Annotated in this window: 40 protein-coding genes (1 of these 40 running past the window's edge); 21 read left to right on the forward strand and 19 right to left on the reverse strand. The window is 40.5% G+C overall.

All coding sequences use genetic code 11. The features are described from left to right. The first annotated feature begins 428 nt into the window (after window positions 1-428). On the forward strand, window positions 429-1,610 hold the full coding sequence (locus AACW45_RS28685) for an aldo/keto reductase (RefSeq protein ID WP_190636286.1): 1,182 nt from the start codon (window positions 429-431) through the stop codon (window positions 1,608-1,610). Between the two features lie 119 nt (window positions 1,611-1,729). On the opposite strand, the gene AACW45_RS28690 is transcribed toward AACW45_RS28685, so the two are convergent. Further along, window positions 1,730-3,043, reverse strand: coding sequence for a hemolysin family protein (locus AACW45_RS28690; RefSeq protein WP_190636288.1), 1,314 nt, complete (start codon window positions 3,041-3,043; stop codon window positions 1,730-1,732). A 289-nt stretch (window positions 3,044-3,332) separates the two neighbouring features. On the opposite strand from AACW45_RS28690, the gene mfd reads away from it, so the two are divergent. The 5 genes from mfd to AACW45_RS28715 all read left to right on the forward strand — a co-directional run bounded on the left by mfd (window position 3,333) and on the right by AACW45_RS28715 (window position 9,451). Beyond that, on the forward strand, window positions 3,333-6,881 hold the full coding sequence (mfd, locus tag AACW45_RS28695) for a transcription-repair coupling factor (protein ID WP_190636290.1): 3,549 nt from the start codon (window positions 3,333-3,335) through the stop codon (window positions 6,879-6,881). A 113-nt stretch (window positions 6,882-6,994) separates the two neighbouring features. Next, on the forward strand, window positions 6,995-7,270 hold the full coding sequence (locus tag AACW45_RS28700; RefSeq protein WP_190636292.1) for a BrnT family toxin: 276 nt from the start codon (window positions 6,995-6,997) through the stop codon (window positions 7,268-7,270). Continuing rightward, window positions 7,251-7,508 carry a BrnA antitoxin family protein gene (locus AACW45_RS28705; RefSeq protein WP_242045765.1) on the forward strand — a complete coding sequence of 86 codons (258 nt, stop codon included), beginning with the start codon at window positions 7,251-7,253 and terminating at the stop codon, window positions 7,506-7,508. Before AACW45_RS28700 ends, AACW45_RS28705 begins: the two co-directional genes overlap by 20 nt. A 228-nt stretch (window positions 7,509-7,736) precedes the next feature. Next, window positions 7,737-8,456, forward strand: a complete 720-nt coding sequence (locus AACW45_RS28710; RefSeq protein ID WP_190636297.1) for a pentapeptide repeat-containing protein — start codon at window positions 7,737-7,739, stop codon at window positions 8,454-8,456. 5 nt (window positions 8,457-8,461) lie between these two features. After that, on the forward strand, window positions 8,462-9,451 hold the full coding sequence (locus tag AACW45_RS28715) for an endonuclease NucS domain-containing protein (protein WP_190636299.1): 990 nt from the start codon (window positions 8,462-8,464) through the stop codon (window positions 9,449-9,451). Window positions 9,452-9,583: 132 nt separating this feature from the next. On the opposite strand, the gene AACW45_RS28720 is transcribed toward AACW45_RS28715, so the two are convergent. Then, a complete protein-coding gene (locus AACW45_RS28720; RefSeq protein WP_190636357.1) occupies window positions 9,584-10,153 on the reverse strand; it encodes a Uma2 family endonuclease in 570 nt (189 codons plus the stop codon). Between the two features lie 230 nt (window positions 10,154-10,383). On the opposite strand from AACW45_RS28720, the gene AACW45_RS28725 reads away from it, so the two are divergent. Further along, complete coding sequence (locus AACW45_RS28725; RefSeq protein ID WP_190636301.1) at window positions 10,384-13,158, forward strand: M16 family metallopeptidase; 2,775 nt, start codon at window positions 10,384-10,386, stop codon at window positions 13,156-13,158. A 275-nt stretch (window positions 13,159-13,433) separates the two neighbouring features. Next, the gene (locus AACW45_RS28730) at window positions 13,434-13,868 is read left to right on the forward strand and encodes a hypothetical protein (RefSeq protein WP_190636303.1); all 435 of its coding nucleotides are present in this window, start codon (window positions 13,434-13,436) and stop codon (window positions 13,866-13,868) included. Window positions 13,869-13,996: 128 nt separating this feature from the next. On the opposite strand, the gene AACW45_RS28735 is transcribed toward AACW45_RS28730, so the two are convergent. Further along, entirely contained in the window at window positions 13,997-14,296 is a 300-nt protein-coding gene (locus AACW45_RS28735; protein WP_190636305.1) for a putative quinol monooxygenase, read from the reverse strand. Window positions 14,297-16,128: 1,832 nt separating this feature from the next. Between AACW45_RS28735 and AACW45_RS28740 the strand changes: the two genes are divergently transcribed. Continuing rightward, entirely contained in the window at window positions 16,129-17,970 is a 1,842-nt protein-coding gene (locus AACW45_RS28740) for a hypothetical protein (protein WP_190636307.1), read from the forward strand. Between the two features lie 194 nt (window positions 17,971-18,164). On the opposite strand, the gene mtnB is transcribed toward AACW45_RS28740, so the two are convergent. The 4 genes from mtnB to AACW45_RS28760 are packed head-to-tail and all read right to left on the reverse strand — an operon-like array spanning window position 18,165 to window position 20,275. Next, window positions 18,165-18,791 carry a methylthioribulose 1-phosphate dehydratase gene (gene mtnB / locus AACW45_RS28745; RefSeq protein WP_190636309.1) on the reverse strand — a complete coding sequence of 209 codons (627 nt, stop codon included), beginning with the start codon at window positions 18,789-18,791 and terminating at the stop codon, window positions 18,165-18,167. After that, the gene (locus AACW45_RS28750; protein WP_190636312.1) at window positions 18,788-19,417 is read right to left on the reverse strand and encodes an HAD-IB family phosphatase; all 630 of its coding nucleotides are present in this window, start codon (window positions 19,415-19,417) and stop codon (window positions 18,788-18,790) included. The genes mtnB and AACW45_RS28750 overlap by 4 nt, the downstream gene beginning before the upstream one ends. Before the next feature lie 35 nt (window positions 19,418-19,452). After that, window positions 19,453-20,004 carry a 1,2-dihydroxy-3-keto-5-methylthiopentene dioxygenase gene (locus AACW45_RS28755; RefSeq protein ID WP_190636315.1) on the reverse strand — a complete coding sequence of 184 codons (552 nt, stop codon included), beginning with the start codon at window positions 20,002-20,004 and terminating at the stop codon, window positions 19,453-19,455. A gap of 28 nt (window positions 20,005-20,032) precedes the next feature. Then, entirely contained in the window at window positions 20,033-20,275 is a 243-nt protein-coding gene (locus tag AACW45_RS28760) for a DUF7219 family protein (RefSeq protein ID WP_190636317.1), read from the reverse strand. A gap of 742 nt (window positions 20,276-21,017) precedes the next feature. Here AACW45_RS28760 and AACW45_RS28765 point away from each other — a divergent pair. Next, a complete protein-coding gene (locus AACW45_RS28765; RefSeq protein WP_199331252.1) occupies window positions 21,018-21,554 on the forward strand; it encodes an MgtC/SapB family protein in 537 nt (178 codons plus the stop codon). 105 nt (window positions 21,555-21,659) lie between these two features. Then, window positions 21,660-21,974 (forward strand): muconolactone Delta-isomerase family protein, encoded by a 315-nt coding sequence (locus AACW45_RS28770; RefSeq protein WP_190636319.1) that lies wholly within the window; start codon window positions 21,660-21,662, stop codon window positions 21,972-21,974. Between the two features lie 52 nt (window positions 21,975-22,026). Here the strand turns inward: AACW45_RS28770 and AACW45_RS28775 are convergent, their stop codons facing one another. The 6 genes from AACW45_RS28775 to fusA all read right to left on the reverse strand — a co-directional run bounded on the left by AACW45_RS28775 (window position 22,027) and on the right by fusA (window position 29,463). Continuing rightward, the gene (locus tag AACW45_RS28775) at window positions 22,027-22,626 is read right to left on the reverse strand and encodes an MBL fold metallo-hydrolase (RefSeq protein WP_190636321.1); all 600 of its coding nucleotides are present in this window, start codon (window positions 22,624-22,626) and stop codon (window positions 22,027-22,029) included. A 357-nt stretch (window positions 22,627-22,983) separates the two neighbouring features. Then, window positions 22,984-23,184: a hypothetical protein gene (locus AACW45_RS28780; RefSeq protein ID WP_190636323.1), complete on the reverse strand. Its 201-nt coding sequence runs from the start codon at window positions 23,182-23,184 to the stop codon at window positions 22,984-22,986. A 277-nt stretch (window positions 23,185-23,461) separates the two neighbouring features. After that, complete coding sequence (locus AACW45_RS28785) at window positions 23,462-24,427, reverse strand: threo-3-hydroxy-L-aspartate ammonia-lyase (protein WP_190636326.1); 966 nt, start codon at window positions 24,425-24,427, stop codon at window positions 23,462-23,464. 206 nt (window positions 24,428-24,633) lie between these two features. Beyond that, window positions 24,634-25,164 carry a pentapeptide repeat-containing protein gene (locus AACW45_RS28790; RefSeq protein WP_190636328.1) on the reverse strand — a complete coding sequence of 177 codons (531 nt, stop codon included), beginning with the start codon at window positions 25,162-25,164 and terminating at the stop codon, window positions 24,634-24,636. Window positions 25,165-25,874: 710 nt separating this feature from the next. Further along, window positions 25,875-27,353 carry an FAD-dependent oxidoreductase gene (locus tag AACW45_RS28795; protein WP_190636330.1) on the reverse strand — a complete coding sequence of 493 codons (1,479 nt, stop codon included), beginning with the start codon at window positions 27,351-27,353 and terminating at the stop codon, window positions 25,875-25,877. Between the two features lie 97 nt (window positions 27,354-27,450). Continuing rightward, on the reverse strand, window positions 27,451-29,463 hold the full coding sequence (gene fusA / locus AACW45_RS28800; RefSeq protein WP_190636332.1) for an elongation factor G: 2,013 nt from the start codon (window positions 29,461-29,463) through the stop codon (window positions 27,451-27,453). Between the two features lie 1,098 nt (window positions 29,464-30,561). Between fusA and AACW45_RS28805 the strand changes: the two genes are divergently transcribed. After that, window positions 30,562-33,204 (forward strand): NACHT domain-containing protein, encoded by a 2,643-nt coding sequence (locus tag AACW45_RS28805; RefSeq protein WP_190636334.1) that lies wholly within the window; start codon window positions 30,562-30,564, stop codon window positions 33,202-33,204. Here the strand turns inward: AACW45_RS28805 and fni are convergent. Further along, window positions 33,149-34,210: a type 2 isopentenyl-diphosphate Delta-isomerase gene (fni, locus tag AACW45_RS28810; RefSeq protein WP_190636335.1), complete on the reverse strand. Its 1,062-nt coding sequence runs from the start codon at window positions 34,208-34,210 to the stop codon at window positions 33,149-33,151. The two genes, AACW45_RS28805 and fni, sit on opposite strands and share 56 nt — an antisense overlap. Before the next feature lie 91 nt (window positions 34,211-34,301). Continuing rightward, entirely contained in the window at window positions 34,302-35,684 is a 1,383-nt protein-coding gene (locus tag AACW45_RS28815) for a GTP-binding protein (protein ID WP_190636338.1), read from the reverse strand. A gap of 193 nt (window positions 35,685-35,877) precedes the next feature. Here AACW45_RS28815 and AACW45_RS28820 point away from each other — a divergent pair, with 193 nt between their 5' ends. From AACW45_RS28820 to bcp, 3 genes are all read left to right on the forward strand, one after another. Next, a complete protein-coding gene (locus AACW45_RS28820; protein WP_190636340.1) occupies window positions 35,878-38,091 on the forward strand; it encodes an EAL domain-containing protein in 2,214 nt (737 codons plus the stop codon). Window positions 38,092-38,231: 140 nt separating this feature from the next. Then, the gene (locus AACW45_RS28825; protein ID WP_096643527.1) at window positions 38,232-38,687 is read left to right on the forward strand and encodes an RpiB/LacA/LacB family sugar-phosphate isomerase; all 456 of its coding nucleotides are present in this window, start codon (window positions 38,232-38,234) and stop codon (window positions 38,685-38,687) included. Between the two features lie 109 nt (window positions 38,688-38,796). Further along, window positions 38,797-39,291 (forward strand): thioredoxin-dependent thiol peroxidase, encoded by a 495-nt coding sequence (bcp, locus tag AACW45_RS28830; RefSeq protein ID WP_190636361.1) that lies wholly within the window; start codon window positions 38,797-38,799, stop codon window positions 39,289-39,291. Between the two features lie 208 nt (window positions 39,292-39,499). Here the strand turns inward: bcp and AACW45_RS28835 are convergent, their stop codons facing one another. After that, window positions 39,500-45,328 carry a trifunctional serine/threonine-protein kinase/ATP-binding protein/sensor histidine kinase gene (locus AACW45_RS28835; RefSeq protein WP_190636342.1) on the reverse strand — a complete coding sequence of 1,943 codons (5,829 nt, stop codon included), beginning with the start codon at window positions 45,326-45,328 and terminating at the stop codon, window positions 39,500-39,502. Window positions 45,329-45,447: 119 nt separating this feature from the next. On the opposite strand from AACW45_RS28835, the gene AACW45_RS28840 reads away from it, so the two are divergent. Together AACW45_RS28840 and AACW45_RS28845 are read left to right on the forward strand one after the other, a co-directional pair. After that, complete coding sequence (locus AACW45_RS28840) at window positions 45,448-45,600, forward strand: hypothetical protein (RefSeq protein WP_190546294.1); 153 nt, start codon at window positions 45,448-45,450, stop codon at window positions 45,598-45,600. Window positions 45,601-45,844: 244 nt separating this feature from the next. Then, window positions 45,845-47,011, forward strand: coding sequence for a cysteine desulfurase family protein (locus AACW45_RS28845; RefSeq protein ID WP_190636344.1), 1,167 nt, complete (start codon window positions 45,845-45,847; stop codon window positions 47,009-47,011). 98 nt (window positions 47,012-47,109) lie between these two features. Here AACW45_RS28845 and AACW45_RS28850 read toward each other — a convergent pair whose 3' ends face one another. The 3 genes from AACW45_RS28850 to lepA form a co-directional block, all read right to left on the reverse strand. Further along, window positions 47,110-48,177, reverse strand: coding sequence for a cyanophycinase (locus AACW45_RS28850; RefSeq protein WP_190636346.1), 1,068 nt, complete (start codon window positions 48,175-48,177; stop codon window positions 47,110-47,112). A 150-nt stretch (window positions 48,178-48,327) separates the two neighbouring features. Continuing rightward, window positions 48,328-49,518 (reverse strand): glycosyltransferase family 4 protein, encoded by a 1,191-nt coding sequence (locus AACW45_RS28855; protein ID WP_190636349.1) that lies wholly within the window; start codon window positions 49,516-49,518, stop codon window positions 48,328-48,330. A 448-nt stretch (window positions 49,519-49,966) separates the two neighbouring features. Continuing rightward, window positions 49,967-51,778 carry a translation elongation factor 4 gene (lepA, locus tag AACW45_RS28860; RefSeq protein WP_190636351.1) on the reverse strand — a complete coding sequence of 604 codons (1,812 nt, stop codon included), beginning with the start codon at window positions 51,776-51,778 and terminating at the stop codon, window positions 49,967-49,969. Window positions 51,779-52,299: 521 nt separating this feature from the next. On the opposite strand from lepA, the gene AACW45_RS28865 reads away from it, so the two are divergent. The 4 genes from AACW45_RS28865 to AACW45_RS28880 form a co-directional block, all read left to right on the forward strand. Then, complete coding sequence (locus AACW45_RS28865; protein WP_096643538.1) at window positions 52,300-52,536, forward strand: hypothetical protein; 237 nt, start codon at window positions 52,300-52,302, stop codon at window positions 52,534-52,536. 172 nt (window positions 52,537-52,708) lie between these two features. After that, window positions 52,709-54,469, forward strand: a complete 1,761-nt coding sequence (locus AACW45_RS28870) for an ATP-binding protein (RefSeq protein ID WP_190636353.1) — start codon at window positions 52,709-52,711, stop codon at window positions 54,467-54,469. 441 nt (window positions 54,470-54,910) lie between these two features. Next, window positions 54,911-55,141: a NifU family protein gene (locus AACW45_RS28875; protein WP_096643540.1), complete on the forward strand. Its 231-nt coding sequence runs from the start codon at window positions 54,911-54,913 to the stop codon at window positions 55,139-55,141. 319 nt (window positions 55,142-55,460) lie between these two features. Further along, a protein-coding gene (locus AACW45_RS28880; protein WP_190636363.1) for a glycoside hydrolase crosses the window boundary here: on the forward strand, window positions 55,461-57,671 show its 5' portion. Its footprint extends 24 nt past the window's final position; only the first 2,211 of its 2,235 coding nucleotides appear in the window; it begins with the start codon at window positions 55,461-55,463; its stop codon lies off the right edge, out of view.

Consider the following 57,671-nt stretch of genomic DNA (forward strand, 5'->3'; position numbering starts at 1 on the left):
AGACGCTGTGTAAGACCAAATTAAACATGAGTTTAACGAGGCAACGGCGAATGAGACGGGAAGCCTACTGTGTACGCGAAGCGTCACTGTAGGTACTTCACTTAATTAATCTAGTCTAGTGTAAGATGTAAAACTTTTAAGAGACTGTAAATTACGGTCTCTTTTTGTATTTAATAAGACTCATATTTAATTAATACTGATTTCAATAATGTTTGCGATACATCAAAATATTCTAGAGGGCATGGCAGTGCCAGTGCCCCTACAATCTATCGCATTCTTTCTTGAATTAGTATTAATTGCTACTCGATTGAATTCCTCATACTGTGCTAGGGAATCAAGAATCATGGCATTGTGAACTGTTAGTTCTGGTTGATGCGTTAAATTGAAAAATTGAGATTTTAACTTCAGAACTAATTTAACGTCTATTAATGCTATACAGAAGATTTGGACGCACCGAGTTACAAATGCCAGTGTTTTCCTGTGGTGGGATGAGATATCAGTTCAAATGGCAGGATGTTTCCCCTGATGAGATTCCCCAAGATAATCAGGATAATTTAGAAGCAACTATTCGGCGGGCGATTGAATTAGGTATTAATCACATTGAGACGGCGCGTGGTTATGGCACTTCGGAAATGCAATTAGGGCGAATATTACCGAAATTCCCCCGTGAGAAGTTGATTGTGCAAACGAAAGTTAGCCCAGTTGCAGATCCGCAAGAATTCCGCGAGACATTTGAGCGATCGCTTAATTATCTCCAACTAGATTACGTAGATTTACTAGGGCTACATGGCATTAATCATGACGAGAGTTTAGATTACAGCATCCGTCCTGGTGGTTGTGTAGAAGTGGCACAGCAGTTACAAGCTGAAGGGAAAGTGAGATTTATTGGCTTTTCTACCCACGGTTCTACAGATACAATCGTGCAAGCCATTAATACCAATCTATTTGATTATGTTAACCTGCATTGGTATTACATTAATCAATGGAACTGGCCAGCAATTACCGCCGCTACAGAGCATGATATGGGTGTGTTTATTATTAGTCCATCGAATAAAGGCGGGATGCTGTATGAAGCACCAGAAAAATTAGTCAATTTGTGTGCGCCTTTAAGCCCAATGGTGTTTAACAATTTATTTTGCCTGAGTCATCCCCAAGTGCATACCTTGAGTATAGGCGCAGCAAATCCCCAAGATTTTGACGAACATATCAAAACTTTGGACTTGCTAGAGCGAGCAGATGAAATTTTACCGCCAATTTTGGCTAGGTTAGAACAAGAAGCGATCGCTACTTTAGGTGAAGACTGGGCGAAAACCTGGCGCGTAAATTTACCCAGTTGGGAACAAACACCAGGGGAAGTAAATATTCCAGTAATTTTATGGCTGTGGAATTTAGCGATCGTCTACGACATGATAGACTACGCCAAAATGCGCTACAACCTCTTAGGTAATGCTAGTCACTGGTTTCCTGGTAATAAAAGCGATCGCATTTCCGAATTAGACTTAAGCAATTGTTTAGCTGCTAGTCCCCATGCAAATAAAATCCCCCAAATACTGACGCAAGCACATCAGCTTTTAGTGGGGGAAGAGGTGAAGCGATTGTCTCAGAGTTAGGGGCTAGGAATTTTAGATTTTAGATTTTGGATTTTAGATTCAAATACAATCGCAAATCCAAAATCAAAAATTGTTTCAATGCCCAATGCCCAATTGTAGAGACACGATTAATCGCGTCTCTACCCTGCCGATTTACTGGGCTTGGGAATTACCAATACTTTATCGACTCGATTACCGTCCATATCCATGACTTCAATGCGCATTCCTTCCCATTCAAAATGATCGGCGGCGGCGGGGATGCGTCCTAAGTGTGTGATGACAAATCCGCCTAAGGTTTGATAGCTACCGTGTTCTTCAGATTCCCATTCTTCCATGTCAAAGATTTCTAAAAATTCTTCGACAGGTAACATTCCATCTAATAGCCAAGAACCATCTTCTCTCTGTACGGCTTGGGGTTGGTCTTGTCCTGGGTCGGCTGGCACATCACCCACAATTTCACTCATAATATCGTTGAGGGTGACTAGTCCTTGAATGACTCCGTATTCATCAACTACCAGCGCCATGTGAGTAACGGTTTGCTTAAATAACTCTAAAACTTTTAAACCACGGGTACTTTCAGGGACAAATACCGGTTGTCGCAAGCCTACAGTTAAATCTAAAGATTCACCTTTAAAACTTCTGGCTAATAAATCTGTAACGGGAATTACACCTAAGACATTATCTAGTCCTTCTTGACAGACTGGGTAGCGGGAATAGGCGCTGTCAACCATTTTTTGGCGGTTTTCTTCGGCGCTGTCTTCCAAATCGAGCCAGACAATATCCGGGCGGGGTGTCATAAAAGAACTGACAGGGCGATCGCCTAAGCGAAAAACTCGCTCTACCATATCCTGTTCAGCTTCCTCAAAGGTTCCCGCCTCGGTACCTTGCTCAATTAAAATTTTGATTTCTTCTTCCGTAACTTGCGGTTCTGTTGATGGTCTAATTCCTAACACCCGCAAAACCATTTCCGTAGAAGCACTTAAAAGAAAAACTGCGGGAGATGCGATCGCCGCTACAGCTTGCATGGGAATCGCCACAAAGGCTGCAATTCCTTCCGGGTTGTTTAAAGCCAATCGCTTGGGGACTAATTCGCCTACAATCAGGGACAAATAGGTGATGATTAAAACCACTAGCCCAAAGGAGAATGGTTGACTATAAGGTGCTAAAAACGGTATGGACTTGACATAAACCGCTAATTTCTCAGCAATTGTCGCGCCACCAAAAGCACCAGTCAGAATTCCAATGAGGGTAATACCAATTTGAATAGTAGAAAAAAGTTGATTCGGAGATTCAGCCAGCTTTAACGCTTCTCTGGCTTTCAGGTCTCCTTGATTAGCCATTTGTTGTAATCTTACCTTCCGTGCCGAGACAATCGCCATCTCGGACATAGAAAACACCCCGTTGGCAATAATTAATACCAAAATGATTAAAATTTCAAAAGTCATGGAGGACATCTTTATATTTGCCGCTATCAAGAGCGAACTTGGCTTAATTCCTAGTATCTAGTATTAAAGGTGCATCTATAAACGCTTTAATTGTACATAAAGTACTGGGTAATGGGCATGGGGCATTGGGCATTGGGCATTGGGCATGGGGCAGAGACGCGATGAATCGCGTCTGTACAATTGTCTCCCTTCCTTCCCTTGTCAAATTCTTTGAGCCAAAAGTTCAGGGGGCTGTTAACAGTATTTAAAATAAGTGACATCAGCTTCCTCACAACGACTTGCATTTACATTAAAATTTATGGCATTTTCTTCTATTGTGCGTGCTTTAGCGCGATCGCCTTTAACTACTGAACTACTTTCTAAACTTAATCGTCAACAAGATTTACGGTTAAATGGTATTCCTCGCCTTCCTAAGGGTTTGGTCGCTTCTGCACTGGCGCAAAGTTCGGAAAATAATTTATTTGTGGTTTGTGCCACTTTGGAGGAAGCGGGACGCGCCTATGCACAATTAGAAGCGATGGGTTGGAAGAATGTCTATTTTTACCCGACTTCGGAAGCTTCGCCTTATGAACCCTTTGATCCAGAAACGGAAATGACTTGGGGTCAAATGCAGGTTTTGGCTGATTTGGTCAAAATTCAAGAATCTAACAGTCAACACTTCGACAAGCTCAGTGCGGCGCAGTCAACGGTCAACGGTCAACAGTCAACAGTCAACGGTCAACAGTCAAAAATTGCCATTGTGGCGACTACAGGGGCGTTACAACCCCATTTACCGCCGCCTGAGGCTTTCATTCCTTTTTGCTTGACGTTAAAGAAAGGGATGGAATTTGATTTAAATACCTTCAGTACAAAAATTACTACTTTGGGTTATGAACGAGTTCCCTTAGTAGAAACAGAAGGACAATGGAGTCGTCGGGGGGATATTGTTGATATTTTTCCTGTAGCGTCAGAGTTACCTGTGCGCTTGGAATGGTTTGGCGATGAAATTGAGCAAATTCGGGAATTTGACCCCGCAACTCAACGTTCTGCGCTAGATAAAGTTAACCAAATTATTCTCACTCCTACTAGTTTTGCAGCGATTGTCAGCGCTGAATTGAAGAATATTCCTGAGGTAACAGTACTGAGTGCGGAGTCGGAATTTGACACCGATAAACTCGAAGGTAGTCGTCGCTTTTTGGGGTTGGCTTTTGAGCAACCTGCTTCACTTTTGGACTATTTGAGCGAAAATACTTTAGTTGCCATTGATGAACCAGAACAATGTCACGCTCATAGCGATCGCTGGGTAGAAAATGCTGAGGAACAATGGTCTTTAGGAACTGGGGAAATTGGGCTTGGTGCGTTACAATTACCAAAAATTCATCGGTCTTTTGATGATTGTTTAGCTGTTGCGGCGAAGTTTAAACAAATATATCTGTCGGAACTAGCAGAAGAAAATACGGGAATTAATCTCGCTAGTAGACCGGTTCCCGTTACACCACATCAATTTGCGAAATTAGCTGACACATTACGCCAAGAACGCGATCGCAATTTCTCGACTTGGTTAATTTCGGCGCAACCTTCCCGTTCTGTTTCCCTACTCCAAGAACACGATTGTCCGGCGCAGTTTATCCCCAATCCCCGCGATTACCTAGCGATTGAAAAGCTACAAATTAACCATATCCCTGTAGCGCTGAAATATTCTGGTTTGGCGGAATTAGAAGGTTTTATTCTCCCGACATTCCGCTTGGTAGTAGTTACAGATAGGGAATTTTACGGACAGCATTCTTTAGCGACTCCCAGCTATATCCGCAAGCGTCGTCAAGCTGCTTCAAAGCAAGTAGATCCGAATAAGCTGCGTCAAGGCGATTATGTAGTTCACAGAAGTCACGGGATTGGGAAATTCGTCAAGTTAGAAAGTCTGACAATTAACGATGAAACCCGCGATTATATTGTCGTGCAATATGCCGACGGTTTGCTGCGAGTCGCCGCCGATCAAGTTGGTTCTTTATCCCGGTTTAGGACTACCGCCGATAAAGCGCCAGAATTGCATAAAATGACGGGGAAAGCTTGGGAAAATACCAAGAACAAAGTCCGCAAAGCGATTAAGAAATTAGCGGTAGACTTGCTGAAATTATATGCAGCGCGATCGCAACAACAAGGCTTTAGTTATCCTCAAGATATGCCTTGGCAAGAGGAAATGGAAGATTCTTTCCCTTATCAACCTACCACAGACCAGCTTAAAGCTACCCAAGATGTGAAAAGAGATATGGAAAGCGATCGCCCAATGGATCGTTTAGTTTGTGGTGATGTCGGTTTCGGGAAAACAGAAGTCGCAATTCGCGCCATTTTCAAAGCTGTCACCGCAGGTAAACAAGTCGCCTTACTTGCGCCGACAACTATCTTGACTCAGCAACATTACCACACCCTCAAGGAACGCTTTGCACCTTACCCGGTTAATGTCGGTTTACTCAACCGCTTCCGCACTGCTGAAGAACGGCGAGAAATTCAAAAGCGGTTATCAACGGGGGAATTAGATGTAGTCGTGGGTACGCACCAACTTTTAGGTAAAGGTGTCACCTTCCGCGATTTGGGATTGTTGGTGGTTGACGAAGAACAGCGCTTTGGCGTTAACCAAAAAGAGAAAATTAAAAGCCTGAAAACCCAGGTAGATGTGCTGACACTTTCCGCTACACCCATTCCCCGTACCTTATACATGTCTTTATCCGGGATTCGGGAAATGAGCTTAATTACCACACCACCCCCATCCCGACGACCGATTAAAACGCACCTCGCCCAGATGAATTACGAGACCATCCGCACAGCTATTCGTCAAGAATTAGACAGAGGCGGACAGGTATTTTACGTAGTTCCGAGAGTAGAAGGAATTGAAGAGACAACCACAAAATTGCGAGAGATCATACCCTCAGCCAGATTTGCTGTAGCGCACGGTCAAATGGATGAAGGACAGCTAGAATCAACCATGCTCACCTTTAACAATGGTGATGCAGATATTTTAGTTTGTACAACAATTATTGAATCTGGCTTAGATATTCCCAGAGTTAACACCATCTTAATTGAAGATGCTCACCGCTTTGGGTTATCGCAATTATACCAGCTACGCGGTCGGGTAGGACGGGCAGGAATTCAAGCTCATGCTTGGTTATTTTACCCCCAGCAACGCACATTATCGGAAGCTGCAAGGCAGAGATTACGAGCGATTCAGGAATTTACCCAATTGGGATCTGGCTATCAACTAGCCATGCGCGACATGGAAATTCGGGGTGTAGGTAACTTGCTAGGTGCAGAACAATCCGGTCAAATGGATGCGATCGGCTTTGATTTGTATATGCAAATGCTGGAAGAATCGATTCGGGAAATTCGCGGACAGGAAATTCCCCAAGTTGACGATACACAAATTGACCTCAACCTCACAGCATTTATTCCCGCCGATTACATTACCGATGTCGATCAGAAGATGAGTGCATATCGCGCAGTCGCCGCAGCGAAATCGAAAGAAGAATTAACACAAATTGCGGGAGAATGGAGCGATCGCTATGGTGCAATTCCAGTCCCAGCAAGTCAATTATTGCGCGTTATGGAACTGAAGCAGCTAGCTAAGAAATTAGGATTTAGCCGCATTAAACCAGAAAACAAACAGCATGTAATTTTAGAAACGCCAATGGAAGAACCAGCTTGGAATTTACTCGCAGCCAACTTACCAGATCATCTCAAAACCCGGTTTGTCTACTCTCCTGGGAAGGTGACAGTGCGGGGTTTAGCTGTGATGAAAGCCGATTTACAATTGCAAAGCTTAATTGATGCATTGGGGAGAATGCAAGGTGCAATTTTGGAAGCGGCTGTAGTGTAAACAAAAATAATGCTGATTTTGTTATGTCTCCTTTGCTTGTTTGAGAGACTGACTTTATTTGCACCATGCTGTAGTTGTATCTTGTAACTACAAAATGTAGTTACAATTAAGCTATGGAATTTGAATGGGATGAAGACAAACGTCTTGCTAACATTCGTAAGCATGGAATTGACTTTATCGATGTTCCATCAGTTTTTGATGGAGATATCGTTACCATTGAAGACGATCGCTTTAGCTACGGAGAGCAGCGATTCGTCTCTTTTGGCTTATTACAAGGGCGAGTTATTGCCATTGTCAATACAGAACGAGAGAATCGCACCCGGATAATTTCTGCTAGAAAAGCCACCAAATATGAACAACGAACCTACTTTGAACAAATCGCAGACTGATTGGCAACGCTTAGATGCTATGAGTGATGAAGATATAGATTTATCTGATTGTCCTGAGATTACCCCAGAACTTTTTGCTAAAGCAACAGTTAAACGAGGCTTACCCAATGCCAAAACTAAAACTCAAGTTACATTACGCATTGATAGTGATGTTTTAGAGTGGTTTAAATCTCAAGGGCGTGGTTATCAGACTCAAATTAACACTTTACTGCGAGCGTATATGGAAGCTCATCAGTAATAAAACTTTTGGCGTTGCTGATGGATGTAATGATTTTTGTCTCACGCAGGGCGCAAAGGCGCAGAGAGTAGGAGTTTGAGAAATCAAACTTTTAATTTTCATTCCTTCATACAGCAACGCTCTTTTTTTGAAAATAGCGAACTTATGCAAAGTAGATAAAGAATTGCAATTGTTTGTAATTGCTTGGGTAAACTCCATATTGGAGACCAAGTTAAATTATTAAATTTTATGGCTGAAGAATCTACTAGTAATCTCACATTTTCGCAACAACCTCCACAAAAAGTAAGAACACTTGAAGCATTACTCAAACTTTATGCAAAAGGACATCGTAACTTTTCTGGTTCAGACTTACGTGGAGTAACAGTAAATATTCTTGACCAAGAAGTTAAATATCTCGATTTAAGTGAAATTATTCTTCGAGAATCTAACCTGACAGCTATTGTTTTTAATAGAACACCAACATTAAAAGTAAATTTAACTGGTGCGGATTTTAGTAGCTGTTATTTACAAGGAGCCGATTTATCTAGCTGTAGGCTTGACCAATGTAATTTTAGTAATTCAGATTTAACAAGAGCAAATTTAGCACGTTGTTCTTGTAGAGGTTCTGATTTTATCCAGGCAAAACTACAAAATATCATGATGTCTGAATATGATACTGATTTGACAGCATCAAACTTTACCAAAGCTAATTTAACCTCATCATATCTATCTGGTAAATTTTCTAATGCTAATTTTCGTGGATGCAATTTTTATAAAGTAACTTTTAAGAGTTTTTACGCCCAAGGATCAGATTTTTCAGATGCTGACTTACGAGAGATACAATTACCTGCCCCTACTACTGTAGATTTGCGATATTCTTACTACAATCATCAAACAAAATTTAGTAAAAATTTTGATCCAATCGCAATGGGAATGGAACTGATTGAAGATAAAAGTGATGAGGATTGAAGATTGTGCTGAGAAAAAACCAACAAGGTTGGATGTTTAATGATGAATATCTCTTAGAAGATTTTATTTGGCAGAATTTAGAACAGGCTTTAAATTTGATTCCTCTGAAACGTCAATTTAATATTCATGGTGAATATTGCGATATTCTTGCTAAAGATAATAATAATCAACTGGTTGTATTAGAACTCAAAAATTGTGAGGATCGCTACGTTATTCATCAATTGACTCGCTACTATCACAGTCTCAAATTAGAAGAACCTTTTCCAGACTTGATAGACTATAGCCAACCAATTAGACTTATCGCCATTGCTCCCGATTTCCATAAACATAATTTTATTGACCGTCGCTATAGCATATTAAAAATTGAGTTTATTCGCTTCGCTATTTTAAATCAGACAAATAATTTTTATTTACATTTATATCTTGAAGGTCGTAAGGAGATTACCATACAAGAACCTATTCCCTTTAGAGAAATTCAAGAAAATCAAGAAGTAGTTACACCTAAAGTTATCCTCATTGATAAACCACCCAGAATGTTAGTTAACTTTTTGGATACACTTTCTCCTGTGACCAAAATTGAGGTGTTAAGGCTGAGAGAGCAAATGCTAGGCTACGATCAACGTATCCGAGAAGTAAAGGATGGAAAAAGTATATTTTATGGACGAGGTAAAACAAAGCCTATATGTCAGTTAAAGTTAATATCAAAAACTCAGCCGACTCAAATCAATTATCTACAGTTTTACTTATGGCTACCAATTCTCAAAAGGCTCCTACGCTTCAATAAACAAACAGGTATAGGTAGAATGTATCTAAACTTCGAGGCGGATTTGAAGACTGTTAAATCTCTTACTTATTGGACACAAACCAGCCGCCAAGCTAATGCTTTACCAATACCGACTGATAGTTATATTGATGAAGTTGGCTTAGATAAAGTACATCAAAATTTAGATAAATTACTAGAATTGGCAATTAAACTTAATCTAGAAAGAAGTTGACATAATTATTTTAAATTGAGATGCATATTAAAATTTATATATATTTTCAAGTTTTGAATAAAATACCAAATATACATTTATGCTGACTTTTACAAAACAATCTGAGCGCTCGCTCTTTCAACCAAAGCTCTTTTACTCAAACACTACACCGCGATAAATTTCCACCATTGGTAATTCAATTTCCACTGAATCCAAGGGAATTGATACTTCTAAACCAGTAAATTCACTGAGCAACCAACCTTGAGATTGCTTGCTATAGCGTTCAACAAATGGTTCATCTTGTTCGACTAATAAATATTCGCTAAAACTAGGAATTGAGCGATATATACGAAATTTATTTTGGCGGTCATAATCTGCGGTAGAAGGAGAAAGTACTTCAACAATCAGGATAGGATTTAAAACCTCATCTAACCGATCCGCATTCAGTTGAGGTTCACCATCAAAAGCCATAACATCAGGATATACTCCGCGTCGATATTCAGGAATCCACAGACGTAAATCGCTGTTAATTGGCTCAAATTGAGTATCGCGTAGTAGGAACTTGAGAAAGGCAAAAATATTCCCACCGATCCGGCTGTGTTGGAGCGTTCCTCCAGGCATAAGTACAATTTCTCCATCTCGGTATTCGCTGCGTCCTTCTGCTTTTTCTTCGATGGCGCGATATTCATCCAACGTGTAGCGGCGCTTGATGGTAGAAATCATAATTCTAATGCGATCGCATTGCTGATAGGACAACAAAATTATTTTCTCACAGTGCCCGCGATGATGTGTTGTTAAGGAACAATATCTGCATTGGCAGTGTATTTACTGAAGTAAGCAGTCAAAAAAGAACAATGCTAATTATCGGTTTACCTCTTCCCTCTCCCAAGCTTCAAATTGCTACCATTTATTTTTATTCTCAGTTAAATTGAGAATTTCCATTTTTGATGTTTATGAAGCTACGCTCATACATGCTAATAGGGTTATTACTCAGTCTACTGCTTAGTACTGTACCGGTTTCTGGTCATCTGACCAATGCTGCAACACCCCCAGATGTAGCACCTGTATCTACTCTTTCACTCTCCCAAGGGGTGAAAAAGACGGTGTTAGATAACGGCTTAACTGTACTAACTAAAGAAATACATACAGCGCCTGTAGTTAGCGTGCAGGTATGGTATAAAGTAGGCTCTCGTAATGAAGGTAAGGGAGAAAGTGGCATTTCTCACCAATTAGAACATTTGATGTTTAAGGGTACAAAAGAGCGTCCGGTGCAATTTGGGCGGTTATTTAGTGCTTTAGGCAGTCAATTTAATGCTTTTACTAGCTACGATGAAACGGTATACTTTGGCACGGTGCGCCGAGATAAACTAGAAGCACTGCTGACCTTAGAAGCCGATCGCATGAAAAATTCCTTGATTGGCACTGAGCAACTCACTAGTGAAAAACGGGTAGTTATATCTGAGTTACAAGGGTATGAAAACTCACCGAGCTATCGTTTAAACCGAGCAGTGATGCAAGCGGCTTTTCCTAACCGTGCTTATGGTTTACCTGTAGGCGGGACAAAAGCTGATGTGGAGAAATTTACGGTAGAGCAGGTACGTAATTATTACCAAAAGTACTATAGCCCAGAAAATGCTACTTTGGTAATTACAGGGGATTTTACCACAGAACCGACAATCAAAGCTGTTAAAGAAACTTTTGGTAAAGTAACGCCGAGAGCCAACAAAGACTTAGGAATACAGGAACCTAAGAAAACCGTGAGTGCTGCGACTGCACAAAAAACGCCAATTGTCTTGAAAGAAGCAGGAAGTGCAGCATTACTGCAAGCTGTTTATCCGCTACCAGATTTAAAACATCCTGATGTTCCGGCAATTGATGTCATGGATATGATTTTAACTGGTGGACGTAGTTCTCGCCTTTATCAGGATTTGGTAGAATCTGGACTGGCTAGCTCTGTGAGTGGTAGCGCCGCAGAATTAATAGAGCCGGGTTGGTATGAACTGAATGCTACAGCAGCTCCAGGTCAAGAATTAGGCAAAATTGCTCAAGTAATGCAACAATCTTTGGTGAAACTGCAACAACAGCCAGTAACGACCGAAGAATTAAACCGCGCTAAAACCCAACTCCAAGCTTCATTTATTTTGGGTAACCAGGATATCACCAGTCAAGCCAACCAATTAGGGTATAACCAAACGATCGCGGGAGATTATCATTTTGTGGAAAAATATTTAGCAGCGATCGCTAAAGTTACCCCTCAAGATGTACAGCGAGTTGCAAAAACTTATCTCAATCCAGCTAAACAAACCATCGGCTTCTTTGAACCAACCCAAGCAGATGGGGAACAAGTTGATGCTAGTGGCGCTTCTAGCCGCACTAGTGAAAACTTTAGCCCTGGTAAACCTGTAGATCCAGCAGAATTGGCTAAATATTTACCTCCTGCTACTTCTAGTACTAGCAATAGCCAACAAGCGCTACCAGAGCAGTTTACTTTAGCTAATGGTTTACGAGTTCTGCTGTTACCTGACCATAGTGTACCGACAATTAATTTAAGCGGACAAATTGACGCGGGGACTGTGTTTGATGGTAATCAAAAAGCTGGGTTAGCGAATCTTACAGCTAATAACTTGATGAATGGGACGAAAACTCAAGATGCTTTGACTTTGGCGGAAACTTTAGAAGATAGAGGGGCAAGTCTAGAATTTGCTGCTAGCCGCGAAGGCGTCAATATTGGCGGTCAAGGATTATCAGCAAATCTGCCCATATTAATTCAAACTTTAGCAGATGTGACACAAAATGCTAACTTCCCTGCCGACCAGTTAGAATTGACTCGTCAACGGGTGTTAACTAGCTTGAAAGTCCAACTTGACGATCCCCAATCTTTAGGAAGAAGAGCCTTCCAACAAGTAGTTTACCCAGAAAATCATCCGTTCCACAGCTTTCCTACCGTCGAAAGCTTAAACAATATTACTCGCGATGATGTGGTGCGCTTTTACCGACAACATTACCGCCCAGATACAACAACGATCGCTTTAGTGGGCGATTTTGATCCAGCCAAAGTGAAAGACTTGCTTAATCAAAGTTTCGGTAAATGGCAAGCTCAAGGTAAACCACCACAACTCAATTTACCACCTGTAGAGTTACCCACAACCTTGACACGCTTGAATAAAGTAATTCCTGGTAAAGCCGAAGCAGTCACCTACCTTGGTTATAACGGCATCTCCCGCAAAGATCCGCGTTACTATGCAGCTTTAGTCCTGAATCAGATTTTGGGTGGCGATACCTTATCTAGTCGCTTAGGTACCGAAGTACGCGATCGCCAAGGTTTAACTTATGGTATTTACAGCGGCTTTGCTGCGGGAGTAAACCCCGGCCCCTTCTTGATTCAAATGCAGACAAATCCCCAAGATGCAGAAAAAGCGATCGCTAGTACCCTAGCTTTACTTAAACAACTGCGGGAACAAGGGATAACTGAAGCAGAATTGAACACCGCCAAACGCTCAATTAGCAACAGCTACCCTGTAGATTTAGCTAATCCCAGCGCTGTCGCTAGCATTATTTTGGACAATGATGTCTACGGACTTTCACCTCAAGAAATCCAAGAATTTCCCCGCCAAATTGAGTCTGTAACTATGGCAGATGTGCAAAAAGTCATTCAGGAGTTAATTAAACCAGAGAATGTAGTCATTGTAACTGCCGGTTCTCAGCCGACAGCGCAAAAACGCAGTTAATTAAAAGCGGCGGGAAACTCTATTTTCTCATGGATATTTGGGTTTACTCGCCCCGCCGCTTCGGGCATTGGGCATGGGGAATTGGGCATTGGTTTTTCTTTATATCCTATTCCCACTTATTACAAATCAGTAGGGGCATGGCATTGCCGTGCCCTCTAAAAATATATGAACACATCACAAATATGATATGAATTGTTGTAAGTCGGTGTAAATAAACAAAAATCAATAAATAAATGGTAAATAAACTAGAAATGCTTACCAATGACAAATGACAAATGACAAATGACTATCTTAATCAGGGTTTAGTAATAGTAGGAGCAGCGACTATTACCACTTTCACAGTAATAAATCTACCAGATGTCGCTGCTCAAGATAAAACTAAATGCGTCAGCCAAATCACAGGTAAAGCAGGTAATGTCTTCTCCGGAGATTGCATTCCCAATGGTTTGTGGATTAACCCCAGCTATGGTGCAGAATATGCCCGATTGATGCGAATTGCAATTCAAGCTGCTGCTAATCGGGATGATTACGATACAGCCATGATTAATTTTTCCAGGGCACAAAGCATTTCCGGCGTCACAGATTCAGAAGTACGTCGCGGATTATTGGGCGCAATTCTAGCAAAATCAATTCAGAAAAATCCCGTACAAGGCTACTTCCCTTCTCGAATTTGGCTATTAATTACCGGAGAATTTAGCGAAGGAGGGTGAGGGAATAGGGAAGGAAGACAAGGAGGACAAGGGGGACAAGGAAGACAATTGTACAGACGCGATTCATCGCGTCTCTGACCAATGACAAATGACCAATGACAAGTTATATTTAATCGCGCCGACTTAACTTAAGCCACAAGATAATAACGGCGAATATCTGGTGCAGTAGCTACTAAACCTTCTAATTTAGCTACTGCTTCTTGGAGATGGGGCGAATCTAAATGATTATTTAATGCTTCGTTAGAAGACCATTCTTCAACAAAAGTAAAATCTGTGGGATCGTGCTGATTTTGTAAAAGTTCATAGGTGATAGCACCTGTTTCCTGTCGGGTTGGTTCAATTAATTCCAACAGAACTGCTTTGAGTGCTTCTATTTTATCGGGTAAAGCCACAACACGGGCTACAACGCGAATAGTTTGGTTTGTCATTTTTTAATTGTTGCTACAGTTAATAGAAAGATTTTATTTCACCTAATACCAATTTGAAGAATGATCGCTACAAATGTAGGTTGGGTTGAGGAACGAAACCCAACACCCCAAAGCCTTGTATATGTTTGGTTTCACGACCTTCTACCCAACCTACGCATCTGTCGCATTCTTTTTTAAAATTAGTATAATACCAATTTAATATGAAGATACACATAATTATAGGACTTACGCAATAACTCTCCCAAACTCTCTTTACTTCGTGTTCTTTGCGTACTTCGTGGTTCGTTTTTTCATGATTTTACGTAAGTCCTGAATTATTTGGGGAGATATGGAACTGAAAAAAAAATCTACTTAACTTTGCATTAGAGAAAAATAGTTTTGTGCAGCTTCAAAAATAAATAGCATGTTAAATGCGATCGCTTATTTTTAAGTAACACCTTTTAATAGCTTTTTAAACAAAAAATCCTTTGATTGAATAATCAATTTTTTATTAAACAAAACTCAATATTAACAAGAGTGTTTAAAACCCTCGGAAGAATTATGTAAAATTAATCACATAATTATTGAGTTAATACCCCGACTTGAGTTGACAAGGTGAAAATGCTTGCAGTTGCTACAACTTTCAGTCATAAATTAACGTTTCCTGACTAAGCAATCTTTTCATACTAGAGCTAAACGCATATATCGAATATTATGTCAACCCTATATATGCCAGATGAATATGTGTGTAACTTATATAAAAACCAGATAAGTATATGGTAAAAGAATATCTATAAGCATTTCCACTAACAAATATGAATTTTGTTTTTGAGTGCATCAGCCAAAGTTCAAGAGATTCACAGTTTTTAGTTAGTTCCGATTGCTGTGAACGGATAAAAGCAAGATTAAAACTCTCAGATGTATATAGGGTAAGTATTTGAGCGTTATTTTTCTCAGTAAATAGTTGACATCAATATTATTCGCTCAAACCCTTATTTTGTAAGGTTTACAGACTATTTTTTGGAAATTAATAAAAATTGTCAAGCAGTCTGAAATACAGGCTTTTATAGCAGCTTGTGAAACAGGCTATTGAACTATGTCATCAGGTACAAAAGTTATCTGATGTTTTCGAGTCTCCAAAAAAGAAATCAGGGTAAATAAGTCTACATATTGTGAGGTAATTTTGACAATTAGTCGAATTGTGAGATTCAAAATAGCAGCGTTGATTGTTACTATATAAAACACTTGAAATTGCCAAGGATAGTAATCATCTGCAATCAGCCCTTATTTTGATTTTTTGACGCCAGTAAATATCTGAAAACACCTTTTTGATGAAATAAGGTGTTTAATTTTCTCAAAAAATTATCGTAGTGCTAGAGCTAACTACAAAATTAATTTGTAGTTTGACAGACAAATTTAGTTTGAATAATTCTATCAACTTTGAGATAGTATCTAACAAAAATTCAGAGTTGAAATCCTTCATGTTTTTTATTAACTAAGTACATAGGCTGGTTGAGAAATCTCTAGTAAAACCTTTGCAGATCTTGTAAAGGTTGCTTTTGCATCTTTGATTAAGTTGCCAATCATAATTTTGGCATATTTCATTCTGTTTTCTCTATTTTTTGTCTAAAAAATAGAATTTTCAAATTTTGTATTTTGGGAATAGGTAGTCAATGCATATATTACGGCTTGCAAGAGACAATTTACCCATCATTTGCTCCCAATCAAGTGATTTTCATAGCCTTTTTGGCATTTGTCATCATGAGCTAGTTTGGGTGGTTGTTTCTGATATCTGCTAACTCAAACCATGAAAACAGAGAGTTTTAAATCTACACAAGTGAGGAGAGAATCTGATGATTCATAAAGCTTCTGTTGCATTATCTAATCTGTTGTTAATTTTGGTGACGCAATCTGCATTCGCACATCCCCAGCCAAAACCACAACCTAATCCACAACATAATCCCCAACCCAATCCCAATCCGGAATCTCATCCAAAACCTAACCCCAATCCGAAACCTAACCCCAATCCGGAATCCAATCCGAAACCTAACCCCAATCCGGAATCCAATCCGAAACCTAACCCCAATCCGGAATCCAATCCGAAACCTAACCCCAATCCGGAATCCAATCCAAAACCTAACCCCAATCCTGAGTCTAATCCCAAACCTAACCCCAATCCTGAGTCCAATCCGAAACCTAATCCCAATCCTGAATCTAATCCGAACCCCAATCCGAATACACAACCCAATCCCAATAATCCTCAAGGTAATCCCCAACCAAACCCTCAACCCAATCCAGAAACGCCAGTAGAAACTAAAGGTAAAAACGTTGGTAACCTAGTACCTATTTCCATACAACTTACTGGAATCAGAAGGGTAAAAGTAGGTCATACAAATGTTTCTGGTTCCGTTTTTGCGGGAGGTGGTACCTTCGCAAGTGCGGGAGTTGAAGGTACTGTAAGCTATCGCTTATCTAAAAATACCTTCCTCTTTGGACAAGCTACATACAATCCTGTAGCACCATCTAAAGCAATTGGAGTAGGAGGTGTAACTACTGGAGTTGTATTTAATGCGCCTGGAAAGTCTGTTCGCCACAACAGCTATATCGGGGTTTATAGTAACGTCGTTGGTTTTGGTAACACCGGCGGAGATGAAGTTTCTCAGACTGCTTTTGGAAATGTAGGAATTATCGGAGGAGTTCAGCGTCCAGTTGGCGAAAAAGTCTCTGTATTTGCTCAAGCAGAAGCTGCTCAACGCTTGTACTCTCTTGCCAAGACTTCCCAAGGACAAGCAGCAAGAATTTCTGGAGGAATGGCGCTGGCTGTATCTTGTGCATCTAATGTCAGTGTAGTTGGAGACTATACTGTTGGCTCTAACCAAGACTCGGAATGGGGTTTAAGAGGGGTCTGGAATTTAGACTTCCTGGGAAATCCTTGTGAAATAAAACGGATTAGCGCCTCTTCTAACGTGGTCAAAGTGACTCAATACCTTGTTACCCTCATTGGCTCTAATCCATCTGCTGCCGAGGTTAGAAAGGCTGGGTTAACTCCTCCCAATGCTAATCCAGAAAGATATCGCCTCCAATCTGAACGTTGGAGAGGAGAGAAAGCGCAGGTTGTCGAACAGTTGGTAGTTGATGCTGTTGAAGTAAAAGGTGTCTCTGACAAGATCCTTTTTGTCCAAAAGCCTATATCTCCTCAAGCCTTGGAACAAGCCCAAAAGATTGCAGCCGACCGGGAACCAAAACAAGCCTTTGAAGAGATTCGTAATCTTCTGCAAGCTGAAGAACGAGACAAGACTTTCAACTTAGAGGAAGAAGCGAAAAGGATTGCTCAGGAAAAAGGAATGGCTCTTTCTTCTTTACAGCAAATTGGATATGCGTTCACTTACCAAAATCGTCTGATTGGTGTGGTAGATAGTGACCTGTCCCAACCTTTTGTGGGAACACCACGAGAAGCTTCTCCTGCAGAGTTAATGATTGTGAACGAAGTTGCTAAAAAAGGGAATAGTATCTTACCGGCTTTGGCAACAGGTTACACCACCAAAGGCACAACCCTTGGAAGAAACAGCGTCGTCAATGGTAATGTGCTACGACCTGGGACGAGAGTTCAAGTACCCAAACGAAAAGATGTGATTATTCCCACTTCTAGCGTTGAATCTACTCAGGTTGAGTGGAATAGGATTGAGAAAAAGTAGCGATTTGAAGAGGGAAAGGCGGTATAAATCACGGGAGCATCCCAATTTTGACGCAATACCCTTCTAGGGTATTGCTATACCAACAAAGCCTGCCAAGGCAGGCTTCGTATTTCTAGCCCCACCCTTATAGGGTGAGGGCGTTTTTGCACATTTGGGATGCTCCCTAAATCACAGCCTTTCCTTTTCCTTTCCTGCTAAATTCCCAGACTGCGAGCAGCAACCATGTAGCGGAATAGGTATTCTACTATTTCGATATAATTACAGGCTGCTGAGGGGGAAGATGCCCAAACTGTGACACCATGATTGCGGATGAGGAGGGCGGGAATTTGTGGCGGGATATTGGTAAAGCGCTGTTGAATTTCTGCTGCGATGCGGGAAACTTGCAAATGATTGCTGAAGATGGGAATTACACAACTAGGATTTTCTTGGTAAACTCCTAAGCCTTTGAGCATTTCTAAAGGTGGTAAAGGAAGGTCATCTTCTGGGGTAAAGTTGGTAACTAAATTAGACTCAACTGAGTGTATATGGTAACAAGCTTGTGCTTCTGGGAAGAGGGTATAAAGTATTTGATGAATCGCAGTTTCGGCGGAAGGTTTGACATTAATTGATGATGCTTGAACTCTGCCACTGGCATCAATGCGAACAAACTCACTCAGTAATAATTCGCCTTTAGAACGACCGCTAGCTGTAATCCAAAAGCTACCATCGGCTAGGCGGATGGAAAGATTTCCGGCTGTTCCTACCATCCATCCTTGTTGATAAAAGCTGCGGGCGGTGTTGATGAGTTCCAAGCGCGGATCTGTGCGGTTGGGGGTTGTCATTTCCACATTTTCACTAGATGTTCGCGGATTTGTGAGAAATTATCCCAGGGAATGTAGGGTTTTTTTTGCTCATCTAAATACTCAGCTAGGCGATCGCGTGCGAAGATCACAGAAGCTTGCAATCCCATATTTAAATCGGTTAAGGAATCACCGATCGCAATCTTTTGATAAGCTGGGTATTTAGACATGATTTCGACTTTGGCGACTAGTTCTGTACCTCCCTCATAGGGGGAAATAACTTTTAAGTGGGAACCATTAGTATCTACATCTACCGCATAGATCCCATGAACTCGTTCCACTAATCTATCAAGAACAGTTTCTACCATTCCCCGCAAACCACCAGAAATCACAACTAATGGTACTCCCTGAAATTCCAGAAAATCGAGTAGTTGGACAAATCCGGGGCGAATTGGTTGAGTTTGGGTAAATTCCAAAATTTCGCTGTAGCGTGAAGCGGGAATTGATTCGAGAATTTGTCTGACTCCCTGTCGCAGTGTCAGTTCTCTGGCATACATTTGGGGCAGTAATTTTGCTGATAGTTCTGGTGCAAATTTTTTTAGCACCGCGACAAAGGTTTCTTCGGTTGTAATCGTTCCGTCAAAGTCGCAAAAGACAATTCGCCTCAATTTTTATCCTCCCAGTCTCGATTGTTGTTCCTATTTCAGCCTACAGCTTGAGGAATACGAATTTCTTTGGCTGTATACTGAGGAACCCAGCCTTCCGTGCTGATAAAATAACGCACGGCTTTGACTCGCTTGGCTGGCGTCAGATGAAACCAATGTTCGGTATTGGCGGGGACGTTAATATATTCTTGTGGTTGCACTGTTAATTCTACTTGGCTACCATCAGGACGGACAAAGCCAAAAACTGCTTCGCCATCGATGATGTAGCGCACTTCATCATCAGCATGGGTGTGAATTGATGCAAATTTAACTAGTAACTCATCTAAGTTGGCAATTCTGGGATGGAGTACAATCAAATCTCGCGATTGATAGCCGGCTGTTTGTTGCAATTGCTGAAAATAGCCATCTAATGCTTGCAGTACTTGTTCTTTCTCGGCTTCGTTGAGGCTATCTTGGGCTAATAATTGATGTAATTGGCGATCGCTTCCTATATCCCAATGATTGAGTTGAATATCCAAAGCTGCCAATTCTCTGGTAATTTCTGGTAAATCCTGGTATTCAGTGCCATTTTCTAGTTTTAAAATCGCCATAAATCTTCCTCAAAGCGATCGCGCCTACTTAAATATGTAATTCTTTTTTAGCTCGTTTTAATTGTTTCCAGAGTACATGAATTTGTTTGTAAGCTTCTTCTGGAGAAATTTTACCACCTGTTTGCAAATCGCAAATATAACTTACTCGCAGCGAGAATTCTTGGAGATTGGCATTAAAAACTACATACTCTGGCTGAAATTGTCCGTAGTAAGAACTACGCGGATATAAAAAATCGCATAATTCCGCTAGAAAATCTGATTGTTGTGTCATATCATTCTCCTTTGAAGAATAAACATAGAAATTATGTCATTGAGCTAATATAAGTCTGTCTTTCAAGTATTATTTATTTGTCAGATTGTGCAGAAAAGTAGTAGATTTGAAAAAATATTTATCACCTACAAAAAGAGGTAAGAAGCATTTTTCCTGACTTAATTAAATCCAATTTTCAGAAATAGCTGAGTCCATTTTTGAGAAAGGTAGCAGATGAATATAAATATCCATCTGCTACACAGGAACGGAGGTATAAACTTGATTACTAGTACTTTGAACGATTAGTTTTATCCCAATACTATTACGGTTGGGAAAAGTATCAGTTTTGCCTGTTGAGTATTAACAGTTGACAAACTTTTATGTAATATTTCACAATCTATTTATAATTACTGTTACTGTCGATACAGCAATATTTATTAGTCATAAATTCTACTAAACAATATCTATAATTTTGGCTGGTAATGGACGATAATAGCTGCATAAGTCTTATACCTGTAAACTACGGTAAGACGATAGACATACTGTATTTAAGCCCTGGATAAAAAGTATCGCATATTCTTCTGAGTCTAGCAAGGGGGTTTTCTCATGCTCAGAGAAAGTTTCTATCCCTAAGAGGACGAGCCTGATAGGATTTTTATGTATACTAATTTACTTAACTTAAACTGTAAAAAAATAGCGATCGCGCTTCAGTCTATGGAGAATAGGCGCAAAATTCAGTTATCTCGCTAGGAGCAATATAATAATGGGGCCGATGTTAATTCATGCTGATGATTGGCTAGATATAGGCTTCAGACTGACTCTAGCCTTGATAGTAGGCTGCACGATCGGCTGGAATCGTCAGCAAGGAGGTAGACCAGCAGGGATGAGAACGTTCATGCTGGTAAGTATGGGAGCGGCCTTATTTGTCATGATACCTTTGCAGGCTGAAGGCGATAGTACCTTTGCGTCTACCAATGCGTTGAGTCGCACAATTCAAGGTGTAGCTACTGGTGTAGGGTTTCTCGGTGCGGGGTTGATTCTTCAAGAATCGCCAAGAAAATCGACTACGCCAAAAGTACGTGGCTTAACCACTGCTGCTTGTATTTGGACTGCGGCGGGATTAGGTGCAGCTATTGGCTGTGGTTTGTGGCAAATGGGATTATTAGGAGGAATACTGACTTTAATAACCTTAAGTGGCGTAAAAAAGCTCAAACGCCTATTTTTTAGCCATAAAAGTCATCATAAATCTGGAACTACTGAGGAATCACTAAATTCTGTAGATGACGATGATGACGATTAATCTAAAAAATCTTACCAATGACAATTGTACAGACAAGGGTTCATCGCGTCTCTAAGCAATCATCCTGATACTATATCTAGTGGTTGGTTAAAGAAGTGAATTATTATGCTGTACCACTTAGATTTTCAAGTAGAATATGCTGATGATATATCTCAGAAAGAACTATTTGCAATTTGGGCGGAAGAAGCTGATGCGGCGCTCAAAGCAAAAGAAGCAGGGGTAGTTGTAGATTTGTGGAAGTGTGTTGGTACCAGAAGGGTAATTGCGATTGTTAATGTTCCTACTCCCGATTTGTTGGATCAAATACTGTTGGATTTACCCATTATGCAAAAAAATGGTCAGCGCGTTCAGGTAGAGGTAACTCCCTTGAGAAGATATGAAGACTTTGCAGCCGATCTCAAAGCGCGTTTGGATCGCTAATAATTAATTTATTTGGCGATCGCATCTTGACTCAAGCCGATCGCCGCAGCAATTATAAAGTTGCCACAAGTTCCTTTAAGCGATCGCGTCCATCGCGAAAAATTGACCACCCATCCCCGACTAATACAGCTTCTACCTCAGTCAGCGCTGCTAATCTCTGCACAGATGCCACTGCTTCTTGGCGATTTTCCAGCTTTTCTTGTGGTAAAATGGTTAACATCCCGGCTTTGTGCGCCCTGACTAAATCTCCAGTAATTAAAGTTGTTTCTTCTAGTAATAGCGCTAATTCACCAGGGGTTTTAGAACCTTGGAGTTCAATCACCTTCAATCCTGGAACTACCTCTTCACCATCAACCAACCAGCGATCGCAAGCTATGGGAAAATTATCTTTCTCCCCTGCTGGTGCTGCTATTTTGGCATAAGTTTGATTAGCAATTTCTGGTGTTGACCTAATATGATCGGAATTTGTCACTACAATCCAAGCTACACCACCCAGGGATGTAATATGATTCCAATCATGGTTTGATAAGGCTACTGGATCGATGAGAATATTCCCTTGGGGACGAATCCAAGCAATCCCGTTGAAATCAATATTTCTAGCGGGATTAAAATGAGACCAACCATAGAGATCTGGACGGTGCAGAGATTTCATGTTGATTTTGGGGCAATGCCTGCAATTACTCAGTATCCGTAAATTTAGGTTGGAAATCAAGGTATTAATAGAGATTAATTTTTAGGGAAAATAAATTTATGCAGGGGAGAAGGGGGATAAGGGAAGGGGAATAAATGACTACACTTCTTGTAGCTCTCAGTGCATTGTTGACAAATGATAAATGACAAAGCGCAAAGTCTGAGCGCCGGCTTCCGGCGATCAGAACTTTGTAAGAATGACAGACTTCTCCTGTCGGAGACGCTACGCGAACGCCAGTTATCTTGAATTACACCAATTTACTTACGTATTTTCCTCAGTAGTTTAAATGTTGTTTAAAAGTTGCCAAAAACTAAATTTTTAAAGATATTCACTCAGGAAGTCAAAAGGATCGTCTTCCCAACATGGTTCAGGAATCATCAACAGTAAACTATTACGGATATCAGTTTCAATTTCATCACTATCTTCCCTGTCAAATAATTCAGTCATAACTTTCCAGTCACGTTCTTCTAAAGATATCAGTGCTGGGGCATATACATGTAGATTTACTGGATAATTCACACGTTCAATTAGGGCTGACTATCGCCAAAAATATAGTTTATTTTGTTGATAAACAATCATATTCTAACTTGAGCATTACGTCGTCACAAGTAATCTAAAAAATCCTCATAAAATTAATTGCAAAACTTTAAATCTATTTTTTCAATTGCGGGGTCTTACCCCACAAATTATTCAACAAGATTTAATATTTAAGTAATGGTAATTACTGATACTAAAAAATGCCTATTCAATACGTAATTTGCTTCCCTGCCCCCTACCCCCTCCCCGCAGTGATAGGCTATTGTTTGAGGTTGTGAATCTCTGTTAAATCGACATTTCCGCCACTGAGAATAATTCCAATCCTGGCTACTGGTACTGTGACAATACCTTCTAGTAAAGCTGCTGCGGCTAATACTCCTGTGGGTTCAACAACTATTTTGAGGCGTTCCCAAAGAAAAAACATGGTGCGGATAATTGCTGATTCTGAGACTGTGACCATATCATCAACGTAATTCAAGATGATAGGAAAGGTAATTTTCCCCAAGCTAGGAGTACGCGCACCATCAGCGATGGTATTTGGGTTATGGACAGTTTGCAGAGTTTTGCTGTAAAAGGAACGAGTAGCATCATCGGCTAATTCTGGTTCAACGCCAATTACCCGACATTTTGGCGATAGTGCTTTAGTTGCGATCGCACATCCGGATAGTAAACCACCACCACCGCAAGGTACTAATAAAAAGTCGAGTTCGCCTACTTCCTGGATTAATTCTAAAGCAGCTGTACCTTGTCCGGCGACGATATGGGGATGATCGTAAGGAGGAATGAGTTTCAAGTTGCGATCGCGGGCTAAACTTTGGGTTAGTTCTTCCCGATTAGTATTGTGTCGATTGTAGAGAATCACCTCCGCCCCATAACTGCGAGTAGCTGTTTGCTTGACTGCGGGTGCATCATCGGGCATGACAATAGTTGTGGGGATATTGAGTAATTTTCCTGCTAGTGCGATCGCCTGTGCATGATTCCCCGATGAAAAAGTAATCACCCCTTGTTGTTTTTGGGCTGGAGATAGCTGTGTTAATGCATTGTATGCACCTCTAAACTTAAAAGCCCCTGTACGTTGAAAGTTTTCGCACTTAAAAAACACCTCGCTATGAGTCAGTTCATTCACTGTTCTGGAAGTTAGCACTGGTGTTTGTTGGGAAATTCCCAAAAGCCGATTGTAAGCAGCTTTTACGTCAGTAATAGTGAGCGAATTTTCCTGTAGCATTGCTGGGAGTATAAAACATTCTCGCTCATTATTTTTATCTGAAATAGCATCTATGCCAAGCACCTCATAATTTATCGCTTGGCATTTTTTGTCAATTCCTATTCTGGACTAAATTCGGTGGTTTTGATAACAATTTGCTGAAGCAAAAATAATTAATATACCGCAAATCTTTGTTGCATTGCTATAACAAAGGACAAAAAACTCATTTAACTATTCTCATCTAGAATTGTGCCTTCCAAATTAGCTTTTTCTAGATTTGCACCACTTAAATTTGCTTGATTTAAGTCTGCTTGCGCCAAATTCGCCTGAGTCAAATCTGCTACAGTTAAGTCTGCACCGCTCAAATCAGCCTTATCTAAATTTGCAGCAACTAAAGTAGCTTCGGTTAACTCTGCTTCACTGAGATTTGCTTCAATTAATTTAGCAACAGTTAAATCAGCCTGAGTTAAATTCGCGCCATCTAAAACAGCACCGTCTAATATTGCGCCATCTAATATCGCACCAGTTAAATTACTTTCAGTCAGGTTAGCATCACTCAAATTGGCTCCGTTTAAATCTGCCTCAACTAAGCTAGCGTGGCTTAAATTTGCCTGACTCAAATTAGCACCATCTAAAATTGCTCTATCTAATATTGCGCCACTGAGATTTACTTCTCGCAAATTTGCTTCGCTGAGATTAATACCCGTAAAGTCTCTTGTACCTGCGGCATAGTTTTTTAGGAGTTCATCTGCCTGCATAGATTATGCTCCACTTATTGTTGTTACGTTGAAATTCACGGCAATTAATTTATGACTTAGGAATCGAGTAAAAATAAGTTGAACAATTTAATATTTGTAGTGCGGGCATCTTGCCCGCGCGAGCAAGATGCTCGCACTACTTATTTTTACTTGATGACTTAGCCTTGGCAACAGAGGCTGTGAAAATACGCTTAAACTATCATAGCTAGCAGATTTTTTTCTTATCACTAGCTAAGGTTACTATTTGATTTCATACTTTGGATAGTAGGCATTTCCAAAGCAATAATGAAATGGTTATACCTAAATAGGACTTACGCACACTCTACGAATTCTTGGCGTTCTTGGCGTCTTGGCGGTTCAATAAATTGAGCTTTTTGGCAATTTTTGCGTAATTCCTGCTAAATATAGCAATCCCATCTGATACCAATTCAATATAAAGATGCATATAATCTAGCCTGCGTAGGCAGGCTTTATAATTATAGCCCCACCCTTCTAGGGTGAGGGCGTTAATGTGCAGCCTCATATAAAATTAGTATGAGTTGTGAAAATATTTTTTTAATGAACCGCCAAGTCGCCAAGTACGCCAAGAGAAGAGAAAAAAATGAGAATTAGTAAATTTCACATGTAGGTTGGGTTGAGGAACGAAACCCAACACACCAAAGTCTTGTAATTTTTTGGTTATTTATTTTGCACAACTACTTGTGTGTAAATTAAACTAATAATTCCGAAGTTATTTCCTCAAAGTTGCGTCTGTAGACTTTGTTGCCATACTCTTGCCATGCTTGGTTTGAAGAGTGGGGAAATTGGGTTAATGTTGCCTGTTGAATATATTCCATAAACGGGCGACGAAGACGTTCATATTTATCAAAAGCTGAGGCTATAGCTTGCTGGTTATGCCAATTATCTTCTTGAGCAATATTAGTAATTAATGTTGTCATTACCATTGCATCTTCTAATCCTTGATTAGCTCCTTGAGCCATAAAAGGAGGCATACCATGTGCAGCATCACCAACTAATACAACTCGTCCTGCACTCCAACTTGGTAAGATATTTTCATCCATAGCAGCATGATGAATGTAATAAGGACGTTGAAAAATATTTTCTGGTGGAGATAATTGCACTAATTCTTGTAGTACTTTAGGAAATCCAGCTTTTTCTAACTCTTGCAGCCCTAAGTTACGCAAATCACTACCACACTTCCCTGATACTGACTCCAAAGGTACAGCTACATGCAGTAAATAGCCCATACTTTGTCTATTCATTAACAACATTCTGGGTGTTTCGCTAAAAGCGCGATTGCTCAGATCGTAGTTTGCTACTGTAAGAATTGGTGAGCCTGCCAAAAATTTTTCTTCAATATGCGATCGCATTTCTTGGGGAATATCGGGTATTTCTCGACAAGATATTGCCGCAAATCCAGAATATTGGGGTGTGGCAAAAGGTAGGTTAGAGCTATCCGCATAAAGTATCTGACGCACTGTAGAGTTAATCCCGTCTGCGGCAACAATTAACTTAGCTCGGAATGATTTTGTTATTGATGGTTGAGGCGTACTGTCTGAATTTTCAGACTGTGTATCTGACCAATATGCATAGGGATTAGCCTCAACATTCGCACTACTAACGCAATCGATGCGAATGCAGCCTAATTCTGGCTCATCTACTACATTAATACAACGGTGATTGGGTTTAACTTGGTCTTCTGGAAGTAGTTGCCTTAAGGCAGTTTGTAAATTATACCAAGAAATGGAAACTCGACCTTCGCCATACTCACTAAACCAAACATCAAAACTCAGAGGAATTGCGCGAACTTTCTGCCCCTGAAAGTTTTTTGAAACCCATTCTAGTGAAGGTTTAGGAAGTTTTGGTTCAATGACTGCGGTGGTTTTCTCTGCTTCAGCAGGCTGGTAATTAGTGAAAGTCAGACTCGCTGTTTTGACTGCTTGATATGCGCGATCGTCTAAATATTTTAGAGCTTTTAATCCGTTAGGCAAAAGATCCACAACTTGACCAACTTGACGAAAAGCACGAGTTTGATCTATGACGAGAATATTGTCAATACCACGTTTGCGTAAACCAACAGCAGTAGCTAAACCAATAGGCCCAGCACCAACTATGATAACATCGTAGATTTTGTTGATGGATGTATCTGTTAACCCATCTGCTATTGATTGACTTTGGGGAATATTCATAAGCAAGCAAGGTAAGTTAGAATTTTTACCGCAGTAGTAAAAACTCCGGAAATTAACAAAAAGGTAAACAATATTGTCTACCTTCTTGTTATATCAACTATTGGTTACTAGCTTGTCTATAACAGGCAAATTCCATTGTGAAAGTTGCCATACCCGCAGTTTGCGATCGCAAGTCTGTAGAATAACCAAACATGCGCGCGAGGGGTACTTCCGCCCGAATCACTGAGTATGTTTGCATAGTTTGGGAACCCAACAGCAAACCGCGACGGGAGGAAATATCGCCCTGAACTCTACCTAAATACTCGTTGGGTGTTTCCACTTCTACAAGCATAATTGGTTCGAGAATATAGGCTTTGGCTTTGCTAATCGCTTCTTCTAAGGCTTGATGGGAAGCTGAACGAAAAGCCAATTCTGACGAATCTACTGAGTGATAGGAACCGCTTTCGAGAACGACTTTTACCCCAGTGACAGGATAACCTTCTAAAGGCCCCGATTGCATAGCTTCGCGGAAACCTTTCTCGCAACCAGGAATATATTCTTTGGGAATTGCACCGCCAACTACTCGGTTTTCAAATACAAAGGGTTCTTCTGTGGGTTCAATCCAACCACTGACATGGGCGTATTGTCCAGAACCACCGCTTTGTTTTCTCAGCCGATAATCAAAGTATGCTTTTTGACCAATTGTTTCCCGATAGGCAACTGCGGGTTTACCAACATATACCTCCGTGTTATATTCCCGTTGAATGCGCTCCAAGTAGATTTCTAAATGCAGTTCGCCCATCCCCGAAATTAGAGTCGCCCCTGATTCGGGATCTATGCTCAACTTAAAGGTAGGATCTTCTTTTTGGAAACGATTGAGTGCTTTAGAAAGGCGATCGCTATCTTCTTGTTTTTTCGGCGTCACTGCCAGTGTAATTACTGGCTCTGGCACATACATTTTTTCTAAAAATACCAGTGTTTCTCCAGAGTAAAATGTATCCCCAGAAGCACAATCGATACCCAGCATGGCGATAATATCTCCAGCTTCAGCAACCTTCACCTCTTCGCGCTTATTGGCGTGCATTCTCACCAAGCGCCCAATTTGCACCCGTTGTTGAGTACGGGCGTTGTAAACAGTGTCACCCTGTTTTAATGTCCCCGAATAAATTCGGGTGTAGGTTAACTGTCCAAAGGATTCTACAGTGAGTTTAAAGGCTAACGCCACTAAAGGATCGTCAGGATTGGGATAAAGGCTAACAGACTCTACAGTTTTGACGATTTCCCTGTCTACCGGCGATGGGAGATAATAGGCGATCGCATCTAGTAAATTTTGCACGCCTTTATTTTTGAATGCCGAACCTAGCAATACTGGTGTCAGTTGCAAAGTTAAGGTGGCTTGGCGAATAGTTTGCCAAATTAGTTCTTTGGGAACTTCCTTACCTTCCAACAACATCTCCGTCATCGGTTCCGAGAAGAATGACAAAGCATCCAGCAGTTTTTCTCTGGCTTGCTGTGCTTCTTCCAGTATGGCGTCAGTAATTGGCTGTTTAATCCAATTTTCGCCGTTTTCGCCTGCAAAATAGGAAGCTTCCATTTCAATCAGGTCAATTACCCCTTGAAATTGATCTTCACTACCAATAGGATACTGAAGTAGTATGGCATTCAATTGCAAGCGATCGCGCATAGCTTGCACCACCCGAAATGGATTTGCACCGATGCGATCCATTTTGTTGATAAATGCAATCCGGGGTACGCGATAGCGCTTCATCTGGCGATCCACAGTAATCGATTGGGATTGCACCCCCGCCACCGCACACAGCACCATTACCGCCCCATCCAATACCCGCAGAGCGCGCTCTACTTCTATCGTAAAATCAACATGTCCTGGTGTATCAATTAAATTAATTTGCGTATCGTGCCACTGACAAGTTGTCGCGGCTGAAGTAATGGTAATACCATGTAATTTTTCTTCAGGCATAAAATCCATCGTTGCACCCTTGCCACCTCCCCGTACTTCTTCAATTGCATGGATTCTGCCTGTATAGAAGAGAATGCGCTCTGACAGTGTAGTTTTACCAGAGTCGATGTGAGCAGAAATACCAATATTTCGGATACGTTCTCGGGGAACCATAATAACTTCCTTGATTATTGATGCAACAAATTATTACCGCCTCAGCAGTAAGGTTTATATACTACAAATATACTACAAAGTAACTTGGATGGCAAACAATCTCTGGTGGCTGGGAAACCCAAGGGATGAGAAGGTAGGAAAAACCAGGTTAAGCTGCAAGACTTATTCAGAACTTACGCACTCAGATCCCCCAACCCCCTTAAAAAGGGGGCTTTAGATGTTCCCCCCTTTTTAAGGGGGGTTAGGGGGGATCGGGGTTTCAGGCTTCAGCGCGTAAGTCCTATTATTTAGGGGAATGAGGTGGATCGGTTAGATACATAGTCAACCATTCCTTTTTCGATGACTCTCAGTTCTATTATGGAACTTGGGACAAAATTAGGTAAAAATGTCACCACTTTTGTTAATAAAACTTATGTATTTTTTACGTTTAAAATCCTACTATTTTCGGCAAATAAATACTTAATTAGTCGCCAAAAGCTATTTATTTTTCAGGAATAGTTGCAGTTTGTAATAGATTTAGACATATAGCAATTTTCATGTTTTTACAAAGCAGAATATTTGGAATTTTTGCTAAAAAACATAAATTCATTAAAAAAATTTAATACACTTAGGACTTATGCATAAAATCTCTCAAACTATTATTTCCAGCGAAGTTATTATCGCCGCAAGCCGGCACTCAGACTTCTCTCTGTGTACTCTGCGTCCTCTGCGGTTCATTTTGACCTTACATTTGCGTAAGTCCTGACACTTAAATATCAATTGAGGTTATACACAAGTATTTACCTATAATTCTTCATGCCAAAAAACGCGGATAATTAGAGTATTGTAAGTAATATTTTAGAAAAAAATACTTATAATTACATAGTTTATTTAACTAGTAATTTTTGTTGATTATATTACCCTAATCATTTAAATACTTACATCCTTAATGATGGGAACTTATATTGCTAACGCTACATCTTAAGAATAGAGTCAAGAGTATTTGCAAGAGATATATCTCTCAAGGAATATTATTTATTTAATCACCTAAATATGGAAGAAAATTACTAAATCTGGTGTGTATACTCGTAGTCAAGAGCGATTACAGGTAAAAGTTTTATGCTGGAATGGATAGTTGGTTTGGTAGCAAAAAATGCTGTGGGTTTGCTAGTTAAGTCTATCGTCAACGAAGACTTTTTTAAAGACATCACTAAAGAATATGCTAAGGATTTTTTGAAAAATAGATTGCAGAAGGTAGCAACAATGTTACAGCAAGATAAAATGCAGAAAGCTGTTGCTAAAGCGCTTAGAGAATTTCTGCAATTAATTGAAGATGAATTAAATTTACGCAAGCTAGCGGATGAAGATATCAATATATTTGCTGAACCGCTAAAGCAGTTTATTCACCACAAATCTGTGCAAGAAATCTTAGCGAAAGGTTTTGATATCGATTGTGATGAAATAGATTACCAAAGCCTAGAGAGTATCTGGGAATACTTGTATTTACCTACTTTACCAGCTAAATTTAATTGGCAATTAGTAGCAGATCGTTATTTAAGAAAATGTCAGCAGATTCTTTCGGAAACAGAAGATTTACGAGAGTTACTTAACACACGTAATCTCAAAGCCATTGAGAAATATACCCAAGCAACAGTTGGTATTATTCCTGATTTTGACTTACGCAAATATCAAGAAGCAATTCGCGAGTGCTATGTCAATTTAAAATTAGATAGTTTAGATACCAGTGGTTATGCTTATAACGAACTGCGATTGTGGCAGATATTTACTCCGCCGAATGTCCGCGAAATTCATCAAGTATTACCTCAAGTTTACGAACTACCTAAAGAACATTTGCGGCGATTACAAGCAAATCATCAACTAGAATCAGCAGCAATTATTCCTGAAGAAATAGAACTATATAAACGGGCTTATTTGGAACAACCAATGCGTTCGGTGTTGGAAATTATCAATCAACCGGAAACTTATCAATATATAGTTATTTTAGGCGATCCAGGTTCGGGTAAATCTACATTATTACAATACCTAGCTTTAGATTGGGTAGAAAAGACTCTCGATAAAATCGGTAAACCTGGATTCGATGTTCCAGCCATTCCGTTACTAATTGAATTACGCGCTTATATCCGCAATTATAACGATGGACATTGCAAAAACTTTTTGGAATTTTTTCATCAAAGTCCCGGTGCAATTTCTCACCTCAATCAGCATCAATTACAAGCACAGCTAAAAGCTGGTAATGCTTTAGTGATGTTTGATGGTTTAGATGAAGTATTCGATACTGGACAACGCGACGATATAATTACAGCTATCCATTGCTTTACTAACGATTATCCTAATGTTCAAGTAATTGTAACTTCTCGCATCATTGGTTATAAACCCCAACGTTTGCGAGATGCGCAATTTCGCCACTTTATGCTGCAAGATTTAAATAACGAACAAATTCAAGATTTTATCAATCGCTGGCATAATTTAACTTTTACATTTGCGGCAGATAAACAAAGAAGAAAACAACGATTTCAAAAATCAATCAAAACTTCCAAAGCAATTGCCGAATTAGCAGCTAACCCCTTGCTATTAACAATGATGGCAATTCTTAACCGTAACCAAGAATTACCAAGAGATAGAGCGAAATTATATAAAAAGGCTTCAGAATTATTGCTGTATAAATGGGATGTAGAACGCGCCTTAATGAATGAACGATATATGCCAGCAACAATTGATTATCAAGATAAACAAGCAATGTTACGCCAAGTTGCTTATTATATGCAAACCAGTAATCAAGAGTTTGCCGGGAATTTAATGACTGCTAGAAACTTAGAGCAGATTTTTACTACATATTTGAAAAGTATTGAAGTTAGTAATGCTAGAGATAAAGCCAAAGTATTAATTCATCAACTGCGAACCCGTAACTTTATGTTGTGTTATTTAGGTGCAGATTACTATGCTTTTGTCCATCGCACATTTTTAGAATATTTTTGTGCTTGGGAATTTGTCTGGAGGTTTAAAGAAACGCAAACGCTTTCTTTAGAACAACTCAAATTAGAAGTATTTGGTAAATATTGGCAGGATGAAACTTGGCATGAAGTATTGCGCCTGATTGCGGGGATGATTGACGCTAAGTTTGTAGGGATAATTATTGATTTTTTAATGAATCAAAATGGCGCAGGTAAGAAATTTATCAATTTATTTTTAGCTGCTAAATGTTTAGCAGAAGTAAAAAACCGGGCAGTAATTGCGTCAACAGCAAATCATTTACTTGAGCAGTTACAGAATATTACACAATACAATCTACTGTATTACTATGAATATTTATTTCCTGGTGAAGCCGCCAAACTAGTAGCAGAAATTAAAACACAAGCAGTCGCAGCAATTGCAGCTACTTGGAAAGATGACTTAAAAATCACATATTGGTTAAAAGAACGCGCTACTGTTAATGATAATTCCCAGTTACGCTGCACCGCAATTAGAGAATTAGCGCGTAACTTTCAAGACGATGCTGATATCATTGGCTTCTTGAAAGAACGCGCTATTGGTGATGAAAATTGGCATGTACGCAGTGTCAGCTTGCAAGAATTAGTTGGCAATTTTCCACATCATCCCGACACCATCGGCTTCTTGCAACACCGTGCAACTGTTGATGAAGATATAAATGTGTGCCGTATCGCTTTAGAAGAGTTAGCACAGAATTTCACATCGCCTTTGATTGCACTAGACTGTCAGAATGCTGCAATTGATTTAAATTAGCATTCCCCGTACAGAATAAAACTGTCGTGATTTCGGCTATTAACAACTCAACTAAATCCACCAATGCAGCTTCTGAAACAACGGCGGCTTGCAAAAATGGCATGGCTAATCCGGCGATATTTGCACCTAAAGCAATTGCTTTTGCCGCATCTAATCCATGACGCAACCCGCCAGACGCAATTAAGGGGACATCAGGAGCGATCGCGCGAATATTTGTAATACAATCTGCTGTAGGCAAACCCCAATCTGCAAAAGTCCTACCCAAGCGGCGTTGTAATATATTATCTGCTCGTTCGCTTTCCACCTTCGCCCAAGAAGTACCCCCAGCGCCAGCTACATCAATCGCCGCTACCCCAGCCGCCAGCAATTTCTCTGCCATTGCGGCAGAAATTCCATTACCTACTTCCTTGGCAATCACTGGTACTGGCACATTAAAGCATACATCTGCTATCTTGTCAAGTAAGCCGCGAAAATTAGTATCTCCGCGAGATTGAATGCATTCTTGCAGAGGATTGAGGTGCAAAATCAAAGCATCAGCTTCCAGAATTTCGACTACCCGCAAACATTCATCTACACCATACTTATAGTTAAGTTGCACAGCGCCCAAATTAGCAAATAACGGCACATCGGGCGCATACTTACGCATCGCAAAAGTATCAGCCACCTGAGGTTTTTCCACCGCTACACGTTGGGAACCGACACCCATCGCTAATTTATAAACTTGAGCGACTTCTGCTAACCGGCGATTGATGATACCAGCTTGTTCAGTGCCTCCCGTCATAGAAGAAATTAACAACGGTGCGCCCAGAGATTTACCTAAGAACTGGGTACTAATATCTATATCATTGCGATCGATTTCTGGTAAACAGCAGTGAGTAAAGCGATAGCGTTCTAATCCATTGGTGATTTCGTGACATTGAACATCTTCTTCTAAGCAAATGCGAATATGTTCCGCCTTGCGCGATTGAGTTTGTGCCGAGGTGCTGGTATCGTTGTTAGTTGTCATTTGTCATTTGTCATTTGTCATTTGTCAGAGACGCGATGAATCGCGTCTGTACAATTGTCCCCCTTCCCCCTGCCCCCTGCCCCCTGCCCCTCTACCCGCCTAACTCCTGGCGCAGGCGATAGACAATAGTATTCGGTTCGACTTGGGAGAGAATTTCTTGAATGACGGTGTTAGCGCCTAATTGTCCCCAAGTGCAGCCTTGTTGCAGATAAACTTGGGCGGCTTTACCTACAGCATAGGCTCCATAACCGGCAATTCCACCTTGAGCGATCGCACTGCCGAAAGAAGCGGTAATATTAACAGGATTATCGCCGCTAGTTAGGGCGGCTGTACTTTTACTTAAGCCAAATAATAAACTACTGCCTAATTCGCTGAGTAATAAGCCGCCAGAACTCAATAAAATCGTTTTGAGGATTTTTCCGGCTTCATAGCTGGTGATGGGTAAGCCATATAACCTAGCTAAGGCGCGAATTAATAATAAATCGGCAATGGTGCCACCTAAAATATCTAAAACAGCAATGGGATTTAACCCAACTACCAAAGCTTTATACTTAGTAAATTGCCAAATAATATTTTCCGCTTCTTGTTCGCGTAAATCAACTGTTTTTTGCGCGATCGCGGCTTCTGCTTCCCTAGCTTGAATTAGTGCATTTAACGCTAAGAGCGATCGCCCTTCCCGATTCAGTATATTTAAAATTGTCTGTTTGAGTTCCTCTACTTGGGTTGGTGGTGTCTCCCATTCATAGCTTACCCGACCATCAGGCCACTCTACCCGCACTTCCATTGGTGCTGGTTCCGCCGCTACCATAACAATTTCATCAGGTAATAACGGCTGGGCTTGGGGATGTCCGGCTCCTAATTGCTGTAAATTAGCGTAAATTGCTGCCCTATCTGTATCTGGGTACAAATCGATTTTGTTAAATACTAAAATTAGGGGTTTTTGTGACTGGCGTAACTCTAGTAACGCTTGATACTCTGTTCTGGTAATATCGCCAGAAACAACAAATAATATTAAATCTGCTTGCCGCGCTACTTCCCGCGCCATGTTTGCCCGCGATTCCCCCTCAATTTCATCTAAGCCAGGAGTATCAATTAATTCTACTTGTACTTTACCTCCTGGTTGCCAGCGTACAGAACGCGGCCATTGTGTCACCCCATTGAGGGGGCCAGTTTGAAGAATTTTATCTTCTAATAAAGCATTTAATACTGCCGATTTGCCCCGACTAACTAAACCAAAGGCAGCAATTTTAATGATATTTGAGTCTAACTTGTTGAGTGTAGTACTCAAAGCTTCCAATTCCGGCTTCACCAAACCCGCCAATTCTGGGTTAGATGCGAGTTGTCCTGATTTGCGAAGATATCCATACCAAGACAAGGTTTGTCGGAGACTAGCACGAGCACGGTTTAAATGAGTTTCTTGCAAATTGCGCACTGGGTTAGCTTCAGTCAAGATGAAATTGAGAACAATTGACATTTCTATTTTGCGCTAAATTTCCATTGCAGCTGATTATAAAAATTTATGAAGCTAAGGTCAAAATTAATACACATACGTAATAAGTAGCTGAATATCTCACACATCAAATCTTCATCGATGGAAAGTGCAGTGTTTTTCTGGAGATAAAAAACTGGGAATACTAGAAAAAACCTATCCATTGAGGTGATCTTCCATGAGCCAAGAATGTCCTAATTCCAAAATTTGCACTTGTCGCCAAATTAGATGGTGCAAGAATAGGGAAGCAGGCAGGCTCTTTCTGTGGTTTCCTATTCCCCATACTCTCAAAAAAGTCACCTCATATCTCAAGCATATTGCTGTTGACTATGAATTAATGTCAGCGCGCTCTGGTTTAAGTTTAAATTGTCAATACGAACAAGCACAAGAAATTGCGTTTAATTTGACTAAATTCTTAGCACCGAGAGAGTTAAAAGAAACTCAAGCTTTGTTTATGAAGGGTACTATCCAACCGCAACTTCATGATTTTAGCGATATGGCTTCCTTGCAACGCTTTATCAAATTTGGTCAAGCAGAATGGTTGCTAGAGATGTTAAGCAAGGAAAGATTTATCAGTTATTTTCAACCCATTGTTTTAATTAATGATACATCTAAAATTTACGGTTATGAATCCCTATTGCGTGGATTAGATGAAAAAGGCGATTTAGTCTTACCAGCATCAATTTTAGAGTTAGCAACTGAAGCAGGAATATTACCACAAATTGACCAATTTGCCCGCCTAAATACCATCGATAAATTTAGTCAGTATGCCGTTAACGGTCGGATATTTATCAATTTTTCTCCCACAGCAGTTTACGATCCAACTTCTTGTCTGCGCAGTACAGTAGAGGCAATCGATCGAGTAGGAATTTCTCACGAACAGGTAGTATTTGAAGTTGTTGAATCAGAAAATCCTCAAGATTTAGAGCATTTGAAAACTGTCTTGAAATACTACCGAGATGCAGGATTTTTAATTGCCCTCGATGACTTGGGTTCTGGCTATTCTGGCTTGAATTTGCTGCATCAGCTACGTCCAGACTTTGTGAAGTTAGATATGCAATTAATTCGCAATGTCCATCAAGATATTTACAAAGCTTCCATTACCGAAAAGCTGTTAGAAATTACTCAGCAATTAAATATTCAAACCGTTGCTGAAGGAATTGAAAATATTGAAGAATTAAATTGGTTAAAACAACGCGGTGCTACGCTGGCGCAAGGTTATTTGATTGCTAAACCTAATTTAGTACCTGTGAAGACAACACCACAATTTGAGGACGCTCGCTCAATTATTATCTTACCCGGTAATAAAAATTTAGGACAATTAATTAAACAGCAAACGCAGTCAGAAAAAGTTATCGCATCGGTAGCGCAAAGAATTCGTGAATCGTTAAATTTAGCAGAAATTTTGCAAACCACTGCTGATGAAGTCAGACAATTGTTTCAAGTAGATAGAGTCATAATTTATAGGTTTGAGCAAGATTGGAGTGGCTCAGTTGCTGTTGAATCTTTATCACCAGGGTGTAATTCTATTTTAGGATTGCATATTGTTGATACTTGTTTTCAGTCCGATCGTGCAACATACTACCAACAAGGTAATAGTAGAGCGATCGCGGATATAGAAACTGCTGGATTATCACCCTGTCATCTTGAGATGTTGCACCATTTACAAATCAGAGCCAATTTGGTAGTCCCAATTTTGCAAAAAGAATGTTTATGGGGACTGTTAATTGCCCATCAATGCAGTCACACAAGATTATGGCAACAATCAGAAATTAATTTATTTAACCAGCTTGCCGGACAAGCAGCGATCGCAATTCAACAATCGGAACTTTACCAGCAATTACAAGATGCAAATCAAGAATTACAGCGTCTCGCATCTTCTGATGGACTCACTCAAGTAGCCAATAGACGCTGTTTTGATGATACCTTGAATGGGCAATGGCAGCGATCGCTCGAAGAACCCGCCTCAATTTCTTTGATTTTGTGTGATGTCGATTACTTTAAGCTTTATAACGACAGTTTAGGGCATCTAGCCGGAGACGATGCACTCAGACAAATTGCGCAAGCTATCTCTGCTGCGGTTCAACATCCTACTAGCTTAGTAGCACGCTATGGCGGCGAAGAGTTTGCAGTGATTTTAGCAAATACTGATGTCGAATCAGCGATCGCGATCGCCCAAGATATCCAGCGCCATGTTCTTGACTTACAATTACCTCATCCCCATTCCCCAACCAGTAAATTTATTACCCTCAGTCTGGGATTAGCATCTATCACCCCCACGCCCCAATTACCTCAGAATACCTTAATTGCTGCGGCTGATATGGGACTTTACCAAGCAAAAGCACAGGGAAGAAATTGTATAGTATCTATGGGGTACTTAAATTTCACTTAGTTGGAAAATGGGCATTGGGCATTGGGCATTGGAAAGATAGATTTTCATGTTTGCTTGAAAATAGCGTTGACTATTGACTGTTGACTATTGACTGTTGACTATTGACTGTTGACTATTGACTCATCATTAGGGGTGCGGAAATGAAAATTGCTATTGGTAGTGATGAACGTACACACTTAACAGATATAGTACTTGCAGAACTCAAACAGCGCGGACATCAAATTGTCACCTTTGGTTCATTGGATGAAAATGAATCAGAAGTTGATTGGCCTATCAGCAGTAGTAAAGTGGCTTTAGCTGTAGCTACGCAACAAGCAGACGAGGGAATTGTTTTTTGTTGGACTGGTACAGGTGCATCAATCGCCGCTAATAAAGTTACTGGTATTCGCGCCGCCTTGTGTCATGATGCTGAGACAGCCCGTGGGGCACGCATTTGGAATCATGCTAATGTTTTAGTATTAAGTTTGCGTGCAACAACAGATGCGATCGCTAAAGAAATTCTCGATGCTTGGTTTTCTACGCCATACTCCAACGATGACTGGAATCTGCAACAAATGCAACGCATCACAGAGTTAGAAAAAGAATTTAGTCATTAGTCATTAGTCATTAGTCATTTGTCATTTGTCAGTGGTTGAGAAGATAATTCACACTCAACCGTCAACAAATTATAGGTACAATTCTAAAGCGATCGCTCTTTTATCAATTATGAGTAATCTTCCCCAAATCGGACAACCAGCACCTGAATTTTCCATTCCTGACGAACACGAAACTCCCGTCAGTCTAACGGATTTTAGCGGTCAATGGGTGGTGCTTTATTTTTACCCCAAAGATAACACCCCAGGTTGCACCACAGAAGCCAAAGATTTTACCGAATTAAATCAACAATTTAGCGCAATGGGCGCAAAAATCTTCGGCGTAAGTCCAGATTCTAGCCAATCTCATTGTAAATTTATCGCTAAACATAACTTAACAATTACCCTATTAAGCGATCCAGAACACGATTTAGCCGAAGTTTATGGAATTTGGCAATTAAAGAAGTTTATGGGTAAAGAATATATGGGAGTTGTGCGCTCAACTTTCCTCATCGATCCTGATGGAAAAATTGCTTATACTTGGTCAAATGTGAAAGTTAAAGCTCATGCTCAACAAGTTTTAAATAAACTGCAAGAATTGGCAACCATATCAACTGCTTCATCTTAGTTTCAACCGACGACAATTTTTAACATTGACTTAAGTTGAAAATGGGCATTGGGCATTGGGCATGGGGCATGGGAAAAGAGCTTTTGTTGTGAATGGCTGGCTTGAAAATAAAAGTTATACCAATTGGAAAAAAGAATGCGCCAGATTGTAGGGGCATTGGCACTGCCATTCCCCGAAGCGCTTAAATCCTGATTAGCTTACGAATATATTACAACGGTAGGTGGATAGCAAATATACTGCCTTCACCTAATTCAGAAATGACATCTATTAATCCTCCATGTTTTTCTGCAACGATTTGTTTAGCTATAGCCAACCCTAAGCCTGTGCCTTTACCAACACTTTTAGTAGTAAATAAATGGTCAAAAATCTTTTGTTTTACTTCTTCACTCATGCCTTTACCATTATCAGCAATGGCAATCTTAACGAGATCGTTTTCTACCGAAGTTGTCACGGTAATGCGGTTAGGATGAGCTTTAATTTCGTCAAAACTCCGTCCGTAATTGGATTCATCTAAGGCGTCAATGGCATTTGCTAAAATATTCATGAACACCTGATTTAATTGCCCGGGAAAACATTCTATTTTTGGTAAATTCCCGTAATTAGTTATTACTTCAATTGCGGGACGTTGTTCGTTAGCTTTGAGGCGATGTTTGAGAATTAAGATGGTACTATCAATACCTTCATGAATATTAAATGGTACTTTGTAATCTTTATCAGCACGGGAGAAAGTGCGTAGAGAAGTGCTGATATTTTTTAATCTATCGCAAGCCATTGTCATAGAATCCAGCATTTTGGGCAGGTCTTCTATGGTATATTCCAAATCAATTTCTGCTTCGTGGTCGAGGATTTCTTCAGTCTTATCGCTTAAGGTTTCTTGATAAAGTTTCAAATGTTCAATAATATCAGTGAAGGTGGGTTTAGCTTGTTTAAGACTGGCTGCAATAAATCCTAAAGGATTATTCATTTCGTGGGCGACACCAGCAACTAAGTTACCTAAGGCAGACATTTTTTCACTTTGTACCATTTGTAATTGGGCTTTTTGTAAATCTTGTAGTGCTTGTTCTAACTCTTGAGATTTTTGTTGAAGTTGAACTTCGGCAAGTTTGCGCTCTGTAATATCATCTGCTAGAGAAGCAACTCCAATTAATTCACCATCTGCATTTACAAGCGGATTATTATACCAAGCACAAATAATAGTTTTACCATCCTTTGTGATATTTTCATTAATACTGTAATTGCCGCCTTGTTGCGATAAAAGATTGCATACAATCTGCTCAATTTGGATTTGAATTGTTGGCGGAACAAGGAATTGAATTTGACGACCTAAAGCTTCCTGTTTGCTGTAGCCAAATATCCTTTCAGCAGCTGGATTCCAGTCAGTAACACAGAAATTAGTATCCCATTCTATGAATGCCAGTGGAGTTTGTTCTACCAATAGCTGAAGTCGTTTTCCTGATGCTTGCAAGTGCATCTGTGCAGCACTTAACTCATGGAGCGATCGCTCTAATTTTTGGCTGTATTCCTGAGAACGTCGATAAAGTCGGGCATTTTCTAAGGAAATAGCGGCTTGAGCGCAAAGTAAATTGAATAGTTCGACGCGATCGCTTGTAAACGCCCCTGTCACTAAATTATTTTCTAGATATAAAATCCCCAGTAATTTACCTTGATGCAAAATCGGGCTGCACAAAATACTTTTTGGCTGCTGATGCAGCATATAGGGATCGTTAGCTAAGGTGGTATCTGCAGTTGCATCCAGGAGTACCACAGTCTGTTGACTATGCTTGACTTTGTAAATGAGCTTCTGGGGAATAATATCTTGGCTGTCTGCTATGGGAAGACTTTGCAACACAATCGGTTGTGTTCCCTGGGTAATTGCGCCTTGAATTAGTAAATGATTGTCTTGCAGCAGCATTAACACACATTTATCAGCCCCAGCATTTTCAATCAAGATTCTCAGTAAGGATGAAAGTAGTTTGTCTAGTTCGATTTCACCAGAGATTGTCTGAAATGCTTTGAGAATTGCTTTTAAATCTAGAGTATCTGAGACACTACTGCTAGAACTAGAAGACGTGACACTCCCCAAGGCAAAGATAGTTTCATTAGTGGAAACAACAGAACGGCTTTGCTGTAAGATGGGGGCGAGTAATTGGGGATAGTGTCTTTCTAAATCAGCAATTTTGGCTTTTGCTCCCCAACGAGCATAACAATAGTAAGCTTCAATCATATACTCTTGAGCTATGCGCTGCTTGCCCCAATTTTGGTAAAATTTAGCGGCGAGTTCGTTAGCTAGTGCTTCTTCTTGTGTGTATTCGTTGGCTTTCGCCCCAGAAATTGCCTTATCGTACAGTTCGCTAGCTTCGGCTTTATGTCCGAAAACGCGACATTTTTCTGCTTCTACTAAATCAAACTTATGCTGGTGATTTATGGGTGCATGATACGCCCATCGCTGTAATTGAGTTTGATTTTTTTCTAGCCTCTCTAAGAGACTTGATTTTTCACTGGAGAATTGACTTAATTTTGTTAAAGCAATCAACGAATCATAAAAATAAAAAGCAGGTTCACCAATTTTCCCTGCGCCTCCCATGAAATAGTTTCTACACTCAAGGGCATAATTGTTAGCTTGCTCAATTTCCTCAAACAAAAAGCAAAGGGTCAATTTAGATGAATAGAAAATAAATAATCCATAGAAATCATTTGCAGACAGTAGCAAGGGGAGCAATTCTGTTTCTTGGAAAGCAGAGCCAGATAAAATAGTGGGATGCTCTGCAACACCCAATAAATTTAAAATTACTTGCCAATAAATCAGACAATAATTAGCTGATCCCAACTGCTTCAATTGCACTAAAGCATTGTAGTAAGTATGGGTTTCTCGTTCTAAGGTGGCGAGGGGTTGACCGCACCAAAAAGAATATCGGCAGAAAGTCTGACCGCTATATCCGGCGTATTCCAGGTTGCCAACTTCTAGCCCCAGTGTGTAACTTTCACTCAACAGAGGTAATGTTTTTTTGAGGTGAGATTTGCGGTGGAGAATATAACTGCTCAACAGAAACAATACTTCAGATTTAGTTGTTTTATCATCAAATTTTGATGCCACATTCAATGATAATTGCCCAAATTGTGACGCCAAATCTATATTTTGCTGCACATTACAAAGAACAATACTATAGCAAGCATAGTTAGTGGCAGAAATAGATATATTGCCATACTGGAGGAATAATTTGACTAAAAAAGTAGCTAGTAATGGATACAAAGAAGACCCACTGGTGTAAGCTGCTGACATGATGCTACTGGTAATCTGGGCAATGGCAATTTTGTTTGCATCTGTCATCACCGGGAGGTTGACAAAATCTGCAACTTGGCGATCGCCAATCAGATCGCTAATTTCTTGCATTGACTGTTGAATATATTCTGGTGTGGGTGATTCGTTGATTGTTACGCCCAACTTTTGCAGCAGATCAATCCCAATTGCTAGCGCTTCAATAAGTTGACGGTGGGAAATTTTGGCTTGAATTCTCAAACGGTAAACATTGACTTGTTCTAGTAAAGAATGTGTCTGTTGGATGACAGTATTAATCAAGTTTTCCATCACCTCAAACTCACCACTCAGCATAGCGACTTCCGCAGCTAATTCATGGTAGGCGAGACTCATTTCATATTGCTGTTGCCAAGCATTTTCTCCTAACAAAGACAATCCCACTGTGGCATATTCACGAGCTGCTTTATAAGCGGTAGAATTTTTGGCTTTGCGACAGGCGGTGAGGTTAAGTTGAGCTAGTTCTGTTCGTTGTGTTTGTTCACTAATTAAACAAGTTCCGTAATTTAATTGATTAACAATTTCAAAAATGCGTTCAACTCTGGCATCTGGAGAAATTTGTTGCAGAAGTAATTGACCAATTTGATAGTGAGTTGCTTGTTTTTTCTCATCAGGAATCAGAGAATAAGCTGCTTGCTGGACGCGATCGTGTATAAATTTATAGGCAACATTTTGTTGATTTGTCGATATGTCTACAATATTTTCTTGCCCAACATAAAACTTATAAACATCACCAATTGGTACAATCAAACCTTCTTGTAATGCTTTCCATAAATAAGCTGCTGTTTCAATTTGAGATTGTTCTGCAACAATTGCTAAAGTGGCTAAATCAAAAGAATTACCAATACAAGCTGCCAGTTTGATGATTTCTTGTGTTGATGACGACAGTTTACGTAATTGCAGACTCATAAAAGCCACAACGTCATCTGTAACTGCTTGCATTGTTACTTGGGAAATATCACATTGCCAACAGCCTAATTCAAAATCAAAGTAAATGATATTTTCGTGATATAATGCTTTGAGAAACTGTGTAGCAAAAAAAGGATTACCTTCTGTTTTTTGATAGATTAATACAGAAAGATTCCATGCCAATTCTTCTGGACATTTGAGTGTGTCAGCAACTAATTTATTTACTTTCAAATTACTTAATGGTGCTAAAGTAATTGTGTTAATTGTTGCTTGTATCTTTTGAATTTCACTCAATGTCATCAATAATGGATGTCCTGAATGGACTTCGTTATCACGATATGCACCAATAATGAAAAGATACCCAGTATCAGCCATTAATAGCTGCATTAACTTTAATGATGCAGAATCAGCCCATTGCAAATCATCTAAAAATATGGCTAAGGGATGTTCTTTAGTTGTAAAGACTTGGGTGAATTTTTGAAATAATAAATTAAATCTATTTTCGGCGGCTGTCCCTGATAATTCTGAGGCTGGCGGTTGAATACCAATAATATTTTCTAATTCGGGAATGACTGCAATAATTACTTGTCCATTTTCGCCCACGGACTCTAATATTTTATTTCGCCATTGCTGAATTTGCAGATCGCTTTCGGTTAATAATTGCCCCATTAAATCACGAAATGCTTGCACAAATGCCGAAAAGGGAATATTCCGTTGAAATTGGTCATATTTACCTTTGATGAAATAGCCGCGTTGTCTAACAATTGGTTTATGCACTTCGTTGACAATGGCTGTTTTTCCAATTCCCGAATACCCCGCTACTAGCATCATTTCTGTTGCACCAAGACTGACTCTATCAAAGGCTTTTAGTAGGGTTTTTACCTCGGTTTCTCTGCCGTAAAGTTTATCAGGAATGATGAAGCGATCGCACAAATTCCTACTAGCAATTTCAAAGTCTTTAATCTCACCAGTTTCTTTTAGCTGAATTAGACAGTTTTCTAAATCAAATTTTAATCCCAACGCACTCTGATACCTATCTTCAGCATTTTTTGCCATCAGTTTCCTGACAATTTTTGAAATAACTGAAGGGATATCTTGATTAATTTTATGTACCAAAAGGGCTGTTTTAGCAATATGAGAATGTACCAATTCCATCGCATCAGTAGATGAAAATGGTAATTCTCCTGTGAGTAGTTCATAAAAAGTTACACCTAAGGAATAAAAATCTGTGCGATAGTCAATTCCGCGATTCATTCTCCCGGTTTGTTCTGGAGATATATAAGCAAGTGTTCCTTCTAATACGTTGGGATTGACTAATGTTTGAGTTTCTCTGGGTAATAAGGATGCAATACTAAAGTCAATTAATTTAACTTGTTTAGTTTCGGGGTTAATTAATATATTGCTGGGTTTGATATCTTTATGAATAATCCGCTCGTGGTAGAGTAAGTCTAGGATGTCACAGACTGCGATCGCTATGACTAAAAACTCCTCAACAGATGTGACAGGCTGATTTTTACGGAAATAATCCTTGAGAGAAATTCCGCCAAAGTCTTCCATGACTAACATATAGCCATTTTGTAAGGGTTCAAGGCTATAGGTTTGAATAATCAGAGGTGAGTTGAGATTTTTACCAATGGTGTACTGATTGCGAAATAACAACAGTTCATGGAAATTGGGATAAGGATTCTTCAGTAGTTTGATAACTACCGCTACTGAGTCACTTTCTCTGACTGCGCGATAAACTATTGTTCTCGAACCATTGTAGAGTTCTTCACTAATGCGATAACCAGGAATACTGACAAGAGTGCTAACCATATTGCGCTCATCTGATGATTTCTCGATCTAGTATTCCCAGATGTCTCAAATTTATCTGTAAGTTAGAGTCAAAATTTACACGAGTACAGCTTTCAGCAATCTGAGAGAATGTAGCCAAAATGGTGCTATTATCTCCTTTACTAGATTTAGCTGGATGTTATCGTGAGCCATTTTTATTAGCTACGGAAAAGTCGAGAGAAATTGCAATTGAGGATAAAGACGAAATTGTTAGAGGACGAATTGACGTTTTAGTTATTCAAGAACAACTGTAGTTGTGAGTAATTGAAGCTAAAAAAGCTAGTTTTTCCCTTTTAGAAGCTATACTGCAAGCGATCGCTGATATGCTGGCTAATCCTGAGCCAGATAAACCTGTGTTTGGCTGTGTAACCAGTGGCGAAGATTTGTAGTTGATCAAGCTAATTCAGCAAGATAAGTTTGAGTATGCTTTATCCGATAAATTTACGTTATCCGATTCTCAGGATATTCAAAAAATTGAGTTAATTTTTGAGTTGATATATGTCTAATCGCCCCATCTACCTAGATTGCCATGCTACCACCCCCGTTGACGAACGAGTATTAGCAGCAATGATTCCTTACTTCACAGAAAAGTTTGGTAATCCAGCAAGTATCAGTCATGTTTACGGTTGGGAAGCAGAAGCAGCTGTGAAACAGACGCGAGAAATTTTAGCAACAGCGATTAACGCCTCACCAGAAGAAATTGTTATTACTAGCGGGGCGACAGAAGCTAATAATTTGGCGATAAAAGGTGTAGCTGAAGCTTATTTTCAAAAAGGACAGCATATTATTACAGTGGCGACAGAACACAAAGCTGTTCTCGATCCCTGTGCATATTTAAAAACATTGGGTTTTGAAATTACAGTACTTCCCGTACAAAAAGACGGGTTAATTGATTTAACTGAGTTAGAAAAAGCGATCCGCCCAGAGACAATTTTAGTATCGGTAATGGCTGCAAATAACGAAATCGGCGTATTGCAGCCTTTATCAGCCATTGGTGAAATCTGCCGCGATCGCAATATTCTTTTCCACACCGATGCCGCCCAAGCTATTGGTAAAATTCCCTTGGATGTGCAAGCCCAAAAAATTGACTTAATGTCGCTAACAGCACATAAAGTATACGGCCCAAAAGGTATTGGCGCGTTATATGTCAAGAGACGCAACCCCAGAGTCCAAATCGCTCCCCAACAACATGGCGGCGGACACGAACGAGGAATGCGATCGGGTACATTATATACACCGCAAATCGTCGGTTTTGGTAAAGCTGTGGAAATCGCTTTAGCAGAACAAGCAACAGAAAACCAACGCCAGACACAACTGCGATTAAAACTGTGGGAACAGCTTTCGCAAATCGAAGGCGTTCATCTCAACGGACATCTTACCCAACGCCTACCAGGAAACCTAAGTATCAGCGTTGACGGCGTAGATGGTGCAGCACTTGGCTTAGGATTACAATCAATCATGGCAGTTTCCTCCGGTTCCGCTTGTAACTCCGCCGTAACAGCACCTTCCCACGTTCTCACCGCCTTAGGACATCCCCCACAGCTAGCCTACGCCTCAGTCCGCTTTGGCATTGGTCGCTTCAATACCCCAGAGGAGATTGATATCGCAGCCAAACATGCGATCGCCACTATTAAAAGTTTGCGCAAGCAGACGACTTTGGTGTGAGGACAAGGGAAGGGGGACAAATGACAATTGTACAGACGCGATTAATCGCGTCTCTAACAATTAACCCATGCCCCATGCCCCATGCCCCATGCCCCATTTCAATAAGGATCTGAACTAAACCTTCCCCGTTTGACACTCCGCAGATAATAACCCCTACTGGGTATGTTTTTTAAATCAAAGGTGTCGCCACGGGGAACGCGCCAAATTTTGTAGTCGTGGAATGTTAGAGGTGTGCGGGGTTTGCAAACTTCTGGGGGGCGATCGCCTAAAATAAAATATGCTGCACCCCTACCCATCACTTTTGCCAAACCATATTTATCAACCACAACCGATGTTTCTTCGCTAATGGCGATACCTAAAGCCCGTTGAGTTTTGCCATCCTGAATTTGACGGGCGATAAAAGCCATAATTCTCCCCATTCTTTTGCGCCTGTCAAAGTGAGTATCGACAATGGTTCCCGCAAGATGCCGCCATTTAAAAAAGTTGTAAGTAAAGGTAATATCCTGATAAGGATCTTCTAGGGCATCTCTGGTTTCAATCCCTTCTTCCGAAGAAGCACAAGCATCATAAACAAATTCGCTTTGGATCATCGCCCCCGCACTAGTACCGCCAACTCCCCCACCTCTGGCGTAAACAGAATTGACAGCCGCCTCTAGTTTAGTGCCTTTCCAGTTACGGATGTATTGGCATTGGTCGCCGCCAGCAATAAAAATTACATCTGCTTTGCGGATTTTATCAACAATCTCCGCTTTGTTAGCATCGTTACGATTGCTGACAATCAGCGTCTCTGCTGACTTTACGCCTTTCATCTCATAAATCAGTCGAGTGTAATCGTGATTACCATAGGTGCGAAGAACTACAACATTCACCTTAGTAGCGCAGTTAGTACCGCCCCTCACCTGGTGAATCATCCATTGAATCGCCTCCTCAACATCAGGGCCACCACCACCCAAGTTAAGCACAGGCCCGGCCAGGTGAGGTAAGGCAGGTAAAGCAGCAGGTAAGCTAGGTAAGGGAGCTACAGGAGAATCAAAATCCTCGGTAATGTCCTGAAAATAGCGTCTCAAGTTTGCTGTAATATGGGTGATGAAGGTGGTTCCCATCTTCAGCAACATGGTTCCTAAATTTTTTAACCACTTTGCTATATTTGGAAAAGCCTTAGTCATGCTAACCTTCTGGTGCAAACTGCAATTATTTGCTAACTCTCTCACCAGAAGGGGTGAAATTCCCAGCGTACAAGGGTTGTACTGTTTTTTAACCCTAAAAAAGCAGGGTAATCTTTTATTCTCTGCTCTGTTTTTCGTTGCTTGTGCAATTTAAAACCAGTCTATTTGCGATCGCTCTTTCACAACTCGCTCATACACAGCTTCAGTTTGCAAAGCTAATTTTGGCCAGCTAAAGCGTCTCTCTAAATCCTCATAAGCATTATCAATCAGCCATTGGCGATAACCAGGATTTTTCAACACCTCCAATATTCCCCAAGCAATTGAGTCAGGACTATTTACCCAGGTAACAATCCCGGTTTTTGTATGTTGTACTACTTCCGGAAAACCACCAGTATCAGATACAACTACAGGAACCCGCGAGGCAAAACTTTCCAACGCAACTATACCAAAGGGTTCATAAAGACTGGGGAAAACTGCACAGTCAGCTACAGTCTGAAATTTATCTAAGTATTCATCAGACAGAAAACCAGTAAAATAGCATTTATGCCAAATTCCCAAATCCCAAGCTTGACGCTTGAGATGGTCGGTATTACCGCCACCAACAATCACAAATTTAACATTACCATTCATTTCCCCCAGTACCTTGGGTGCAGCATTGAGTAATAAAGGCACACCCTTCTCGTAAGTCATGCGTCCAACATAGTAGACAATTTTTTCATTGTCTTCAGCAAATTGGCGGCGAAAATTATCAGCATAAAAACCTTCATGATGCTGTTTCTTTTCTGGCCGAATTCCGTTAAAAATTACATCAATTTTATCCCAAGGGCTATGTAATACTCTTTCTACTTCCCGGCGCATATATTCGCTACAAACAATAATTCGCCAAGCGTTGAAAGCTAACAAATTCTCTTTCCCACTGATATAGCGTTGGGTGTCTGTATGAATACCGTTATAGCGTCCGTATTCAGTCGCGTGAATTGTCGCAATTAGGGGTATTTTAAAGTTACTCTTAAGAGCGATCGCCGCATCACCAACTAACCAATCATGAGCATGAATTAAATCAAAAGGGCCTTCTTCTATAATGAGTTTGCCACCATGATGTCCCATGCTCTCATTTACGTTGACTATCCAGTGAAAAAAATCTCTACTAGCAGCTACCGGGACTCGATGTACATGGATTCCTTCTACTAATTCATACATCGAAGCTTGACCGTGTTCCACTGTTATTAAATGAATTTCATGCCCCAGCTTCACCAATTCAGGATATAACTCTGCCACATGACGCGCAATCCCGCCAACTATCCTTGGTGGAAATTCCCAACTTAATACCAATATCTTCATTTACTAGACCCCCCAATGCTTGAGAAATAACAAATAGCTAAAAAATTATATTTATAAGGTATAAGTGTGACGATTCCAGTGAGTATATCTACTAAAAATTTAAATTTCTTAATATTTTTTCAGTTATTACTTCTGAAATATAAATATTAGCAAAGCAAAATTTTTCGAGTAAACTTCATCTACATTTAGCGACTTGCTATCATACAGCAAGTTGATACAAATCTTTCCAGATATTCATCTTCATCAATTGAGTCAGCAAATCCTGAAGATTGTGCCAAAATTTAACATTTTTAAGTAAAACAATTTAGTTAAATATTTTCAGCCCTCAAATAAAGCAAAAACCCCATTACACTTTTCAGGAATGGGGATAAAGGAGATGCAGGGACAAGGAAAACAAAAAAGAAATTTATGATTTTAGATTAAATCCCTTATGCCCTATGCCCAACTATCAACTTTGATCTAGTCGCAAAACAGCCATAAAAGCTTCCTGTGGAACATCCACCGTACCCACAGATTTCATCCGCTTTTTACCTTTGGCTTGTTTTTGCAAAAGTTTCTTCTTCCGGCTGATATCACCACCATAGCATTTGGCTAGTACGTCTTTGCGCAAAGCTGGGATATGTTCGCTGGCGATAACTTTACTACCAATACTCGCTTGAATGGGTACTTTAAATTGATGGCGGGGAATCAATTCTTTCAGCTTTTCTGCCATCGAGCGACCAACATTGTAAGCTTTATCGCGGTGGACAATCATCGCCAAAGAATCCACCGGATCGCCATTAATCATAATATCCAGCTTCACCAAAGGATTTTCGCGATAACCAATCAGGTGATATTCCATACTCGCATAACCGCGCGATCGCGATTTCATTTGGTCAAAAAAGTCCGTCACCACTTCCGCCAAAGGTAGCTCGTATGTCAGCGTCGTCCGCCCTTGGGTGAGATATTTCATATCCTTGAAAATACCCCGGCGATTTTGCGACAACTCCATCAAAGTCCCTACGTAGGTCTCAGGTGTAATCATTTCCACCTTAACGTAAGGCTCTTCAATTTTCTCGCGTTCGTTGGGAGAGGGTAAATGGCTTGGATTATCTATATACAGTTCCTCACCCTTGAGAGTAGTCACCTTATAAACCACAGAAGGGGCTGTAATAATTAAATCTAAGTTATATTCCCTTTCCAACCGTTCTTGAACAATTTCCATGTGCAACAAACCCAAGAACCCGCACCGGAAACCAAAGCCCATAGCGCTGGAAGTTTCTGGTTCGTAATGTAGCGCCGCATCATTTAGCCTCAGCTTTTCTAAAGCTTCCCGCAAGTCTTCAAATTGATCAGCATCGATGGGGAACATCCCACAAAAGACCATCGGGTTAGCTTCTGTGTACCCTGGTAAAGCTTCTGGAGCCTTAGCGTTAGCTAGGGTAATGGTATCCCCTACCCGCGCATCAGCCACAGCTTTAATGGCGGCAGCTAAATAACCTACTTCCCCAGCGTGGAGTTCATCAACTTGCTTCTGAGTCGGAGAGAGAACCCCTAACTCATCAATTTCATATTCTTTTTCAGAAGCCATTAAATAAATGCGATCGCCTTTTTTCAGGCTACCATCCATCACTCGGAAGTAAACAATTACACCCCGGTAGCTGTCATAGTAGCTATCAAAAATTAACGCCCGCAAGCGCTGATCTACAGTATTCGGCGCTGGTGGTACGCGCTCAACAATCGCCTCTAAAATCTCATTAATCCCAATACCTTCTTTAGCTGAGGCTAAAATCGCACCACTGCAATCTAAGCCGATAATTTCTTCAATTTCGCTAATAACTCGGTCTGGTTCTGCACCTGGTAAATCGATTTTATTTAAAACCGGGATAATTTCCAGATTATGTTCCAGAGCCAAATACACATTAGCCAAAGTTTGCGCTTCTACGCCTTGAGAAGCATCCACCACCAACAGCGCCCCCTCACAAGCAGCCAGAGAGCGGGACACCTCATAAGAAAAATCTACGTGTCCAGGCGTATCAATTAAATTCAAAACATACTGCTGACCATCTTTAGCAGTGTAGTTCATTCGGGCAGCTTGCAGCTTAATGGTAATGCCGCGCTCCCGTTCCAGATCCATATTGTCGAGAAACTGCTCCTTCATCTGCCGATCTTCAACAGTACCAGTAGCTTGGAGTAAGCGATCGGCAAGGGTGGATTTCCCGTGGTCGATGTGAGCAATAATACAAAAATTGCGAATGCGAACTGCGGGAACGTCAGTCATATATCATCTTTGCTGAAAAAGCAACCAAGGTTAACAGAGCAAATTACTTAATGTATTTTAATGCTTTATTAGTCAATGGTCAGTTGTCATTTGTCATTCGTCATTCGTCCCCCTTGTCCCCCTTGTCCCCCTTGTCCCCCTTGTCCCCCTTGTCCTCCTTGTCCCCCTTCCCTACCCCCTAACCATTCCCTTTGAAGAATCGATAAAACTCTATGGTTACTTGCTGGTATTGATCGACCAGAAGCGTACAATAAATATGTATAAGTACATAGTGTAGGAGCGCAGGTAAGTCAACCCGTAATTGCTCGTAACGATTAATTGACTGACAAAGCTTCTAGAGCTATTGTCTGGTAAATTTCATTAACAATTCTCACTTGTATGCAGCATCTGTTAATTTGGTAAAATTTCGGGGAACTATGTAACTATAAATTTTTGCATTTGTTCAGTAAACCTAATCCGAAATTCATAATAGTACTGCTTGACAAAGTTTTTCAAAAGAAAATTCCTGAGTATATAAACCTATGAATATGAAAGAAAAAGCTACCGATGCGGAACACAGACAAACCGATAAGGTAGAAATTGCTGTCCGCCTAGACTCCGAATTAGTAGAGCAAATTCAGCATTTAACCAATGACCCCAGCAAAGTAATTGAAGTAGCAATTCGCCAATGGCTACGGGGTGAAGTTCCTAGAGACGACGAACTGACACGTACTCCTGTACGTTCACCTATTCCACCTCGCGGAGAATGGAACGACTAACTATATAAATAGAATGTAAATTCAAAATCAAAAAAATGTAAAATTTGCCACTTTGGCGCAGAAAAGAACTAAAACTTCAACTCAAGACTTCAAAGCTGTAATAATTTATGCCAAACTTTAAGCAGCTTTAGTAATAATGTCGTCGGCTGCTATTTGTCTATCCAACTCCATAATGACTATTACTGCTAATTCCCAATTGCCGAATTTATTCTCCCAGAATCGTAATTCTATCAATCATCCGACAGACTATTTATTACCAACTCTAGGTGCAGAGCTGGTATACACTCAAGATGAGTCAGGCCGTTACCTGGCTTTTTATTGGCAGCACAGTGAAGTTCTAGGGTTAAATCCCGAGCAGATAGTAGATGAGTGTAACGAGCGGGCTATCTTTGAGCCAGTGGAGAAAGTAGCCTATTTGGAGCGATTACACCGGATTTTGACAAACCTAGTGCCAGAAAAACTACAGTGCTGGTTTAGTTACGGCCAAGAGTTATTTGAGTTGGAGTTAGTAATCACGCCAATTATGCCCCAGTTGGGGAAAGCAGCCACCACTGTTTTGGTTATGGGACGCTTACTACAAGCAAAAGTCAACAGAACCACAATAGATGTCATCACCAAAACACCTACTCAAATAGAGTTAACTGTACGTTCCCAGCGACACCAGAAACTGGTGACTAGAGTCACGAAAAATATTCGCCGTAATTTAGATCTGGATGTAATTTGGCAACAAACAGTTGATAGTTTGGGTAAAGTCCTCCGGCTAGAGCGTTGTATAATTTGTTCCCACCAGCCGCGCAGTTCTAAAATTCAGGTGAAAGCAGAGTATTATCAAAACCAGAGCAAATTTATGCTCAACCAAGATATAGATATCGCTGATGAACCTGCTTTTGCCGATGCTTTGACTACTCTAGAACCAGTAGTCATGGAATCGCCTGAATATACTCTGTGTCCAAAACAGAAAGTTTTAGTAGTAGCTACATCTTATCAAGACCAAGCCAATGGATTAGTAGCCTTGACAGTCCCAGAAGAATGCTATCCATTGACAGAAGCCGAAATTGAACTAGCCAAAGAAGTAGCCGATCAGTTAGGAACAGCGATCGCTCATGCTACCTTATACAAAGAATTAGAATCAGCCCGTCAAAAAGCCGAAGACGCTTCCCGTCTTAAAAGCGAATTTCTTGCTAACGTCTCCCATGAAATTCGTACCCCCCTCAACGGGATGATTGGTTTTCTCAAGCTGATTTTAGAAGGAATGGCAGACGATCCAGAAGAACAAAATCAATTTCTTCAAGAAGCTCACCATTTATCAATTCATTTACTCAATATCATCAACGATATTTTGGACATTGCCAAAATCGAAGCTGGCAAAATGGAGCTAGATTGTAGTCCAGTCCAATTAGCTGAGTTATTTAGTGATGTAGACAACTTTATGCGTCCCCAAGCTCAAATGAGAAACTTGAGCTTCCAGATGCAATTACCTACTACCTCAGATGAGATTATTGTTCAAGGTAATTACCAACGCCTCCTACAAGTCATGCTCAACTTAGTAGGTAATGCTATTAAATTTACCCAAGAAGGTGGAATTACCATCAGCGCCGATATTGTCCTCAAAAAAATCAAATTTCAAGGGCAACCATTTCCTGGTATGGTCAGAGTGCGCGTAGCAGATACGGGTATTGGTGTATCTTTAGACAAACAAGACAAATTATTTCAATTATTTTCCCAAGTTGATGGTTCTCGCACCCGCCAGTATGGAGGTACAGGTTTGGGATTAGCAATTTCACAGAAGTTAGTCGAGGCTATGGGTGGTGAAGTACACTTTTACAGCCTGGGTGAAGGACTGGGATCGACAGTTACATTTACAGTTCCCCTGTATCAACAGCCAGTAATTGTTTCTACAAGTGACAACGATTTTCCCAGCAATCTGTGTTAATCCAGGTTAATAAATGACAAAATTGCCATTTATGACAAATAATTGGATAATAATGCCAAAAACTGCACAACAGTTTATTCTGTAACTCTTATATCCATATAAATAAATATTACCGATCTACCGATCTGTGGAAATCAAAAGTCACAGGTAATCAATCAAAATAATTATATTTTCAGCTTTAGCGCTATTCTCAAACTAATCTTCCCACAAAAATACAACACTATATCGATAGCTGTGTGGTGAATAGCTTATTCTTGGGATATTTACAAAGTCATCACAAACAGATAACTGACTACCAATAACTAACAACTAGCTGCAATTGGATCTAGGATCGTTTTAAAAGCAAAAAAAGAAAATGTTGGGAACTGGCTTTTTAGTTGTGCTTTAGCTCCACTATAGACTAATTTCCCATGCTTTCAGTTCATTGACAGGACACAAACTATGGAACTAACAATTGACAACGTGGAAACAGTACTAGATGAAATGCGCCCTTATTTGATCTCTGATGGCGGCAACGTAGAAGTAGTAGAACTAGATGGGCCTATAGTCAAATTGCGCTTGCAAGGAGCCTGTGGTTCTTGTCCTAGTTCTACCATGACCTTAAGAATGGGTATTGAGCGCCGCTTAAAGGAAATGATTCCCGAAATTGCCGAAGTCGAGCAAGTAATCTAGGGACTAGAGATTAGGGGCTAGGGACTAGGGGCTAGGGGCTAGGAGAATTTTAGATTTTGCGAAAAGTCGGAGCGCCTGCTTCCGGCGATCTGTTAGCGACGCAGGAGCGTCACTTTTCAAGACAGATTTGCGATTTTGGATTCCAATCTAAAATCTAAAATCCAAAATCCAAAATTGTTTTCAATGCCCCATACCCTATATCCTATGCCCCATAGTGCTACTTGCTAGCCTGCGGGAAGCCATTTCGCGTTTACAAGTCGGCAAACCCGGCTCAGGAAGTGGCTTACCCATGCCCCATGCCCCATGCCCCATTATTCCTATGACCCAACCTCTCTACGTCGCTTTTATTTGGCATCAACATCAGCCACTGTACAAGTCCCCTGGTAGCAGCATTTCGTTATCTTCCAGCCAACAGTACCGCTTACCTTGGGTTAGGTTGCATGGCACCAAGGATTATCTAGATTTGGTGTTACTTTTGGAAAAATATCCTAAATTACACCAAACAGTAAATTTGGTTCCCTCATTAATATTGCAACTAGAAGATTACATAGCAGGTACAGCTTTAGATCCTTATCTCACAGCCAGTTTGACACCAGTTGAACAATTAACTCAAGAACAACGGGAATTTATTGTCCAACATTTTTTTGATGCCAATCACCACACCCTGATCGATCCTCATCCGCGCTATAGCCAGTTGTATCATCAAAGGCAAGATAAAGGACAAGCTTGGTGTTTAGAGAATTGGCAACGGCAAGATTACAGCGATTTGCTAGCTTGGCACAATCTTGCCTGGATAGATCCGCTATTTTGGGATGATCCAGAAATTGCCAGTTGGTTAAAACAAGGTCGCGATTTTACTTTAAGCGATCGCCAACGTATTTATTCCAAACAACGAGAAATCCTCAGCCGCATCATTCCCCAGCACCGGAAAATGCAAGCAGCAGGGCAACTAGAAGTCACAACTACCCCCTACACTCACCCAATTTTACCCTTACTAGCAGATACTAATTCCGGTCGCGTAGCTATACCCCAAATGAATTTGCCACAGCGACGGTTTCAGTGGGCAGAAGATATTCCTCGACATTTGCAAAAAGCTTGGGATTTATATACAGACCGCTTTGGTCAAGAACCTCGCGGTTTATGGCCTTCCGAGCAGTCAGTGAGTCCAGCAGTATTACCATATATTATAAAACAAGGTTTTAAGTGGATTTGCTCAGATGAAGCTGTCTTAGGATGGACGCTAAAACACTTTTTTCATCGTGATGGAGCCGGGAATGTTGAAGAACCAGAACTTTTATATCGTCCCTATCGCCTAGCAACCCCCTCTGGTGATTTAGCAATTGTTTTCCGCGATCACCGATTATCAGATTTAATTGGCTTCACCTATGGAGCAATGCCAGCAAAACAAGCAGCCGCAGACTTAGTTGGACACCTGCAAGCGATCGCCAAAATGCAGCGAGACAAACAAAGCGAACAGCCTTGGTTAGTTACAATTGCCTTAGATGGTGAAAATTGCTGGGAATTTTATCCCCAAGACGGTAAACCCTTCCTGGAAGCCTTATATCAAAGTTTAGAATTAGAACCCAATATCAAACTAGTCACTGTCTCCGAATTTCTCGCACAATTTCCCGCCACAGCCACTATCCCCGGAGAACAGCTACATAGTGGTTCTTGGGTAGATGGTAGCTTTACCACTTGGATTGGCGATCCTGCCAAAAATCGTGCTTGGGACTACCTCACCCAAGCCAGAGAAACCCTAGCCAGTCACCCAGAAGCCACCGAAGAAAATAACCCCGAAGCCTGGGAAGCACTATATGCAGCCGAAGGTTCCGATTGGTTCTGGTGGTTTGGGGAAGGACATTCCTCAAATCAGGATGCAATTTTTGACCAATTATTCCGAGAACATCTTTACGGCATTTACAAAGCCTTAAATGAACCCATACCCCCATATCTCAGACAACCACTAGAAGTACATGCCGCCAGGACAGATCATAGCCCCCAAGGGTTTATTCATCCCATCATTGATGGGAAAGGTGATGAACAGGACTGGGACAAAGCCGGACGCTTAGAAATAGGCGGAGCCAGGGGAACCATGCATATCAGTAGCCCCATTCAGCGACTGTGGTATGGAGTAGATCATCTTAACTTTTATTTGCGAATGGACTTAAAAAGCGGCATTACTCCAGGTCGAGATTTGCCAGCAGAGTTGAACTTACTATGGTTCTATCCCGATAAAACCATGCTGAATAGTCCAATACCCTTAGCAGAAGTCCCAGATATCGCTCCAGTTAATTATCTATTTCACCACCATTTGGAGATTAACTTACTGACGCAATCAATTCAGTTTCGCGAAGCTGGAGAGAATTTTCAATGGCATCCCCGGTTTAGCCGCGCTCAAGTCGCTTTCAATACCTGCTTAGAAGTAGCCGTCCCTTGGGCAGATTTACAAGTCCCACCCGATTACCCCCTGCGCCTGATTTTTGTCTTCTCAGATGAAGGGCGATTTACTAGTTATCTGCCAGAAAATGCC

The organism is Calothrix sp. FACHB-168, from assembly GCF_963889195.1.
GTDB classification, from domain to species: Bacteria; Cyanobacteriota; Cyanobacteriia; order Cyanobacteriales; family Nostocaceae; genus Aulosira; species Aulosira anomala_A.

Coding starts and splice junctions, on each gene's coding strand:
- AACW45_RS28685 (WP_190636286.1), top strand. CDS start 429: ATGCTATACAGAAGATTTGGACGCACCGAGTTACAAATGCCAGTGTTT.
- AACW45_RS28690 (WP_190636288.1), bottom strand. CDS start 3,043: ATGTCCTCCATGACTTTTGAAATTTTAATCATTTTGGTATTAATTATT.
- mfd (WP_190636290.1), top strand. CDS start 3,333: ATGGCATTTTCTTCTATTGTGCGTGCTTTAGCGCGATCGCCTTTAACT.
- AACW45_RS28700 (WP_190636292.1), top strand. CDS start 6,995: ATGGAATTTGAATGGGATGAAGACAAACGTCTTGCTAACATTCGTAAG.
- AACW45_RS28710 (WP_190636297.1), top strand. CDS start 7,737: ATGGCTGAAGAATCTACTAGTAATCTCACATTTTCGCAACAACCTCCA.
- AACW45_RS28720 (WP_190636357.1), bottom strand. CDS start 10,153: ATGATTTCTACCATCAAGCGCCGCTACACGTTGGATGAATATCGCGCC.
- AACW45_RS28725 (WP_190636301.1), top strand. CDS start 10,384: ATGAAGCTACGCTCATACATGCTAATAGGGTTATTACTCAGTCTACTG.
- AACW45_RS28730 (WP_190636303.1), top strand. CDS start 13,434: ATGACAAATGACTATCTTAATCAGGGTTTAGTAATAGTAGGAGCAGCG.
- AACW45_RS28735 (WP_190636305.1), bottom strand. CDS start 14,296: ATGACAAACCAAACTATTCGCGTTGTAGCCCGTGTTGTGGCTTTACCC.
- AACW45_RS28740 (WP_190636307.1), top strand. CDS start 16,129: ATGATTCATAAAGCTTCTGTTGCATTATCTAATCTGTTGTTAATTTTG.
- mtnB (WP_190636309.1), bottom strand. CDS start 18,791: ATGACAACCCCCAACCGCACAGATCCGCGCTTGGAACTCATCAACACC.
- AACW45_RS28755 (WP_190636315.1), bottom strand. CDS start 20,004: ATGGCGATTTTAAAACTAGAAAATGGCACTGAATACCAGGATTTACCA.
- AACW45_RS28760 (WP_190636317.1), bottom strand. CDS start 20,275: ATGACACAACAATCAGATTTTCTAGCGGAATTATGCGATTTTTTATAT.
- AACW45_RS28765 (WP_199331252.1), top strand. CDS start 21,018: ATGGGGCCGATGTTAATTCATGCTGATGATTGGCTAGATATAGGCTTC.
- AACW45_RS28770 (WP_190636319.1), top strand. CDS start 21,660: ATGCTGTACCACTTAGATTTTCAAGTAGAATATGCTGATGATATATCT.
- AACW45_RS28775 (WP_190636321.1), bottom strand. CDS start 22,626: ATGAAATCTCTGCACCGTCCAGATCTCTATGGTTGGTCTCATTTTAAT.
- AACW45_RS28785 (WP_190636326.1), bottom strand. CDS start 24,427: ATGCTACAGGAAAATTCGCTCACTATTACTGACGTAAAAGCTGCTTAC.
- AACW45_RS28790 (WP_190636328.1), bottom strand. CDS start 25,164: ATGCAGGCAGATGAACTCCTAAAAAACTATGCCGCAGGTACAAGAGAC.
- AACW45_RS28795 (WP_190636330.1), bottom strand. CDS start 27,353: ATGAATATTCCCCAAAGTCAATCAATAGCAGATGGGTTAACAGATACA.
- fusA (WP_190636332.1), bottom strand. CDS start 29,463: ATGGTTCCCCGAGAACGTATCCGAAATATTGGTATTTCTGCTCACATC.
- AACW45_RS28805 (WP_190636334.1), top strand. CDS start 30,562: ATGCTGGAATGGATAGTTGGTTTGGTAGCAAAAAATGCTGTGGGTTTG.
- fni (WP_190636335.1), bottom strand. CDS start 34,210: ATGACAACTAACAACGATACCAGCACCTCGGCACAAACTCAATCGCGC.
- AACW45_RS28815 (WP_190636338.1), bottom strand. CDS start 35,684: ATGTCAATTGTTCTCAATTTCATCTTGACTGAAGCTAACCCAGTGCGC.
- AACW45_RS28820 (WP_190636340.1), top strand. CDS start 35,878: ATGAGCCAAGAATGTCCTAATTCCAAAATTTGCACTTGTCGCCAAATT.
- AACW45_RS28825 (WP_096643527.1), top strand. CDS start 38,232: ATGAAAATTGCTATTGGTAGTGATGAACGTACACACTTAACAGATATA.
- bcp (WP_190636361.1), top strand. CDS start 38,797: ATGAGTAATCTTCCCCAAATCGGACAACCAGCACCTGAATTTTCCATT.
- AACW45_RS28835 (WP_190636342.1), bottom strand. CDS start 45,328: ATGGTTAGCACTCTTGTCAGTATTCCTGGTTATCGCATTAGTGAAGAA.
- AACW45_RS28840 (WP_190546294.1), top strand. CDS start 45,448: ATGGTGCTATTATCTCCTTTACTAGATTTAGCTGGATGTTATCGTGAG.
- AACW45_RS28845 (WP_190636344.1), top strand. CDS start 45,845: ATGTCTAATCGCCCCATCTACCTAGATTGCCATGCTACCACCCCCGTT.
- AACW45_RS28850 (WP_190636346.1), bottom strand. CDS start 48,177: ATGACTAAGGCTTTTCCAAATATAGCAAAGTGGTTAAAAAATTTAGGA.
- AACW45_RS28855 (WP_190636349.1), bottom strand. CDS start 49,518: ATGAAGATATTGGTATTAAGTTGGGAATTTCCACCAAGGATAGTTGGC.
- lepA (WP_190636351.1), bottom strand. CDS start 51,778: ATGACTGACGTTCCCGCAGTTCGCATTCGCAATTTTTGTATTATTGCT.
- AACW45_RS28865 (WP_096643538.1), top strand. CDS start 52,300: ATGAATATGAAAGAAAAAGCTACCGATGCGGAACACAGACAAACCGAT.
- AACW45_RS28870 (WP_190636353.1), top strand. CDS start 52,709: ATGACTATTACTGCTAATTCCCAATTGCCGAATTTATTCTCCCAGAAT.
- AACW45_RS28875 (WP_096643540.1), top strand. CDS start 54,911: ATGGAACTAACAATTGACAACGTGGAAACAGTACTAGATGAAATGCGC.